This is a genomic window from Halobacillus aidingensis, from assembly GCF_900104185.1.
GTDB classification, from domain to species: domain Bacteria; phylum Bacillota; class Bacilli; order Bacillales; family Halobacillaceae; genus Halobacillus; species Halobacillus aidingensis.
In genome coordinates this window covers 56798-99325 of record NZ_FNIZ01000015.1, presented here as the reverse complement: position 1 = coordinate 99325, position 42528 = coordinate 56798, and the positions used below count along the sequence as shown (strand labels likewise).

The following is a 42528-nucleotide window of genomic DNA, read 5'->3' as shown; positions in this document are numbered from 1 at the left end:
GCGCCAAAGAGGGTACGAGTCGCGCCAAAGAGGGTACGAGTCGCGCCAAAGAGGGTACGAGTCGCGCCAAAGAGGGTACGAGTCGCGCCAAAGAGTAGTCGAACCGCGCAAAAAGCAGAAGAAAAGCACAAAAAAAGCCACCGGGAAGTCCCGGTGGCAACTGCCTATCATTCTATTATTTACCGATGAACATTTGTGTCCAGTAGTTACCATCTTCCGCATGACCTACACCAATGTGAGTGAAGTCAGGGTTCATGATGTTTTCACGGTGACCTTGACTGTTCATCCAGCCCTGGACAACTTCTTCTGGAGTCGTTTGTCCCATGGCAATGTTCTCGCCAGCTGTACGGTAGTCAATGCCATATGACTTCATCATGTCAAATGGAGAACCGTAGTTCGGGCTGTTGTGAGAAAAGTAGTTGTTTTGCTGCATATCCAGAGACTTGTCTTTAGCGACTGCACTTAGTTCAGTGTCTAGTTTCAGTGGAGCTAGTCCTTGTTTTTCACGTTCTTGGTTCGTCAATTCAACGACTTGCTTTTCAAAAGCGGATACTTCAGATGTTGCTTCTTCTTGTGTGTTTTCTTCTTTTTGTACTTCTTCTTCAGCAGGCTGCTCTGGTGCTGGAGCTTTTTCAGCTTCTGGCTTTGGAGCAGGTGCTTCTTGTTTAGTCTCTTCTTGTTTAGGCTTTTCTTGTTTAGGTTCTTCCTTTACAGGTGTTTCTGCTTTTGGCTGTTCTTGTTTCGGTTGTTCTGCTGGTGCTTGTTGATCTTTTTGTGCGAACTGATCAAAGAAAGATTGGAAATCTACTTGTTGAAGGTTATTATTCTTCAACGCATCTTCATTTTTACTGATCCAGTCATTCAATTGACCGGAATCTATTTGAATGGTCTTCGTTTCTACTTGTACGTCTTGCTTCACTTCACCTGTAGATGCAAGGGAAGTAGCTGGTGATGCTAGTAAGGATAGAGCAAGCGCTCCTGATACAATCAATGATTTTTTCATCATGTTGAAAATTCCTCCTTGAAACCTTTGTTTTTTGGAACGACTCTATCGTACCACTGAACTTTTGTAACATAGGAGGTTGATATTTCCATAAGATTATAAAAGGGGATTGATAGATTTGAAGGTGAAGCATGCTTCCTTTAATCTCAAGGATTTTTAAAAATTATTGTACGAGGCCTTTTTGGAATAAAAATCCTTTATGTAGATATTTTACTAGTTTATCTGGGTTGACAGACTTTTAAGAAAGGTCTGTTTTTTACGAGTGTGACAGCCGTTTTACAAAGATTAGAGTGATATTAATAGCATACTTTCGTTTATTTAAAGCTCGAATTATGGCACATCTTCCTTCCTGACAGGCTTCAGTCTCTCAGCGAACAGCTGAAGAAGCTTTTTCTACATAGAGACTTATTTTAAACAAGGACGTTCGGTGTGGTATAGTGGAGAAAAGAGGGAGGCGGATGTTGATGAACCCAACAACCATTCATGTAAAGCAACAAAAAGACAATTTAGTGCTCGTTCCATCCCGTGTTGTCTTTTACGAGCAAATGCAACTCGTTGAAACTTTTGATGATCAATCCGAATGTCATATGCTTTTCTTTTATAAGCAAAAATATCTAACTGCCGTCAGGACGACACGGCTTAAGATCCATTCCTATGTGGCTCGTGCATTCAAGGAAGGAACGGTTTATGAATCCCAGCATCCATTTTTACAAGCTTTAATTGAATCGAATGCCCCTCTTCAGAAAATCAGCTATCCTCAGCTGAAAAAGAAAATCGCACGTCCGTATTCCAGGCAGGAACAAGCGAAAATCCTCACCTTTTTTGAATCATTCATTCCTAAAAAACAACTATTCCAAGATATGAAATCACTCTTTTATCAATACCGTCGTGAAGGGAACATGTCCGGAGCTTATCGTGTGATCCGGGTGATGCGTGACTTTGCACCAAATAACCGATTCGTGAAGGAGATGGCCAATGACCTCTCTTATCGCAAGCTCGCCAATCTATACTTAGAACAATCGCACACGCTCATGGAACGCGACCCATTATTTAAGGAAGCGTGTACGTCATTTGAAGACCACCAACGTCTTTTGGAAAAAGAAGGTCGTTGGATTGAAGCGTCCTCTCGTCAGTTATCTCATTTTTACAACCAACCGACTCCAGAAAGCTACCAATCGTATCGAGCCTCTCTCTCCCGGCACTTCGATTGCGATAGCCGAACCTTCATACTTGAGCAAATGTCTCAAGCTATTCCATCCTTCCAACCAGTAACTGAAGACCTTTTCCAACACTATGTAGCAAATGAAAATGTAATGGGAGTGGCACGTCTCTACACAGAACGGGAGCTCCAGCTGAATGAAGAACAATTAAACCAGGTGGAGGTCTTACTTGAAAGAAATCGGTTCGACGAGACTCCTGACAACCTTCTCCCATTCATGAAACGACTTACAGCTCAGCATCCAGAACAAACCCGAGCGCTTTTGGATGCATTTATTATCAGATTGCTTGAAACGATGGAGCTGGAACAAGTCCATGATTCTCTCATGTCGTTTACCAAGAAGAGCTCGCTCATGAGGAAAGTGGAGCGAATGAATGAAATTCGTGAAGACCTTGATTGTATGCAGGAGCTCGGTGAACTGTACTATGGATTCCAGCAGCTTGAGAAATCCATCGAATGCTTCCAAATGGAAATGGAGCTGAAACCGAGTACACCAGAGCCATTAAGGTGGCTTTCGAAAGTGTATGCGGATAAACAAATGATGGATGAATCAAAGGCTTACCAGCAGTTGTGTGTCGATGTACAAAAATGGGCATAAAGAGAGAGAGCCCTATCCAATTTAGTGGATAGGGATCTTTTGTGTGCACGAATATCATGAAACGATAAGAAGTTTAATTGAAAAATAGAAGAGCAATGGAAATAGGAATAAAACTCCAAAACAGGATGATGACACAGAAGCCCATGATGTCTTTGACTTTCAACCCGGCAATAGCTAGAAGCGGCAAGGCCCAAAATGGCTGGATCATGTTCGTCCACGCATCGCCCCACGCTACAGCCATCGCGGTTTTGGCTGTGCTTACGCCGAGATCCATAGCAGCTGGGATCATAATCGGAGCCTGAACGGCCCACTGTCCGCCTCCGGAAGGGACGAAAAAGTTGACGATGCCGGCACTGATAAAGGCGAGCACGGGAAACGTGAATTCTGTTGAAATGCTCACAAACCAGTTCGACATTTGCTCAGATAAACCAGAAGCGACCATCATGCCCATGATTCCTGCATAGAAAGGGAATTGAATGATGATCCCGCCGGCATTTTTCACTCCATCATTTACGCTGTTCAAAAACCTTCTTGGTGTCTGGTGAAAAAGGATGCCGAGGAATAAGAAGATAAAGTTCACAATATTAATATTGAGGTCAAACCCGTTCCTAATAAAGTGATAGACGATGAACGCCAGTCCAAGCGCTCCAATTAAGTAAGAGATGATCTTGCTGTTTTCCATCCGTTCAGCCGGGGTCAGGTCGGCTGTTGTTGCGGCCATTTGCTGCTCGGCCTTATCTTCGTTTTCTAAGAAGTCGAGATTGTTTTTACTCAGGTCACCACTGGATTTTAACAACCATAAGTTAAGCAGAGGAAGAGAGAGAAGTAAAGTCACGATGATGAAAATATTCATGCTGCTGAACAATGTGTCCGTAATAGCGATGGAACCAATCGAATCGGCTAGAAAATGGTCTTCGGTCGCAATGGTTAATGGAATGGATCCTGAAAACCCCCCGTGCCAAAGAATGAATCCACTATAAGCACTGGCCATCAATAAACGGTAATCTACATTAGGAACTCGCCTCGCTACATGAACGGCCAGGAGTGCCCCAGCTACAAGTCCAAAGCCATAGTTGATCACACAAGCGACGCCAGCTACGAAAGTAACTAATAAAATGGCCTGTCCCGGAGTTTTCGCAAGCGTACTTATTTTTGATAAAGCGGCTTTGACTAAAGGAGTATTGGCAAGTATGTATCCTGTGACAACGATGAGTGACATTTGCATGGCGAATGCGAGAAGGTTCCAAAAGCCATCTCCCCAAAATTGCACCATCTGCCCTGGTGAGCTGCCTGTGAAAAAAATTCCTAATCCAAAAACGACGAGTGTGAGAATGATGGCGAACAAAAACGCATCTGGCAAGAAACGCTGCACCATCCGGTCGAAAAAGTTTGTGATTCCTCGAAGCATCCTAAACAACCTCCTAAATATGTAATCGCTTACAACATTCATATTAAGTGTCTATGAGTGAGAAGAAAATATCAAGGCCCAAGTGTAATTTTTTCCTTGTCAAAAGTTAGAAATAGTCATATACTACATTACAACACTAATGCACCCATTTAGAGAGAAGGCGATACATTGATTCTCGATACCGACGGCATGAAACCTATTTATATTCAAATTGCGGAATGGCTGGAAAGTGAAATCCTGCATGGGAATTTCCAAGCAGACGACAAGGTGTATTCGCAATATCAACTGGCCGATCTATATAACATCAACCCGGCAACAGCTGCCAAAGGTCTGACAAAGCTTGCAGAAGAAGGGATCCTTTATGACAAACGAGGACTCGGGAAGTTTGTCTCGACCCATGCAAAGCAGATCATTATCGATAAGCGAAAAAATCAGACGCTGAAAAACTTGGTCAATGACCTTGTCACGGAAGCCGGAAGACTGGAGCTTTCAGAAGAAGACACCATAAAGCTCATCAGGAATGCTTGGAAAGGGGAACAAGGATGAAGGCGATCAAATGTAAGGATTTGAATAAACGTTTTTACCGGAAAAACGCGTTGAACGATCTTTCTTTTTCTATCGAAGAAAATAAAATTGTTGGAGTAATCGGCAGGAATGGAGCAGGGAAAACGACACTGCTGAAGATCATCGCAGGGTTATTGAAGGAAAAGTCAGGAGTTATTGAAGTTTATGGGAGAAGACCGTTCAATAATTTGTTTGTGTCTGCGAATACGATTTATATCGATGATGCCATGAACTTTCCGACGGCGCTCACTTTGAAAGAGATTCTTGAAGAAGGGAAGCGATTTTACCACCATTGGGATCATGATTTAGCACTAAGATTGTTCGATTATTTCGGGTTCAATCCGAGTCAGCATCATAACGAATTATCAAAAGGAAAGGAAAGTACGTTCAATATGATAGTCGGCCTTGCTTCAAGATCGCCTCTGACGATTTTTGATGAACCAACGACAGGAATGGATGCAGCAGTCCGAAAAGACTTTTATCGTGCGTTGCTGAAGGATTACTTGGCACATCCTAGAACGATCCTATTATCGACGCATCATTTAGAAGAAATGGAAGATTTGCTTGAAGAGGTTCTTGTCATTCACGAAGGTTCCTTGAAACTGCAAATGTCCATGGATGACTTGAAGGAATATGGAGTGGGTCTCACAGGGAAAAAGGACGTTGTCGAACCATTTTTAAAGGAAAAAGAGATTCTGTGGAAAAAAGAGCAGGCGCTTGATACTTGCTATGCGGTAATAAAAAACGACCTTACGGATCATGAATATCAGCGCATGAAAGAAGCAGGGGTTCAAGTTTCACCTGTCAAAGCGAATGATCTATGTATCTATCTGACTGAATCTCGAAATGAAAAGGGGAGTGTGGATGATGTCTTTGATCGAAGTGCAGACGTCTGAAATCGTCAAAAAGCAAATCGGCTATAAATGGAGGGCTTATACAGGCGTATTCACTTCTCTTGTTGTCATCCAGCTCCTCGGGCTCTTGTTTTCTTTGAACGGATCCGGTTCGATGGGCAGCGGGAGAACAGTCTACGATGTGAACATCACCTATTACACCGCAGACATCGTTGTTGGTTTCACAATTTTTTGGGGCTTTTTGACGGCTTTTCTTTTAACGACGAAAGCGTATCGAGAAGATGATTTCGCATTTGTTACGAACAGGAAGACGAGTACACTCTCAACGATTGTTTTTTTGTTCATGATTTGTGTGATCGGTGCATTGACCGCTTTGCTGTCCGGTTTTGCTTTGAAACTGATTGCCTATTTTATATTGCCTGGAGAAGAAATGCTTCTTACCCAGGGAGTAGGTAATGTGAGTGCATGGCTGCTTGGGATGTTTGCGACCATTATCATCGTTTTTATGTTCAGCAGCTTAGGTTATTTGGCTGGTATGATCGTTCAGTTGAATAAAATGCTCGTCATTGTAATGCCGGTAGTCGTGGTAGGTTTGATGATTTTATTATCGCGAGGCGGATTTCAAATTCAGGTGTATTTCTTTGAATTCTTTTTTGAAGAAAACAATGCGTGGCTGTTCACTCTTAAGACGCTTTCCGCCACCACAATTTTCTATGCATTGTCTGTCCTCGTTTCCAATCGTTTGGAGGTGAAGCAATGATTGTGGTAGCTTTCATGCCGATTCTAATATTGCTTGCGGTCATCATTGCTTTGAGCCTTCTCATAAAAAAAAGTTCCCGGTTCGGTTTTGGGCGAGGGAAGGCAGGACTCTGGATGCTCATCAGTTACTCTGTCCTGTTAGTCGTCTCGGCGGTTATTTTTCTTGCGATTCCACTTGGGAGTATAGAACTGAAAGGACAAGAGAAGGAGGAGAAAGAAGAACAAAAGTCTCAGCAATTCTATGAAGCAGTTCAAGAGGGGAAGTTAGATGAAATAGAAGAATGGCGCATCCATGAATGGTCGTTTCCTTTTGATAAAGAACAATTGATTCTTCAAGTATTAGAAAATGACGTGAACGGGATCAACATTTTTGTAGAGCGTACGGATGACCTAACAGAGACCGTGGAGGCTTTCTACTATCAGACACCACTGATGATCAATGGGTATGAAGTGGAAGAAAAGTACATGCCCGCAGTGAGTATGGTTATGACGACACTTTCTATTTATCCAGGGGAGAAATTGAACCTGAAATACAAAATGTTTGGTTCTGAGTTTCCTTTCCGATTGTTTGATAAAGAGAATGGATCGATGTGGGGAGATACAACGGTTTCGCATTGGAACGGAACCGCTCTTTATATTCGTGTTCCAGAAGGACTGGATGTAGTTGGTGATCAGAATGCTTATACAGAAGTGAACCCATCATAAAAGGACCAGCTTCTCTTCGTGAGAGGCTGGTCCTTTTTTCCGTATATGAAATATAAGATAGCTTTATTTGGAGGTTAGGCCTATCTATTTTGAAAGGCGCCGATTCCTTACAGGACTCTGGCGCTAATTAATTTGGAGTTAACGACGCTTACCGCAGCAGCCGCCTGATTTCTTATATGCCGCCGTTCGTCTGCCGTTCTTTGTATCAATCACGATCGGAGCATCCTTGTCTCTTGTTACTCTTGGGAGAACACTTCTTCTTTCGTACTTCCTTCTCACCATCCATCTCTCCTTTCACTGATACTATATTCATTTTGAATCAAAAGGGGAGGGCTTTTCGTCCTCTACAACATGGACAGGAATGGAATTTGGCTGCCGATTTATTATACGATAGCCTTTCACATCTGGTGCAGAGTTTTTGAAAGATACGATGATCATATACACTTTAGCATCTGCATGCTGGAGAAGGTCGTAACTCGATGGTTTCGCCGAGGTTGTTGGATGAGAATGATAGATAGCGAGAATGTCATCCTTTTGTTCTACTGCTTTCTGAATAGCAGCTTCTACGTATTTTTCACTTACAAAAAAGCGTTTGTCTGATCGGGCTTCATTAAGTAAGGGCCAGAGGTGTCGCACGTAACGGCCCACCCCTGACAGCAGTCCACAACCTTCAAAAGGAAGACTATCACGGCAATGATCGATCATTTGTTGGTGAATGGACGCAGGTACCAGGAGACGAGTTTCTTTCATCCCCGCTGGAAAAGGGAAAAGAAGGCGTTTACGGGCTGGCGCTTTTCCGCTTTTTCATCTTCACTCTTCTCTTCTATAGAAGCTTTATAATCATTTTCCTCATGAATATTCTCTTGCGTCGTTTTCGTTTCTGCTTTGGTCTCCTCCACTTGGGGAGCTTCCTTCTTTTCATTCATTGCAACACTTTCCTCGGAAGGTGCCGGCTGGTCTTTTGCTGGTTGTTCAGCCATCTTGTTTTCTGGAGTTTCATCCATAAAAGGATGGTTTTCTTTGCTTTCCTCATGGGGAACAGGTGGGTTTAACGCTTGGTTGTTTTGCGCAGTGACCGCCTGTTGAGTGCTGGCGTCGGGATCATCGCTTCTTTGGATAGTAGGGTCTTTCGGTATTGGTGGATTTGATGCCGGTTTCTTCTTCTTTTGAGGGTTCATCTTATTTGATTTGACGGTTTTATTTTTTTTGCTAGAGGAAAGCGGCTTGTGTCCTCTAGGCAGACCGGATGGAGATTTAGGGGATTGGCTGCGAGTGGGGGATGGATGGTGGTTTCTAGGTCCTTGGAATTTACCCTGGTCATTCGGGTCATGCACTTGGGTGCCCGGACGTACCATATTTCTTAGTTGACTGAACCCTTTTGGTGTTTGGTCGACAGGAGCCGCTGGTGCTGCTTTTGGCTGCTGTATCGCTTTTTTCAGCTCAGCAATATCTTCGCGCAATCCTTTAAGATCATTATTCTCCATCAGCTCTTCCTGCTTCATTAAAAGAAGATCGAATTTTTCATTCAAGGAAAGCATTTCGCTGCCCAGTTCATTTATGCTTTCATGAAGGTAGCCGAACTGTTCGGAAAAATAATCATACGCTTCGGCTTCTTCATCCTCCATGTATTCTTCTTCATATTCGTTTTCGTTCAAAGGTATCACTTCCTCTTTCTTTTCTTTATGATCGTGTTGGAAAAGAAGCTCCTGGTACGCCTGGTGCTCAGCTTTCAACGATTCAATGGTAGCTTTATACAAATCGATCTTCGCTTTGATGACCTGCAAATCTTCCGGATCGAACATTTTTTTATCCATTTCGCAATCACCCTTTTCCCGTTCATTAATATACTATTTGAGAATTACCAAATCGTGACAACAGCACATTTCCTTGTAATATAACAAACTTCCGCTTTTGCACTATACCTTGTCTTGTACCCAACATATGCTACAAATGAAAGAAATATAATTCTATTTGGAGGTGTTTGCAATTATGCAAGCAAAAAATTTAAATGGTGGGCAAGAGCTCATCTGTATGAATGTCGATAAGGTTTATGATTGGGTTATAGAGGAAAGGAATTTTGAATTTACTTTACCATCAGCAACAGCTGTCACGTTTCTTCCTACACCAACTGCAGCACCAACTACAGCACAACTTTTAGGAGCTACAGTTACTTGTGAAGTAGAACCAGATCCTACAACCCCGATTGAAATCTTAGATCGTGACGATCGCCAATTCGTTATTAATGGTGACCCTGTAACACTCCAACAGCTAAATATTAGAAAAAACTTCGTCATTACCCTTACTGTAACTTTAGCTGACGGAAGGGTATTCACTTCAGCTCCACCTACGTTACCAGGAGCTACTACTCCTATAAACCCATTTTTAAGATTTTCAAGATGTGAACAAGTAACACTTTGTGCTCCTGAAGGAACTGATGTGGAAGTCGTGTTCACTGACCTGGATTGTTTTGTTTGTTCTTCAGGCACTATTACTGCAGTTCTTGATACAACAACAGGAGTACTCACATTCGCATTCTCCAACTTGCAAATTTCAATTGTTTCATGCCAAAGCATCCAATCAACATTCCCTGTAACAGTAGAGTTCCTTGCAGAGTTCTGTGAGCCACGTGATGTTCTTCCTACACCTTGCCCGGCACCAATCCGTCCAGACCAGTGCCCGGTTGTTTTCCCGGCATTCGGTAATGGCGACAATGGTGATAATGGCTAATCGCCAATCATAAGATAAAGAGAGGATTCTCTTCCTCTCTTTATTTTTGTTTTTTAGAAAGGGTGGAAACGATGAGCGACAGCCGGGGATTGACTTCCAAGATTCACGCTTACCACCAGCAAACCCAGGAATACTTGAATCAAATGAAAGAACTGCTTCAAAACGCTGCACCTCCCATACCATTCATCAGCTATTTTACATACAGCCTCAGCATTACCCACGGACCAAGTGATGAAAACTTATGCTTGGGATCTTTTCATATCCAAAATTTATCTCCGCGTCCAATTATTAATCCTTATCTCTGTATCAAGCTCTCTGAAGGGGCTCCGTTTTCCTTTTCCGGGCGGTTTGTATACGACGAGGCAAAAATGCCGCGACGTGCGCAGGGGGGGTGGAAGAGGTTGAATGAAAGAGAAAACAAGGAAGAGTATTGGCTGCAGCCGTTAGAACAATCCACAATCCCTCCAGGTCAAACGCTCACTTTTCCCAACTTTCAAATCAGATGGAGCGCGAAAGATAACTATGCAGGAAGTATCTCTGGATTTGTATATTGTGAGGAAGACAAGGAGGGGACGGCTTCATTGAACTCCATCAATCTGAACGGAGCCGTGCCGAAGGAGGTGGAGCCGGATGACGGATCAGAACAGTCATGAGTTATTAATGAAGCAATTGATGAAGCAGCTGCTGGAAAACCAACTGCAGGAGGTCCAACAAAACGATAAGGGAAACAGCAGTTTTGTATTCTTGGAAAACCATACATTGAATTTACTTCTCCTTAGTTATTTGACAAGGAATAGTGGTAATTCTTCTCTTCCTGCTACAAACGCATCCCCTCCAGGAGATTTCAGTGCTGCTATTCAAGAAGTTGAAAGGATGACGGAAGAAGGGAAAGAGGCGTTTGAAGAAGTAATCACGATAATGAAAGAGCGACTCTAACTTTGAACAGGGGGCTTTTACTATGAAAAAGGATCCGATTCAGCTTCAACAGCGGCTGATTTATTATAGGGCTGAACTGGACAAATACAAAAAGAAAGTTCGGGACTACCAAGATAATTATCACTACTCACAGTTGGAGCAGCTGAAAATGGAGAATGCTGAATTAAGAGAAGAACTGGAAAGGTGGAGCGATAAGGAAGCGGCAGTCAAAGGGGAATTGAGTAAGCGAATCCAGGGGTTTGAGGAGCAAGAGAACCGTTTTGAAGAACGGGAAGAAAGTTTGAGAAATGAGATACAGAACTGGCAGAAACAGTGTGACGAATTGAAGGACCAAAAGCGTGACCTTCTCTACAAAGTCCAGGACCTTGAAGGAGGACTTGGTGAAACACGCAGACGTTTGTCACAGTCGCAAAAGGATATGAATCTCCTGCATGTCAGCTATGTTCAGCTTCAGAAAGAATTTCAGGAAGTGAAGCGGGAGAAAGCAGCAGGAGATAAAGAGATCGGTACATTGAGAAAGTCTTTGTCCGACACGCAATATGAAATGGAAGAAAAGGTGGAGGGAGCCAATCAAACGGTTGTTAAATTACAGGCTATCCAGGAGTCTCTAAGCTCGGAGTTGAATGATCAAAAATCGGCCACTTCGCGGAAAGAACAGGAGTGTAAGGAACAAGCCAATGAAATTAACAATCTAAGACATGAAAACTCAGAACTTAAAACACATAAAAATCAGTGGAAAGATCGATGTGAAAAACAGGAAGAAAGCTATCAAAAGCAGGCCGCACACTATGAAGAGGAAATCACAAAGCTTCAATCAGATTTGGGAAGTTCGCTCAATGAAAAGAAAAAGCTGGCAGAGCTTTTGGAAGATAAGCAGGCTTCCTGGAACAAGCAGTCGGAAGAATATCGCTCACAATTAAGTGTTGTGCAGACAGAACAGGAATCCTTACGTTCGGAGTTGAAGGAACAAAAAGCAGTTACTTCACAGAAAGAGCAGGAATGTACCAAACAAGCCAATGAAATAAAGCATCTACAAAAGGAAAACTCGGAACTTACTCAACATAAAAATCAATGGAAGAATCAATGTGACAAACAGGCGGAAAGCTATGAAAAGCAGGCCAAACACTATGAGGATGAAATCGCAAAGCTCCAATCAGACTGTGAGCGTTCGATCAATGAAAAGAAACAGCTGGCGGAACTGTTGGAAACGAAACAATCGTCATGGAAGAAGCAGTCGGAAGAGTACCGCTCACAATTGAATCTGGTTCAGACGGAAACGGAGCGTCTGAAGAAAGAGAACGAGAAATGGAAAGAACAATATGAACACCAGAAGCAAGCGCTGGAAAAAGAAAAAGCGGAAGAAACAGAGCTTTTATATGATATGGAAAAGCAGATGCAGTTTTTGCTAGGTGGCTCTTTTGGGGAAAGACAGCCGATGAATGGAAAAGTGGCGATTGTTAGAGCGTTGGAGCAGAAATTGGAGGAGCTCACGAGTGATATTAACGACCTTGAAGATAGCATGGATGAGATGGACTGAGAGCGCCGGATATGGCGCTCTTTTTTAGATTCTATTAAAAAGGGGTGGTTCGTACTCATACCCTTTTCACACAATTGGGCGTACGCACATAAATTAGCTGTAGAGGTGGTGAGTATGAAAGACAGCCGAAGGGAATCTATGATCGACCCTTTACAAATGGAAAAACAAGAATGGAAAAAGCGGCAGATGCAGCACCGTCTGAAGCAGATCTTAACCATATCATCGCCGATCTTCATTGTTTTGCTGTGGGAGTTTTTATCACGAACGGGACTAATCGATGCCCGATTCTTCCCGCCTCCGACAGAAATCGTCGGCACGTTCTGGGCGATGGGGATGAGCGGAGAGCTGTTCCATCATGTCGGGATTTCTTTATTTCGTATTTTTGCAGGCTTTTTGCTCGGGGTCATACCGGCGATTGTAATTGGGCTATTGATGGGGCTTTACGGGCCGATCCGGCATTTTCTGTCGCCACTCATCATGGCATTAATGCCGATTCCGACGCTTGCGCTTTTGCCGATCATCATCATTTTATTCGGTGTCGGTGAAGTATCCAAAGTAGTGACGATTGCGGGAAGTGTGTTTTTCCCTGTCGTCATAAATACGGTAGCGGGTGTTGTCAACATCGACCGCATTTATTTGGATGTAGCAAAGAACTATGGCGCGGATTCGAAGCAGTTCTTTTTCAAAATCGCTCTTCCTGGTTCGCTTCCTGTCATGCTTGAAGGGATCCAGATGGGGCAGGCGATTGCGCTTTTGACGATTGTCGCGGCGGAAATGATGGGAGCTAATTCGGGGATCGGATATTTGATCTGGACGTCGTATAAAGCCTTTTTGTTGAAAGAGATGTTTGTCGGACTTGTGCTCATATCGTTCTTCGGCTACTTGTTCTCGATCATTCTCCGGGGACTGCAGGCCAAACTGCTGCCATGGCGCTAACTGATGAAAGGAGCGAGAGGGGATGGAGGCTAAAATATCGATTAAGGATTTAACGAAAGTGTTTTATAAAAAAGAGAGCCGCGTGACGGCACTCCAGGACATTTCACTGGATATTGCGGATGGGGAATTTGTCTGCCTCGTGGGCCCGAGCGGTTGCGGAAAGACAACACTCTTAAGGATTTTGGCTGATTTAGAAAAGCCGAGCGGGGGGACGTTCGAGATTGCGAAAAGCAAAAAAGAACGTCCACTCCAGTCGATGGTTTTCCAGGAACGCGGGGTCATTCCATGGTTGACGGTTGAAGGCAATGTCAGTTTTGGGTTGAAAATGAGGCACTTGCCTGCAGACGTGATCAATGAACGAACGGCTTATTACTTGAAAAAAGTGGGGCTCGAAAAATTCGCTAAACTCTATCCAAAAGAGCTTTCCGGAGGGATGAAACAGCGCGTCAGCATTGCCCGAGCGTTTGCGAACGATCCGGAAATTCTCCTCATGGATGAACCTTTTGCCGCGCTCGATGAGCAGAATAAATTCATTCTGCAGGAAGAACTTCTGAATATCTGGTCGGAGACGAAGAAAACGGTCTTATTTATCACTCATAGCATAGATGAAGCGCTCCTACTTAGCGATCGGATTCTGTTAATGAGTTCGCAGCCCGGCACCATCATTGATGAAAAACGGATCGATCTGCCGAGGCCGAGGAACATGGAACAGGTACGGGCGGATCCTTTGATGGCGGACCATTTTGTAGAGATTTGGAATCATCTCCAGGATGAAGTGCAGCGTTCGCGTAAATAGTGAAAGAAAGGGGATTGGAATCCCATGGTGAAAAAAGTATGTCATCTGTTTTCTTTTTTGTTTATCATTTTTGTGCTGTTCGGCTGTGCCTCCGCGGATAATGGGGAGGATACGGGCAGTGGCAGCGGGGAAATCACTGACGGCGATTTTGCTCCATTAGATAAGAAAGCGACGGTCGTCATTGCCGAAGACGGGGCCGCATCGGGAGCCGGTTTTTATATTGCTGAGGAAAAAGGCTATTTTGATGATTACAACATTGATATCAAGTTTACGACATTCGCCAATAGTGACGACATGCTTCCGGCGCTGGCGGCTGGCGAAGTGGACATTGCCGGCGGCGTTTCCACAGCTTCCTTTTTCAATGCCATCGCCCAGGGCATTGACGTGAAAATTATTGCCGATAAAGGCCACTATTTTGATGGTAGCTCATATTTCAGTTTTGTCATTCGTGAAGATCTACAGGATGAAATCAAAGATTATAGCGACTTGAAAGGCAAGCGGATTGCCGTTTCATCGAGAAACGCCGTGGATGATTATATCTTCCAGCGCATGCTTGAACACGCGGGACTGACCGAAGACGATGTGGAATTCGTTCTCATGTCTGACTTTGGAAACATGCTTGCTGCGATGGGCAACAAGTCGATTGATGCCGCTCTTCAAATCGAACCATTGATTACCCAGGGGGAAGCGCAGAACCTACACGTTCGTTTCGGTGACGCCACAGATTTCGCTCCAGATGCACAAATTGCAATGGTGCTTGGATCGCCTGATTTTATCGAAAAAGAAACCGACGTATCCGTACGCTTTATGGCGGCTTACCTGAAGGGTGTGCGCGATTACAATGATGCGTTCCTTCACGATGAAGGCCTTGATGAAGTGATCGATATCATGACAAAGCATACGGCATTGAAAGACGCTGACGTGTGGAAAAAAGTAGGCGTAACTGGGCTCGACCCGAACGGGGAAATGTTTATCGATGATATTAAGAAACAATTCGAGATGTATGACGCGAACGGCGCCATCAGTGGAGATATTGACTTCAATGATGCAATCGACACCTCTTTGTCTGAAGAAGCGATGGAAGTCATCGGGCGTTATGATCGATAACACTTTTTCTGAAAAAACACTTGTCATCGGATGGTTTTTATTGTAAAGTAACCATTAACTCAATTGAATAATTCTTATCAAGAGAAGCAGAGGAACTGGTCCTGTGAAGCTTCAGCAACCACCAACATCGGCTGGCCGGTGCTAATTCCAGCAAGTGATGATCACTTGAAAGATAAGAAGGAATGAACGGATACGATTCAAGAGCCTTCTTATGTGAGAAGGCTCTTTTTTGTTTGCGGCCTTCTTGTGGATCAGGAACTTTTCTCGGGATAAAACCAACTATTCTGATGAGTTATATAAAAAGGAGGTCAAATCATGACAAAACCATTGAGCAACGCTTTCGCACTTATCCCATTTGCGATCTTTATTTTACTTTTCATCGGATCGGGAATCATCACAGGAGATTTTTATCAAATGCCTGTCCTTGTCGCCTTGTTCGTAGCGATTCTCGCCGCGTTAGCCATGAACCGTAGAACGGATTTCCAAACGAAAATCTCCCAACTGACGAAAGGGGGAGGGCACCCGAACATCATTTTAATGGTCATCATTTTCTTACTAGCTGGAGCATTTGCTGCTGTGGCATCGGGCATGGGGGCGGTTGAATCGACCGTCAATCTTGGCTTAACTTACCTTCCTGGCGGCTGGATGGTCGTCGGATTGTTTGTCATCGGCTGCTTCATTTCGATTTCCATGGGAACATCCACAGGTACGGTTGTGGCTCTTGCCCCCATTGGTGTGGGTGTCGCAGAGCAGACAGACATCGGGCTTGCCTTGGTAATGGGGGCGATTGTCAGTGGTGCGATGTTCGGGGACAACCTTTCTGTTATTTCTGATACGACCATTGCTGCTGTTCGGACACAGGGTACAGAGATGAAAGAGAAGTTCAAAGCGAATTTCTTCATTGTCCTGCCCGCCGCCATTGTTACAGCTGTGATCTTTGGTGTGATGACGGCAGATGCATCCGCTAGTTTGTCGGAAAACTACACGTACAACATTGTGGAAATCCTGCCTTACTTAGGGGTGCTTGGATTTGCAATTGCCGGCGTGAACGTTATTTTTGTTCTTATTGGTGGCATTGTTTTTGCCGGAAGCGTCGGACTTATACTCGGCAAATTTTCCGGCATGGAATTTGTAACCCTCGTAGGAGATGGATTTACCAATATGCAGACACTTGCCATGATTGCGATTTTGCTGGGCGGACTTGTAGAATTGATTCGGGCAAATGGAGGCATCGAATTTTTATTACAGACAGTCAGCAGGAAAGTGAACTCCAATCGCGGTGGGGAGCTTGGCATCGCAGGGATTGTGACGGCCGTCAACTTTTCTACAGCGAACAATACGATTTCCATCATTACAGCAGGGCCGCTGGCAAAACAAATTTCTGATGAATATGGGATTGAAGGGCGTCGCTCAGCAAGTATTCTCGATATCTTTGCCAGTTCCGTGCAAGGAATCATTCCTTATGGCGGACAAATCCTGGCGGTAGCGGGTGTGGCGAGCATTTCTCCTGTCGCGATTGTTCCGTTTTGCATTTATCCGATGCTTACAGCCGTGGCCGGGCTTTTAGCCATTGCTTTCAGATATCCGAAATTCACTGTTGAAAAAGGAAAAAGAGAATTAAAAAACGCCTCTTAAGAGGGAAGGGCACCTGAATTGGGTGCCTCTTTTTATGTACTTTTTTACGCTCATTTTAAAATAATCTGACATAATATTTTAAAATGAGTCGATTGGAATAGTAGGAAAGGTTTGGAAAACGGGGAGAAAGAGAACGATTAGGGCCTTAAGTGGTATAGACGACTATATCTATTTCCGTTACGCTTTTATTACAAAATGTAAACGTTTACAACAATATTTCTCCTGAACCGACTTTTAAGAGGTACTTGTTTTAGAAACTTGTTTTGCAAAAGGGCCTTTTTGGATAGGAAGGCACCTTTTACAAATAGATAAATCAAGGAGGAATGGCGAATGAGAATGGCGGGCAAATGGGTATTCATCTTGACGCTGACCCTGGGCATGATGCTGCCGTCGTGGTTGATGGGTACAAAGGTGGAAGCGGCTGAAGAGGACGGATTATCGGATTTAATCATCTTTGAGAATGTACCGCAGGCAGATGAAACGATGGAAGGGAATGAGTTTACTCTTTCCGCACTGAACGTGTATGAAGACGGACATTTCACAAAGGTGAATGAAGGACTCGTTTGGAAATCGGAAAATTCAAACGTTGCCACTGTCGAGGATGACGGTACAGTCACTTTTACAGGGCAGCCGGGACGAGCGTGGGTAACGGTATCGAATGGCGATTTCGAAGATCGGATTGCGCTTGATTTTAAACCGGACCGCTCAACAAAAGGGAAACCGAATTTCAAACCGACCATTAAAAAGCAGGACGGTGATCGCTATGACCTCGTTCAACATGCACTTACCAACATGACGATGGAGGAAAAAGTTGGTCAGATGCTCATGCCTGACTTCAGGAAGTGGGAAGGAGAGAACGTTACGGAAATGCTTCCTGAAATTGAGGAGATGGTGCAGAAATATCATCTTGGAGGAGTCATTTTATTTCGTGAAAACGTTGTGACAACGGAACAAACAGCGAAGCTTGTCTTCGATTATCAAGCGGCTTCTGAAAAATACGGACTGCTTATGACGATCGACCAGGAAGGCGGAATTGTGACACGTCTTCAATCAGGAACGGACATGCCTGGAAATATGGCCTTAGGTGCCACTCGTTCGGAAGAAATTGCTGAAAATGTAGGTTCAGTGATCGGAGCTGAACTTGAATCCCTCGGCATCAACATGAACTTTGCCCCCGTCATGGATGTGAACAATAATCCTGATAACCCTGTCATCGGCGTTCGTTCTTTTGGTGAAAATCCAGAGCTCGTCGGAAAAATGGGTGTAGCTTATACGAAAGGCCTGCAACAGCACGGAGTAGCTGCGACGGCGAAACACTTCCCGGGACATGGGGATACGGCGACAGATTCCCACCTTGGACTTCCTGAAGTTCCGTATGATCTGGAGCGTCTGAAGGAAGTTGAACTCTATCCGTTCCAACAGGCGATGGGTGCTGGGATCGATGCGATTATGACCGCACATATCACGTTCCCTAAAATTGATGATACAAAAGTGATTTCCCAGAAAGATGGTACTGAAATTGCACTTCCAGCTACGCTTTCTAAGAAGGTACTTACAGGGCTGATGCGTGAGGAGATGAATTATGATGGAGTCGTCGTCACGGACGCTTTGAATATGAAAGCAATTGCTGACCATTTCGGACCGGTCGATGCCGTTATTCGTGCGATCAATGCCGGAACAGACATTGCGCTCATGCCTGTAGGTCTCGAGGAAGTGGCTGCAGGGGTCTATGAGGCTGTAGAGTCTGGGGAGATTCCAATGGCTACGATTGAAGATTCTGTGGAACGGATCCTTACATTGAAGTTGAACCGAGGGATCATTAAAGAAGAAACGCCGCAACCGATTGATGAAAAAATCGCAGAAGCGGAAAAAGTTGTCGGATCAGAGGCACATAAAGCTGTAGAAAAAGAAGCGGCTGAGCGTTCGATTACGCTTGTGAAAAATGATGGGGTTCTGCCTTTAGACGCATCAGGTGATGAACAGGTAGTGGTGATCGGAGACAGATTCATTGGCGACCTTGCGGATGCAGTATCTGCCCACCATTCAAATACGACCTTGATCAGCACAGATAAAAGTGAATTGACAGCTGAGCAAAAACAGACGGTAGCTGAAGCGGACAAAGTCATTTTCGGAACGTACACGTACAACGTATATTCTCGTTCGGCGAACCATCCTCAAATGCAGTTGATGCAGGATGTGATGGAGAGCACAGATACAGAAGTGATCGGCGTCGGAATCCGAAACCCTTATGACGTTATGGCTTATCCAGGAGTAGATGCTTACATCGCACAGTACGGATTCAGAGATGCAAGCTTTGAAGCGACGGCCGCTACCATTTTCGGTGCAAACAATCCAACCGGACAACTGCCTGTGACGATTCCAGGTACAGATGGTGGCGTATTGTTTGAATATGGTACGGGGTTGAGCTACTAGAATAGGACTATTTTCAGGTAGAGGGGCTTCACGCCCTTCTTCATCATAATCAAAAGGGAGAGGGTTATTTTGAAAAAATGGTTGATGCTTGGCGTCATTTTAATCATGACATGGTCGACGTTCTCGGTCGTTTTCGCTGATCATAATGGCAACCCTGGGAAACACAAAGGGCACGATAAAAAAGGAGAACCTTTCAAGCTTGGGGTGGAAGTTCTTTTAGATGAAGAAAAAGAATTGATTGAAGGCAAGAATGTGGGGCTGATTACAAACCCGACCGGAGTTGATCAAAACTTGAACAGCATCGTAGATCTGTTACACAACGATGAGGATGTCAACCTTACCGCGTTGTATGGCCCGGAACATGGGGTGAGAGGCAGTGCTCAGGCTGGAGAGTATGTGGATTTTTATATTGATGAAAAAACAGGAGTTCCTGTGTACAGTCTTTATGGGAAGACACGCAAACCGACCCCGGAAATGTTAGAAGACATCGATGTGTTATTGTTTGATATCCAGGATGTAGGCACACGTTTTTACACGTACATCTACACGATGGCTTATGCGATGGAAGCGGCTCAAGAAAATGACATTCCATTCATCGTGCTTGACCGTCCGAATCCGCTCGGTGGAGAAAAGGTGGAAGGACCTGTGCTAGATGAAGATTACAAGTCTTTCGTCGGAAACTACCCGATCCCACTTCGCCATGGCATGACGGTCGGAGAGCTTGCGAAGTTGTTTAATGAGGAATTTGAAATTGGTGCGGACTTGACGGTTGTGGAAATGCAAGGATGGAAACGTGGCATGAACTATGACGAGACAGGTCTTGAATTCGTTGCACCTTCACCGAACATGCCGACCGTGGATACGGCTTTTGTTTATCCAGGAGCGGCTTTGATTGAAGGGACGAATGTGTCGGAAGGCCGCGGAACGACGAAACCATTCGAATTGATTGGCGCGCCTTTCATCAATAGTACAGATCTGGCGGCAGAGATGAACGCCTACAACTTACCAGGGGTAAGGTTCAGAGCAGCATCCTTTACACCGTCCTTCTCGAAGCATGCAGGGGAATTGACGCATGGGGTGCAGATCCATGTGATCGACCGTGAAGAGTTCAATGCTGTCGAAACCGGCGTCTACCTCGTGAAGACCATTCATGACATGTATCCAGAAGACTTCGAGTTCCGTGCAGAAAACTCAGCAGGCGTTTCCTTCTTCGATCTTTTAGTCGGTAATGGCTGGATCCGTGAAGCGATCGAAAACGGCGAATCCGTCGAAGACATGAAAGACCGATGGGAAGACGGTCTCAAAGACTTCAACAAAGTAAGAAAACATTACCTCCTTTATAAGAAATAATAATATGATAAGGAAGAATTTGACACACCAGGTCATCCATAATATGGATGACCTGGTGTGTATATTTTTTCCAGTAAGCGGCAGTTGTTGAATCATCGGTCTTAAGTGGATGCGAATTTGTTACAAGAAGGGGTATTTTATGATAAAATTTGTAAATATTCATACATATTTGATAAATAGAAAGTGAGGTAATTAGCATGGGTGCACAATCAATGTTAAGTGGGGCGTGGAGTCGCCTTTGGACGATGCACTACGAGGCGAAGAATTTATTGAGGTTTACAGTAACGGGAAATGGCGGCGGATCTTCGACGGTGACGCAGACGAACCAAAAGACGGAAGGGCATGACCCTGGCCCATCCTTTGATACGCGCCAGAAAGTAGGGCTTTTTCTAGGACCAATTTTGTTTGCGCTTACACTTCTATTTTTAGAAGCCGATGGACTATCGCAAAGTGCTGTCGCTGTTTTGGCGAGTACCATTTGGATTGCCACATGGTGGATCACAGAAGCGATTCCGATTCCTGCGACATCCCTTCTGCCGCTGATTCTTTTTCCTCTGACTGGAGGGCTGGACGGTGGGACGACGGCTTCCTCCTATGGGGATAATACGATATTCCTGTTCATGGGTGGTTTCCTCATTGCCCTTGCGATGCAAAAGTGGAACCTGCATAAGCGGATGGCCTTGTTCATCATCGCATCCGTAGGGACAAGCACAGAACAAATCGTGCTTGGTTTCATGGTCGCAACGGGGACATTGTCGATGTGGATTTCCAATACAGCGACGGCAATGATGATGGTCCCGATCGGCATGGCGGTCATCTACCAAGCTTCTGAGCAGTTGAAGAAAAAAGGGGAAACGGTCGATCACGACAATTTCAATTTCGGAAAAGCTGTCATGCTCGGGGTCGCCTATAGTGCTTCTATTGGTGGGCTTGCCACACTAATCGGAACACCTCCCAACACGATTTTCAAAGCTGTTGTTGAACAAACCTACGGAATTGAGATCAGCTTTGCTGGCTGGATGGCGTTCGGTGTTCCGTTAACGATTCTGTTCCTAGCACTCGCATGGTTCTATTTAGTGAAAATTGCTTTCCCTATGAAAATTAAAGAACTGCCTGGTGGCAGAAAAGTCATCGGGGAAGAGAGACGTGCGCTCGGGGTCATGAGTGTAGAAGAAAAAATCGTCATGACCGTGTTCGCTGTGACAGCCGTGGCGTGGATTTCCCGATCATTTTTCCTCGTACACATCAATGAAAATATCAACGATACGATGATCGCGATGAGTGCTGCGATTCTTCTTTTTCTCATTCCTTCAAAAAATAAGAGAGGGGATTACCTTCTGGATTGGGACACAGCGAAAGGACTCCCGTGGGGGATCCTGCTTCTGTTTGGTGCGGGTCTTGCTATTGCCGCAGGATTTCAGGAAACAGGGCTTGCCGAATGGATTGGTACGCAGCTAACGATTTTAGAGGGCGTCAGTCTGATTTTGATCGTTGTCATCGTTGCAGCACTAGTCATCTTCTTAACGGAAATTACATCCAATACAGCTACAGCGACGATGATGTTTCCGATTATGGCTTCTTTAGCCAGTGCTATCTCGGTACACCCATACAGCCTGATGATTGCAGCGGGTGTAGCGGCAAGCTGTGCTTTCATGCTGCCTGTTGCAACCCCACCGAACGCCGTCGTTTTCGGGAGTGGCTATTTGAGAATTCCAGACATGGCCAAAGCCGGGCTTTGGCTGAATATTGCAGCCGTCATTTTGATCACAATCGCTATTTATTTCTACCTGCCATTCGTTTGGGGCATCGATCTAACAACATTTCCCGACCGTTTTAACTCATAACAGAGGATGATGGATATGGAAGCCGTACAAAAAAACAGACAACCCTATACGCCAGGACAAAGTGAATTTTGGCGCGTCACCATTGCCTTAATGTTGGCTTCCTTATCCATATTCTCAACGTTGTACGTTTTTCAACCATTGCTCCCTGTGTTCACAGACCAATTCCAAGTATCGGCAACGGAATCCAGTTTACTCATGTCAGCATGTGTCATCGCCATGGTCGTCGGTCTATTCATTCTTGGGTTTTCTGCCGATCGATATGGCCGTGCTGCTGTCATGAAAGTTTCTTTGTTTATAACAGCAGGAACCCTCATCCTTTTACCGTTCACTCCGACATTCGGTTGGATGGTTGTAGTGAGATTTATCCAGGGGTTCTTTTTAGCTGGCATCCCTGCAGCGGCGATGGGATATTTAGGAGCAGAGGTGGCTCATAAACACTTGGGTCTGGCTATGACCTTATATATTTCCAGCAATGCCTTGGGAGGGATGGGAGGAAGAGTCGTAGGTGGGTACGTGACGGATTTGTTTAACTGGCAGTCGACGTTATATATCTTTGCTGCCTTCGGACTGCTATCTGCTCTTCTATTTTTAGTCCTTTTTCCAAAAGAGCGCTTCTTCGAAAAAACAGATCAGGCCATCAGTGATGATCTCAAAGGGATGCTTGTCCACTTGAAAAGCCGTTCGATGCTCGTCTTGTTCATGATGGGGGTGCTGCTTCAAATCGTCTTTACGGCGATTTGGACTTATATCCCTTTTCATTTACAGGGGGATCCGTTCAACTGGTCCTTAAAATGGATTGCATTCACTTATTTTGCCTATGTTTTCGGAGTTCTTGCGCCTCCACTTGCCGGCCGAGTTTCTGATGTGATTGGTTTGAAAAAAGTGATGTTCACTGGTGTGACCATCCTCATCGTTGGTGCGGCTCTATCTGCGCTTCCATCTGGAACGTTTGTGCTCGTAGGGCTGTCTCTCATTTGCATGGGATTCTTTGTCGCTCACTCCATGGCTGCTGCCCTTGTCAGCAAATCCGCCACCCACCATAAGAGTGGAGCGTCAGGTTTCTACTTGATCAGCTATTACTTAGGAGTAGCCATCGGCAGTACAGCCATCGGAACCCTCTGGGAAAGCTACCAATGGACAGGAGTATTGAGTGTCACTCTTCTGCTCATAATTCTATTTATCTTCCTACCACTCTATAAAGACGAATGAGGTACCAGGTCATCCAGATTCTGGATGACCTGGTACACCTTTTTTTGGTAATTGTCCATGTTATAATCGAGGGAAAAGGTCATACTTTCGATGAGGAAGATAGAGATATGTGTGATTGATAGAAAGAGATATTTAAAGGAGAGAGTAGAATGGGGAAGACACCTCTCGTAAAAGGAAATCAGGTGGATAATCAGACACGCTGTGCCCATTATCGCAGTGAGGTCGATATTATCGCCATCCGCTTCCATTGTTGTGGAGAATATTATGCTTGTTATTCCTGCCACCAGGAACTGGCGGACCATGAACCGTCGCGTTGGCCGAAGCGCTTGTGGGATGAGCTCGCTATTCTTTGTGGCAGCTGCAACCACGAGTTGACCATTCATGAATATATGAATTTCCCCCGATGTCCCGTGTGTGAGCATGAATTCAATGAAGGCTGCCGCCTGCATTATCCTCTATATTTTGAGATGTAACCGTCCATCTTCGTGGGCGGATTTTTCATATCTGCGGCAAGGAGTCAGGGGAAAGTGACTAATCTCAGACTTAAAGTGCCCTATCTGCGTTAATAGTGACCTAACTTGAAATCAAAGTGACTTAAACAAAAAAATTCTCACAAAAAATCCAAACTTTTTTTGAAATACTGTGTCTAATACTGTGTCTAATAGATAGAAAAAGAAAAGGGAGGGGACTCTTTGGAAGTTTCCATCATAGAAAAAGCAATCAGCGGCGATGATGAATCCTTTCTCATCATGATGAAGAACTATAAAACGGACATCTATAAAACGGCGCTCGCTTTTTTGAAAAATAAAGAAGATGCAAGAGAGGCCTTGCAGGAAGTGACCGCTCGCGCTTACCAGAAGCGCCATCAATTGAGGAAACCCCTGTACGCGAAGACTTGGCTCGTTCGTATCACGATCCACTATTGCCAAGATCTCCTTACACACAAGAAACGCATTCATACCCGAGAGTATGTTGACCCTGTCCAAGAACGAAGAGATGAAACAGAAAGGATTGCTTTGGAAGAGGCCATTTCTTCTCTTCAACCTAAAGAGCAGGAGCTTGTTTACTTAAAGTATTTTCATGGCATTACGTTCCGAGAGTTATCCAAGATTATGAATGTAAAAGAAAATACGTTGAAGACACGCCTTTATACAGCGCTGGCTAAGCTAAAACAAGAACTGGGAGAGGAGGAGCAACATGAGCAAGCTTGATAGAGAATTGACTAATTGGAAAGAAATGTATGACCAGGTACATACCGAAGATGAACAGTTAGACGAAGCGGTAGACCTTGGTTTTCATCAGGCAACGAAGCGTCCGACACGACGGTTAAGGAAATTTGCTTGGCCCGTTCTTACCGCTGTGGCGGCTCTTTTTCTTCTATTTGGCGGGGTTCGTGTTTCGTCTGCTTTTGCTGAAAAAGTCTCCCAAGTCCCCGGTATGGAAAATATTGTTCAACTTATTCAAGGAGATAAGAGTAAGCAAGCTGCCATTGATGCCGATCACTTTCAGCCTCTAGGGATCACTGAAGAAAAGGGTGATTTGACACTCTCCCTGGAAGGTGTGATTCGGGATGACTACGGAATGGTGATTTTTTACACTTTGGAAGCTGTCGGGGAACATAGAAACCTTAGGTTAGGTACTCCGAAGTTAACGACTGGAGCCGGTGAAGAGCTGCCACCAAAGTCTGTTTCCTATAACGGCAGGGAGTTAGAAGAAAACAAGGACATGCAAATGATGGAGGTTTATACGCAAGAGGGAATGGGCGGGATAGAGAACTTCCATTTATCCATCTCAGGAAGTGGGATCATCGATGGTTCTTTTGTAAAAGAGGAATTCGCTGTGAGTTTCACGGCCAAAAATGATGCACAATCAAAAGAGTACACCTTAGAAGAAACTGTATCCATAGAAGGAGAACAATTCGTTATTGAAAATGTGACGATCCACCCACTAAGAACAGCCATTAAAGTGAGGGAACATCCAGAAAATGAAACCGAACTTCTATCAATCGAAGACCTGGAGTTAAAAGGAGAAAATGGAGAGGTTTGGTCCGGGGTCAACAACGGAGTTACTGCATCCGGTGGACCGGAAAATGATGAGATGACGTTTTATATACAGAGTAATTATTTTGAACAACCGGAATCTTTAGCTCTTACTTTTTCAAAAGTGATGGTTGCAGATCAGGAAAAAGAGTATATGGAGATTGACCTTGAGTCGGAGAAAATTCTCTATCAACCTGGAGAAATCGCTGAACTGACTGAAGCATCCACTTCCGCTTTTGAAATGAAATTTGATGAAGAAGTCTCGCAAAATATTGGATTCTCAAGCGTAAAGGATGAGAAAGGGGACACTCTTCATCCATCAAGTCAACAGGTGCACTCACTGGTGGAAGGACCGAAAACAGTTCATACATTCTTTGATGAAGCAGTGAAAGGTCCCATCCGGATCGATTTCTCCTCCTACCCTCATTGGTTGGAAAAAGAAATTAAAATCCCATTAGAATGAAAGAAAGCTGAGTCTGTAGTTAGACTCAGCTTTTTTTTGATGGTGTAAATTTATTCTCCTACAACAAACTCAAAGTTCCCTTCAAATTTAACATCTTTCCCTAACAGCACACCGCCAGTTTCAAGAGTCGCATTATAGGTTAACCCATATGCTTCACGATCTATTTTTCCACTCACATCGAAACCTGCAATCGTGCTGCCATCCATCGGGCTCTTCGACGTCCCGTTATATTCAACCGTGAAAGTTTCCTGTTGAGTCACCCCTTTAATGGTGAAGTCACCGGTCACTTCGAATTCATCATCCGATACTTTCTTAATGGAAGTGCTACGGAACACGAGGTTTGGATATTGATCGGCTTCGAAAAAGTCGCCGGAACGAAGGTGGCCATCGCGTTGTTCGTTTCCTGTATTGATGGAAGTTACCGGGATGGTAACGGTCACTTGGGCAGATGGTAGGTTATTCAAATCACCGGAAAATTCCACGTCGAACGTTTCAAATTCACCCTTCGCCTTTGATACCATCATATGTTTAATTTGGAAATTCAAGCTGCTGTGGACTTGATCCAACGTTAAATTAGTCATTTTACATTCTCCTTTGAAATAAAATAGTTTGAATTCTAAATAAAACTATACGCTCTATTTATTTTGAAGTCAAGATATTTTATGTCGAGATATTTAAAGTGTGCAAAAAAAAGCCCTGGACCTAGGGGTGTCCGGGCTGCCTGTAAGTGAATTCATTTATTCATTCGAAAATGGGCATTCAACTGCCCGCGAAGCATCCGTTCCATCACCTTCCCTTTGTTGGAAGACTGTAAATCTTTTCGGATCTCGTACGTTTGTACACCTTCCTCTCGTTTGTCAGCAATTTGCAAGAGGGTTTCAACATCAGAAAAAGAATACTTGCGTGTTCCTCTTTTGGTACGTTCGGGATAAATCAATTTCCGCTCCTCATAATAACGTATCTGCCTGAGGGAGAGGCCTGTGAGTTCGTTGACCGTACCAATCGAAATGACTTTTTTGTGCTTGTAAGATGACATCACTTCTCCTCCTCGATGTTGCACCTCCTTATGGTCGTTCGACCCTTGAAGCGAGAGCTTCGAGCTCCGTTAATGTTAACGACTGGAGCATTTCATCAGAGGCTTGATACATCCCTGCATCAATAAGTTTTTGAATGTAATGTTCTTTCATACTTTCAACGGCGGTCCTCAGATGGTTTTTCATTAAGGTTCACTCCCGTATGTGTGAAATATTTGCTTCTTTGGCATAACGAATCGTCGGGTTGGAAAAAGGACCATGCTCTCCTCCTATTCTTATCTGATGAATATAGAATAGCGGAAAATCATTTGTATGTCACTTAATATGTTAGAAAATCTAACATAAAATAATGATAATGTTATTTTTTATGACATGAACACATTCGACTTTTTTCACCTCTACCTCTGGGAAGGTAATGATATTATAATAAAGGAAAAATAATTGGATAGGTGGGAGCATGGATGGCTTTGATGACCTCAGCTCTAACGATGACAGATGCGCTGAATAGCATAGGAGAGAGCATCTTGCTTGCAGATCTCAATTATGACCTGGTGTGGATGAATGATGAGGCCAAAAATCTTTTCACGAAAATTGCTCCGTTATTCGGATACGAGCGCGCGGATGATTTAATTGGAGAGAATATGGACAAGTTTCATACCAACCCGGAAAGACAACGGGATCGTATGGAGAGGCTGACTGAGAAACATCAAGTGAGAATTAATATTAAGAATAAATTCGTCGCAGATACGGTAATTACCCCAATGAAAAATAACGAGGGGGAAACAAGCTACTATACCATCATGTTAATGGATGTAACGACGAAGGCTGAGGAAGAGGAGCGAAAGGACCATCTCATTGAGTCGCTTTCGATTCCTATTTTAAAAGTTTGGGACCATGCAGTAGCTGTTCCGCTTATTGGTGATTTGGATGAAAAAAGAGTGGATCATCTCATTTCTTCTCTCCTGAAAGAATGTACAGAAGGTGATATTCAATACGCCTTGATTGACTTGAGTGGAATCCATAAATTCAATGACCAGTTCAGCAGACACTTAAGGCAACTGAATCAATCGTTGCAATTGGTAGGAACCGAATGTCTTGTGGTAGGGATTACGCCAAAGCTTGCTCTTTCGTTCCGACACTTTGACAAAGGGCTTAAAACATTCAAAAATACGCATGCAGGATTACGGTACATCATACAACACGATTCTTAAAAAGACTTGCCAGCAGGCAGGTCTTTTTTACATAGGAAGTGAAACTGGTTAGGTTCCTTATTCAACTAATTGGCAGGATTGTGGAAGACTCAGTTTCGAGATAACCGGGGTTCGTTTGCTGTGTTGAGCGTGGGGTGGCTGGGAAGCAACTCGCCTTCCTGTGGGGGAGTGCCGAGCTTCCTCGGACTACGTCCTGCGGGATCTCGTCTATCTCCTTCTCCCACGGGAGTCTCGCAGCTTCCCAACCACCCCATTCGATGTAGGTGAGAAACGAACCCACATACACAGTAGGAGCATCTTACAAAACTACAGATTTCTAGTTGAAAAGGGGTCTATAGAAAGCTTCGGAATACAAGTGCTCCTGTTTTAAGAGTGAATTCACCAACTTCTATTACGCTCGAAAGCTGCTTATTTTGGGAGTATTTTCGAGACACTTAAATGGTTTAGGGGCGGAGGGGAATGGCGAGACTCCTGCGGGAAAAAAAGTGCATGGTGAGACCCCGCAGAGTGAAGCTCGAGGAGGCTCACCGCGCTCCCGCGGAAAGCGAGTCATTCCCCGCAGCCCCCATCCACTCAACAAAAGTCTCGAAACTGAGTCTTCCACAAACGGGAGCTATAATGAAATGGTGGATTTTTGGTCATGAATTCGGATCAATAGTTTACGATCCGTCCATTTAGTGAATGAATGGTGTAAAAGGACGGTGAAGGAACATGTGGATCAGACATTCATTCTTTAAGTACATCACAGCAGCTATACTTATACTCATCCTGTATTATTTCTTAGAAAAACTAGAGCTCTTGAATCCCGTCAAGACGATCTTTGGAACTTTATTTTATCCATTGCTAATTGCTGGGTTCCTTTTTTATATTTTGCGACCTGCCGTGCATTTTATGGCAAAATCAAAGTTTTTACCTCTCCCTGTTGCCATTCTGCTTGTTTTTGCACTGATCGGGGTTCTCATTTATGGGGGAATCCGATTTTTAGCAGATACCATAAAAAAACAGATTACGGATATATCGAATTTACCTGAGAAAATAAAACAGACAGCCGAAGAGGCAGGGCAAAAGCTGGAGCAAAACGATATGGGGATGGTGTCCGTTGTTTCCATTAAGCAGCGAGTAACGGAATACTTCGGTGGATTGACTCAACAGATCGGGGAACACATGATGAGTGTTTTCTCGACCATCGCAGGGGCGACTACCGTCTTGATTATCGTTCCGTTCGTTTTGTTTTTCTTTTTAAAAGATGGCCACAAACTGATTCCTTTCTTAAAAAGGGCCTTGCCTGAGAAACATAAACCACGCGGGGAAAAGGTGCTCAAAGATTTAGACTATACGGTTTCTTCTTACATTATCGGACAAGCGACAATTGCTGCTGTGGATGGTGTGCTGACGTATATCGGTTACGTCATCATCGGGCTTGATTATGCTTTGATACTTGGGATCTTTGTGATGTTAACGTGTGTCATCCCATTTGTCGGACCTGTCATTGGTGCGATTCCGGCAATTGTAGTCGCCCTCATGCAGGAACCTTCGATGGCTATTTATGTGATTATCACGTTCATTGTTGTCCAACAATTAGAGGGGAATTTGGTTGCCCCCTTGGTCTTTGGAGAACGCTTGGATATCCATCCGTTAACGGTTATTCTGTTACTCATTGTGGCGGCACCATTGTATGGAGTGGTCGGAATGATTATCGCTGTACCTACTTATTCCGTATTGAAAGTATTGCTGAAACACGGGTATGATTTTTACCGACTCTATCATCCCTGAATAGAAAAACGTCCAGGATTTATTCCTGGACGTTTTTTAGCTTTTAATAGTCAATTTTTGAAGTGGACATTGCTTATAATAAAACCGCTCTTCGGAAGGGAGGGCATCTTTTTCAAACTGTAGCTGTAGTCTTGTTTCGGCACATCATAACCCAAGTGTTTGGTTATGTATCGGAAACTGGCTTGCAATACTTCAATGGTCGGCCATTCTCCTGGACAACGGTGTCCTTTATAATATCCGCCTCCGCCTTGAGGAATCAAGTCGAACAATCCTCCATCCCAGTCGATGAATCTTTCAGGATTGAATTGATCCGGATTCCCCCAAATTTTAGGATCATGGTTAATTCCATAAATGTCGATCAGGACAAGTTGATCTTTCTTAAACGGGTATTGCTGCCATGTGAAATCATGGTCGACCCTCGCTCCGAGAAAAGGAACGAAAGGGAAATAACGACGGACTTCCTGTGCGAATCGAAATAAATATTCATCATCCAGAGAGACGCGCGTTTGTGTTTCTGGATATTCATGAAGGGCAACACCGCCGAATGCGATGAATTTAGAAATGGCTACAAGTGGACGAATCACATTCAACACCTCAATTGCTGCCATTCTTGCGTCTAAGGGTTGGCCCTCTAAATCTTTATGCATAGCCATTTCGTGAATGGCTTTTCCTTTTTCTGCTTCAAGTTTCCCTTGCCGGACTTGTAATATTAGATCTTCCATCCAGTCCTCCGACCGTTTCCGTGCTCTCCGGCTTTCAATGTGCTTCGGCCCGACCGCACTGAATCCATCGATCATGTTACTCAAATCTCTCGTTCTTTTCTTCACTTCTTTTTCTTCTAATGGGATGCCGGCCCATTCGCACGCTGTCCGGCAAAGTAGTTCCCTAGACTCGTCGTAAAGCGTCACCTTTTTCATGCTGCTCCACTTTTTTGTGAAACGTGCCCAGTTTTTCGTTGTGATTTCATACAGTTCCTGCAGGGCATCAGGAGTCATCAATGACATGAATAATAATTTGCGATGAGTGTGTGCATCCCCATCCATCGTCTGTATAGCATCTTCACCAAATAAAGTTTTCAAGACTCTCTTAGGGAGAGCATTTTTCCGGTTCATACGACTGGTGTCGTAAAATAGCTTTGCCCCCTCGATTCCGCTGAGGAGGGCCACCTTTTCTCCTAGAACTCTCGTTTCGTATACATCCAAATGGTGATTTTGAACCCGCTTTGGTATGAAGTTGTACCCGTCTTTAAAAATCGCGAGTGTATTGTCGATCGTCTTGTCTTTCGGCACTTTGACCGTCATTATGTAACGTCTCCTTTACTAGCAATCTCGTAGTCTTCTTTATTCCTTTTTCTTTGCCTGGATAAACCGTCTTAAAAAACTTCATGAAAACTATTGAATTTTCATGCATGGAAATGTATAGTTACTAACTATCATGCACTGTTTATTTATACTTAATTATGCATAAAAATGACGGAGGAGGACGAATCATGGCTATTCAACAATCAAAAGTAAGCAGTATTCAAACATCTACATCCTATACAACGAAGCAATGGATGAAATTTTTTCTACCATCTTTGGTCGGGGTTCTACTATTCCTCGTCCCTATCTCTGTCGATGGACGGGTGACGATCGGACTTGGTTTGATGGCAGATGGGCTTCAAGCGACGATCGGCCCCTGGATTCCTTTGTTCATGACTATTGTAATCTCGCTTTCTGCGATAGGGAGTGTCGGGGTCAAAGTCGCGAACAGCAAAATAAGAAATCATCCATTTATTGCGAATGTTTTTGATGTTGGACCGTTCTGGATGGTCTTGCGTTTCCTTGGAGCAGCTTTTGCTATCCTGACGCTCCTCGAGGCGGGCCCTTCCTTTATCGGTTCTGAACTGACAGGGGGCGTTGTCCTCTATGATTTAATTCCTGTACTTATGGTCTGGTTTCTATTTGCCAGTTTATTTATGCCGCTGTTGCTAGAGTTCGGTTTGATGGACCTGATTGGAACGGTCGTAAGAAAAGTGATGCATCCACTGTTCAAGCTGCCTGGTCGTTCATCTGTAGATGCGATGGCTTCGTGGATGGGGAGTGGGACGGTAGGTGTGCTGTTGACCACCCAGCAGTATGAAAATGGTTACTATTCCAAACGTGAAGCGGCAGTCGTTGCGAGTAACTTTTCGATTGCATCGATTGCGTTCAGTCTTGTGATTGCGAAGTTTTTATCGATTGACCATATGTTTGTATCCTTTTATTTCACGGTCGTGGTTTGTGGGGTGGTAGCCGCTGTTATCTGCCCGAGAATTCCACCGCTTTCCTTGAAAAAAGAAACGTATCACGAGCCGGTAGGGAAACAGATTGATGAAATCGTGCCAGAAGGGACATCCACGTTCAAATTCGGTCTCGACCAGGCGGTAGCCAAAGCGGATCAAGTGAAAAGCGCTGGATCCATCGTGAGAAAAGGAATGTTCAATGTGGCGGATATTTGGTTCGGCTTGATCCCACTCGTGATGGCACTTGGAACCATCGCGCTCGTTATTGCGGAATTCACACCAGTATTCACATGGCTTTCCTACCCGTTCATTCCGTTTTTGAATCTGCTGCAAATACCAGAAGCTGCAGAGGCTGCACCGGCGATGATTGTTGGATTTGCAGATATGTTCCTACCCGCTGTGGTTGGAAGCGGAATTGAATCAGAACTGACCCGTTTCATTATTGGGGTCATGTCACTGACGCAGCTCATTTACATGTCTGAGATCGGCATCCTTTTAATTAAGTCGAAAATTCCGATCAACTTTTTTGAGCTTTTTGTAATTTTCCTGCAGCGTACGGTCATTACTCTACCGATTGCAGCACTACTCGCTCATCTCTTATTCTTTTAGAAATAGAAAAGGGATGGTTTTGATGATGTGGGGTTCCTGCAGTTTGAATCATGAATTGGATTATTCCTAGTAGGATTAGGTAATAAAAAGGCGCAGCTGAAAATTCAGCTGCGCCTCATTTATTTACAATAGGGGAGGTCATACATGGATAGGTTTCGCTCATCCTTTCCTGTTTTTGGGGGTTATTACATAGCTGATTCTTTTGGGTAAGCGTTGATCTTTGTTTTCTTTTTTCTTGATCTTGTGAATAAGCGATAGATGGCCGGAATCAGTAACAAAGTAATGAATGTTGCAAAAAGAAGCCCGGATATAATGACTGTAGCCATCGGTGCTTGGTAGTTGCCTGCAGATCCGGTGGCAAGAGCAAGAGGTAACATTCCGCCTGCTGTGGTCAGACTGGTCATGAAAATCGGGCGCAATCGGTCTTTCCCGGATTGGGTGAGGGAGGTTTCTACGTCCCATCCAAGTTTTCTTAGCTGATTCGTTCTCGTAATGAAAAGAATTGCATTGTTCAGGACGATTCCGATCAGCATAACAATGCCCATGGCAGACATGACGCTAAGTTCTCTTTGAGTTAGGAATAAACCAAGGATGACACCGACCACTGTCATTGGAATGACGGACATGACGATGAGCGGGTGGAACAGGTGGTTGAACTGGACAGCCATAACGAGATAGACAAGGAAAATAGCAATGCCCAAAATGAGAAGCATTTCCTGTATAGCTTCTTGTTGGGCCTCTAAATCACCCGCAAGCGTCACATTATATCCAGTAGGTGTAACAAATTCATCGATAAGCTCTTGAACGTCACGGTTGATGGACCCAAGATCGCGCTCTTCAATATCAGCAGTCACTGAAATATATCGTTCTCCATCTACATGATTGATTTCATTCGGTGTATCGACTGTCTCAAGGGTTAGGAAGTTTGAAAGGGGTTGTTCTCCGTCTGTTGTAGGAATCGTGATACCAAGCAAGGACTCTTTAGACGTTGTCGGTTCTTCCCATTTCACGAGTAATGGTACATCTTTCTCATCAATAGTAAGCTCACTGATCGGCTGTTCAAGGAATGCTTGCTGAATCGTCTGACGTACCTGCCATTCATTCAAGCCTGCATCCTCAAGTGCTTTCTGATCAATTTGAATGAGCTCTTCTTCTGCAGTTCGATCCATGGAAGTTTGGCTGGCCACAATTCCATCGATTTCTTCTAAATTTTCTTTGAAATCCTGAGATATTGCTCGTAATTCTTCGAAAGATTCTCCTTTTATTTGGACTTGGACAGGACTCCCGACACCTCCATCCATCACACTAGATACTTGATTGATTGGGTACTTTTCTTCTAAAGAACGAAGGGATTTGAAAATCTGTTCATTCACTTCTTTTTGCTCTGTGGTAATGTCGTCTTCTTTCGTCATGTTGATAATGGTGTATAGCATCCCACCGTTATCCATGACATAATCTGATTCGACATCATCAATCTTCTCCAATTCTTCGTGGACCGCCATCACAAGTTCTTGTTTATCTTCTTGGGACAATCCTTCCTCCACATCAATCATCAATTCGGCATAGCGATTGAAAACGTCTGGCATAATAGTCATTGGAATTTTCGTAATTAGGAAAAGGGATCCTGCGAACAATGTCACAAAAAGAAGTAGTACGCCAAGACTGTGACGTTTTTTTCTAACGGTCCAGGAAACCAGTCGATCATAGAACTTTAGAATAGGTCCTTCATGCCTGATCTGTTTCTTATTGCTCAGCTTCATAAATTTCTCTGCCAGAGATGGAATCAACGTAAAAGAAATGATGACAGAACTGATTAAAGTAATAGCAACGACAATCGACAAAACAATCATGAATTGCCCCATTTCTCCTCCAAGGAGACCAATAGGGAGGAAAACGACAATCGTTGTCATCATGGAAGCAAGAACAGCGGTAGCGACTTCTTTTATACCCGAAGTAACGGCTTCCATCCCCTTCATTCCGCTTTCTTTCTTATTGTAAATGGACTCCAAAATGACAATGGAAGAGTCGACCATCATCCCGATTCCAAGCCCAAGGCCGATGAGCGTCAGCATGTTCAAGCTGTAATCGAGCATCCACATGGAAGCGAGTGTAAGCAGAATAGAAGTAGGAATGGATATACTGATGATAAAAGTGGCTCTTAAGTTTCGTAGGAAAATAAACAGGATGGCAATGGCAATCAAACCTCCGACGAGGATGTTGCTTGTTACGCCACTAATGGACTCTTCAACATAGTCGGCTTGAGCGACGACTTCGTTTATTTGAAAACGTTCAAAGAGACCTTCGTCTTCCATTGATTTTATTTCTTCCCTTACAGCAGAGGCCGTTTCAATGTCGGTGAAGTTATCGGATCCTCCGACTTGGATAAAAAGAAAATCTTTCGCGCCATTTTTCCATACAAAGGATGATTGCTCTTGAGGTCGTAGTGTCACTGTAGCGATTTCTTGAAGTGGGATGAATCCTGCTTGGGTAGGAAGGCTGATGTTTTCTAAGTCACTGACTTGTTCAATCGATGATTTCCACCGGAGGGATGGAGTGTTCTCTTCTTTAGATAATTCACCTAAAGTAACCTCCTCATCCGCTTGTTGTAAAAGGGGAATGATTTGATCCACTTGTAACCCTCTATTTGTTAACTCCTGCTGGTTAAATTGGACGACCATTTCATTTTCTTGAATGCCCATGAGGTCAACATCGCGTACTTCAGGGAGCTCTTCGAGTCTTGGCTCGAGCGTATTTGTAGCAAACTCACTCATTTCTTCCATTTTTCCACCTGAAAGATCTAGAAAGAATTGATAGCTTTGAGTCGTCCCATACTGCCCAGCCTCTACCCGATCCACAGGAAGGGAAGATGTGACTTGATTGGTTATGGCTTCTGCCTCTTTTATGGCCTCGGGACCTTCCCCGCGTTCAAAGGTCATTTGAATGGAACTTCGTCCGTCAAAAGAGGTGGACCGTATTTCTTCCACTTCCTTTATACTTTCCAGCTGCCTCTCGAGGGGGTTTGTAATCGTACGTTCGACTTCTGCTGCCGGTTGGCTGCCAGCATCAACATTGATGTATCCGCTATCCATAGAAAGAGGTGGAAGAAGCTCTTCGTCCATGTTCAACATGGCATAACCACCTATGATGAGGATGAGCATCGTTACAAGTCCAATTAAGATTTTCCTTTGCAAAATAAACTTCAGTACTCTCATATCCTTCTCCTCCTTATCGTGACACGAAATTAATTATATCCTGAACTCATGTAAACATGAGGGAAATTTTTCATTCAGATAAAAATTTTACAAATAGTTCCTGGACATTCTAAGCATAGGCGACTTAGATAATTTTTACCTTTAGCTTTAGGCGTATTTCATTTACGTCTCTGGACCTATTTTTTCCATTTGTCCAGAACACTTCTTAGAACTTGATATCTCATCTTCGTGTGTTGTAGAGTATGAAAGAGCTTATTAAGGTCTTTCTGCTTCTTACTAGACCTTATGAACGAATCCTGACTAAGGAGGATTTTTATGGAAACGAAAGAGTTGAATAAGGGGAACGGATGGGCGCTGATTCCTTTCGGGGTATTCATCCTGTTGTTCATCGGGTCTGGAATACTGACCGGTGACTTCTATAAAATGCCTGTATTGGTGGCTGTTTTCGCCGCGATTCTTGTTGCCCTTTTCATGAATAGAAAAACAGCTTTCCAAACGAAATTACAACAATTGACGGAAGGCGGAGGTCACTCCAACATTATTTTGATGGTGATCATCTTCTTATTGGCCGGTGCTTTTTCTACGGTCGCTGAAGGGATGGGAGCTGTTGATTCAACTGTCAACTTAGGTTTGAGTATATTGCCAGGGAACTTGCTCATTGTCGGTTTGTTTATCATCGCTTGTTTCATTTCCATCTCCATGGGGACCTCTGTGGGGACGATTGTTGCTCTGGCCCCTGTTGGAATGGGCATTGCAGAGCAGACAGATGTCGCAGTCGCCCTGACAATGGGAGCAATCGTCAGTGGAGCGATGTTTGGAGATAATCTATCCATTATTTCTGATACGACAATTGCCGCTGTCCGTACACAAGGGACAGAAATGAAGGACAAATTTAAAGCAAACTTCTTTATCGTTCTTCCGGCTGCAATTGTGACGGCTATTATTTTTGGTGTTCTCACAATGGATGCAGCGTCTACGCTTCAGGATGAACATCCGTTTAACATTGTAAAAGTGTTGCCGTACCTAGGAGTTCTTATTTTTGCTATTATGGGCATCAATGTCATCTATGTCCTTATGGGAGGCATCGGCTTTGCAGGCTTGATCGGCCTCTTTATGGGAGAATTTTCAGGGATGGAATTCGTGACCCTGATAGGAGATGGTTTTGCCGGCATGCAGGAATTGGCCTTGCTTGTCATCCTGCTAGGAGGACTTGTTGAACTGATTCGGCAAAATGGAGGCATTGATTTTCTGCTTCACAAAATAAGTCGGGGCGCTCATTCGAATAGAGGTGGAGAATTCAGTATCGCAGGATTGGTAAGCGCCGTGAACGTATCTACTGCCAATAATACGATCTCCATCATGACAGCTGGTCCGCTTGCTAAACAAATCTCAGAACGGTTTGAGATTGACTCTAAAAGGTCAGCGAGCCTTTTGGACATCTTCTCAAGTTCTGTCCAAGGCTTGCTTCCGTATGGCGCTCAAATTTTGTCCGTGGCAGGGGTGGCAAGTATATCGCCAGTCAGTATTGTCCCATACTGTTTTTATCCGATTCTGCTTGCTCTTTCAGGAGTTCTGGCTATCCTGTTTCGATTTCCAAGGTTTACGGTTCGAAATTAATGGGTTCAAAATAATAGGATAGGGAATATTTACAGTACCAGGCGTTCCGTCTGGTACTGAATTTATAATTAAGGTCTATTTTTAAAGAGGAGATTGATTTATGGAAGTTTCCATCGAGGACATTAACAGCAGTGACGTCGAAGTGTTGCATGAGTGGGAAATGGATGAAAAATTACAAGTTCAAACAGGTGTGGATGTCCCGCGTACATATGAACAATTTTTAAAAGCGTATGAAGCCTACTTCAATGGTGAAAAACCGAATCTATTTATGAAAGCTGTGGTTCTGGATGGTCGCTTAATTGGTAAGTTAGAATTGTTCCGGACCCCAGAAAGAAATTTTATCGGAATGGTCATCGCAGAAAAGAGGAATTGTGGTGTAGGAACGGAGGCGCTTCAATTATTCTTGGAAGAGATTTATATTCTTTTTGGTATGGATAACGTTTTTGCAGAAGTGTACGAGGATAACCAAGGGAGCCTGCGTTTTTTTGAAAAGAACGGATTTGTACCCACAGGGGAAGTCACAGAAGAATGGTTCAGAGGTAAAATAAGGCCATTGGTTACATTGAAAAAAGAGCTTAAATAAAGCCTGTCCATCACGGCAATGATGGGCAGGCATTTTTATTTGATCGTGATTCTTTTTTTATGTTTGTGTGAAAGAGCGGCTGCTTCGTTGACAGCGGTCAACTGAAGGGCATCTTCTTTCTTAATGGTCGGTTTCTCTTGATGGAGGATGTCGTCCACCCATTGTTGCAGAGGGGAATGGATTGCCGTTGGGAGGTCAGGATACGTCCATTCAGTCATTCCATGGGTGCTGCTTTTAATTCGCGTTTCATTTCCCTCAACCAAAAGTGTCCCGTCCGTCCCGTAAATCTCGAGCTGAAAAGGGCTTCCCATTGAGACAAAACTCGCTTCCAACACCGCAAGAATACCAGATTCATACTCTACGGTGGCGGCAGAGTGGTCATCTACACCTCGCCCCATGAGCGAATGCAGACGGGCAGATACGGCCGTAGGTTTTCCGGCAAGGCGGTTCGCCAAATAAATCGGGTGGGCACCGAGGTCGATCAACGTCCCGCCTCCGCAATGGTCCTTGTCAAAAAAGCGTTCAGGAAGCCACCCATTCGGATGGTCTTCATTTGGTACGGCTCCATTATGTGCAACACGGCAACGGATCATATTTACGGTCCCGAGCACCCCGTCATCTATAATCTTTTGGGCATATAGATAATATCGAGAAGTCAATCTAGGTAAAGAAATCATAAATTTAACGCCGGCATTCTCCAAACTAGAGAAAACTTCTTCATCGTCCTTTCTACTGAAAGAGAGGACTTTTTCTGTAAAAATATGCTTTCCGTGATTGGCAGCTGCCATGATGATTTCCTTATGAAGTTTTGTTGGACTTGTGACAATGACACCATCAATTTCAGGGTCTGAAAGCACGCGTTCGAGTTGATCATCGAAAGGTACCTCGAGTTCCTCGGCCCACACTTGGCCCCGCTCCACATCTTCATCCCAAACTTTCGAGATGCTAATATTGGGGTTTTCAGAAGCTTCTCTTGCATAATCCACGGCATGTACGTGCCACTTGCTTAATAAAGCTACACGAATCATCGGTCCAACTCCTTACTGGTTATCATTAATTGTAATCAGTGCCTGCTTGAGATCATTGAAGGTCTCCAGTTCCTCAAAATTCATTTCAGACTGGATCGCCGCAATGGCCATCTCTGTACGAATTCCGGTCAGCACCGTTCTTGTTCCCAGCAGTTTAATGGTTTTTGTTAAGTTGAACAAGTCATTAATGAAAACTTCATCAAACGTAGCGATCCCTGAAAAATCAATGAATAAAAGCCGTAATCCATGCTCTTTGACTTTATGTAACGTGTGATCTTTCACCACATCGAAACGTTCCGTGGAAAATTCCCCAACCAATGGAAGAACAGCTTGAAATTCATCGATGAGGACGACGGGGGTAGAGACAGCATTCAAATGCTTCTCCATTTCTTCATGTTCTCTTTCTTTGGTTTTGTTATAACTGTCTGTCGTCGCTCGAATAGCTGCGTCAAATGCTGTGACTACTTCTTCTGCTACAACGAAGCCTTCTTCTATATCGGCCTCTTGAATCAAGTTCGAACTCCGCATATGCTTCATGAGAGAAAGACGGAAGACGCTCAACACATCCACGGTCTGTTTCAAAAGAACTCCTTTAGAATAGAGGTAATTTTCGGTGTCATAGCCGATGGCAGCTGCATTTGTTTCATCTGGGGGCTGCAAGAGGCTTTTAGCTACGCGGTCAAGAAGTAGACGAAGCATTTCAAAATGATAATTCAGATCTTGATCTGTATAGTTGATTTGCAGCTTGTCCAAGGTTTTCGGGAGTAATTCGTTTACTAATGCGGTTTGGTTATCATTAAAATATTGGGCTAAACGTTCATTTAATCGATCCATATCGTTCTCCTTCCATTAACGTTAGTTTTTCTTATACCCCATTTTATCCTAGTATAACGATTATTGGGAGATTTTCATCAGAATTTTCCGTGGATAAAGAAATGAAAAGGTACCAGGTTCCAATTAACGCCTATCATGTACCTGGTACCAAACCAGTTGAATGTAGTGAATGTTGTACCAGGTACAGTAGGATAGAATCAACGTACCTGGTACCCCAAAGGATAGGAAGCATGTCAGATTTAGAAAAGATATTGCTTGTTAAGCGTCTGTACTCATTCCTAGGACAGCCACATATTGATTATCAAAGAAGGGGACAAAGTCATTGCCCTTCCACGTAAGCGGGGTTTGAACCAATCCTAATCCATCCGCATTATACTGGCCGATAATTCGTTGAAAAGCGAACAATTCATAAACCCCATCTCCGTCAAAATCGATGGGGTAAAGGGTGTTCAAACCAGATACGGATCCCTGTAACGGTGCTTTTAATGTTCCGTTCTCATTATAAATTTCTGATAGATACTCAGAGTCCCTGTTGCTGAGGTCGATGAGAAAAGAAAGACCGAGCGTTTTGTTTAGAACTTCAACTTTATACTGATTTTGATAATTAACTTCATATTCATAAGCTTCATCGAACGTTTCATAGTCAAAAAGGACCTGTGGTTGGTTGTTTATAAATGAAAACAAATAGTAGTATCCAAAACCGCCGCTCCCACCAGAATCCATGCTAATCAAGATGTCATCTACGCCGTCACCTGTGAAATCCCCAAGAAAAAGGCGCGGTTGATATCCCATGTTCGTTTTTAAGGGGACACTATAGAAAAGGTTCGTTTGTCCATCCTGAATGACCAGCGTAATGTTCGTGATATACGGACTATCCGGTGTTTTTTCTCCGACTAGAAAAACTTGGTCTTCGATGAAGTCCCCATTCACATCCCCTTTGGCATAGGAGAGGATGTTCGAAGTTGCTGAGGGCTGTTGCTGCCTGTAGAAATAGGGATACGTGTACATGAAAAAAGCCACCTTTTTTCAATACTTTATGCAGAATGGGCGAGGTGTGACAGTACTGTACCTTAAAAAAAAGAGCCGTATAAAACGGCTCTTGGTATATTAAAGACGGCTGAAGCCTTCTTGCTCCAGGAAGTTAACGGCTTCTTCATAGGAATTGAACGTACCTTCCAACTGTTCTTCAGCGTACACATGAAAACCATCTTCTTCACGCATAAGAACAAGCGACTGATCGTTGTCGTTCAGCCATTCCTCCATCACTGGATTTTTCTCGGCAGGGGAGAGGGACAAAGATTCGATCGCCTCCCGGATTAACGTGCGGAGTTCATCGGCGCTCATCTCCTTAATATTGACCATCCCTTTGTCGTCCGTAGCATAGTCATCCATTTCACCTGCATAAACAAATCCGTTGCCATTCGGGTGGAGCCGGTAAACAACAACTTTTTTATCATACACGCTTTCTTCATAATGGAAATTCACTCTTCCAAGGGAGATCTCTTTCTTTTCAAGTTCAGGAAATTCTTCAATGATGTTCAGTTTTTCTTCAAATGTAAGCATAAGTTCCTCCTGAGGTATTTTTGTAGCCCTAGTATAGCACAAGAAGACGAATGAACGTCTTGGTTTGCTATTCAGGAAGAATCATGGTATATTAAATGAGCGATGAGCTGTTTGTGTAAGACGAAGTACATGCTTTTTATAAAAGCTAAACGACGAATGTGGTCGTCGGTATATTCGCGACAAAAGTCGAAAGCCTTTCCTCACTGGAGGAAAGGCTTTTTTTGATGGAAATTATTTTTTTCCGAAATTCATACGAGCATATCGTCCACGTACCATTTGGTAGATACCATATAAAATCAATCCAATGGCGGCAATACCTAGTAAGACTTGTCCGTAAGGCTGCTGGGCAATTTCAGAAAGTGCTCCGTCCAGACCTTTGGCTTCATCAGGATTTGCGGACAAGGCGGTTTGAATGAAAAAGAATCCGATGAGGGCAAGTACAATTCCTCTTGCTGATAATCCGAATTTACCTGATTTTTCTGCCACATTCCTTTTATGGCGGTCCATTTCCGCTGTATTCATCTTTTTCATAAAGCGTCCTGTACTACCTTGATAAATTTCATAAATACCATATCCTATGACAATAGCTCCAACAATCCCGACAAGCCATTGGCCAAAAGGCTGAGACAAGAGTTTAGCTGAAAGCGTCTGTTCTGAATTTCCACTGCCGGAACCAGCA

General features: G+C 43.9%; 40 protein-coding genes and 1 riboswitch (1 of these 41 running past the window's edge). Of the genes, 25 read left to right on the top strand and 15 right to left on the bottom strand.

Going from position 1 to position 42528, the window contains the following annotated elements; translation table 11 throughout:
- Positions 1-175: 175 nt before the first annotated feature.
- Positions 176-1006 (bottom strand): CAP domain-containing protein, encoded by an 831-nt coding sequence (locus tag BLS23_RS14405; RefSeq protein ID WP_089653522.1) that lies wholly within the window; start codon positions 1004-1006, stop codon positions 176-178.
- A 461-nt stretch (positions 1007-1467) separates the two neighbouring features.
- Here BLS23_RS14405 and BLS23_RS14400 point away from each other — a divergent pair, with 461 nt between their 5' ends.
- Positions 1468-2820, top strand: a complete 1353-nt coding sequence (locus tag BLS23_RS14400) for a hypothetical protein (RefSeq protein ID WP_143015278.1) — start codon at positions 1468-1470, stop codon at positions 2818-2820.
- Positions 2821-2893: 73 nt separating this feature from the next.
- Here the strand turns inward: BLS23_RS14400 and BLS23_RS14395 are convergent, their stop codons facing one another.
- Positions 2894-4228, bottom strand: coding sequence for a short-chain fatty acid transporter (locus BLS23_RS14395; protein WP_089653517.1), 1335 nt, complete (start codon positions 4226-4228; stop codon positions 2894-2896).
- Positions 4229-4396: 168 nt separating this feature from the next.
- Here BLS23_RS14395 and BLS23_RS14390 point away from each other — a divergent pair, with 168 nt between their 5' ends.
- The 4 genes from BLS23_RS14390 to BLS23_RS14375 are packed head-to-tail and all read left to right on the top strand — an operon-like array spanning position 4397 to position 7110.
- Positions 4397-4774 (top strand): GntR family transcriptional regulator, encoded by a 378-nt coding sequence (locus tag BLS23_RS14390; protein ID WP_089653511.1) that lies wholly within the window; start codon positions 4397-4399, stop codon positions 4772-4774.
- Entirely contained in the window at positions 4771-5688 is a 918-nt protein-coding gene (locus BLS23_RS14385; RefSeq protein WP_089653508.1) for an ATP-binding cassette domain-containing protein, read from the top strand. The genes BLS23_RS14390 and BLS23_RS14385 overlap by 4 nt, the downstream gene beginning before the upstream one ends.
- Complete coding sequence (locus BLS23_RS14380) at positions 5657-6406, top strand: hypothetical protein (RefSeq protein ID WP_143015277.1); 750 nt, start codon at positions 5657-5659, stop codon at positions 6404-6406. The genes BLS23_RS14385 and BLS23_RS14380 overlap by 32 nt, the downstream gene beginning before the upstream one ends.
- The gene (locus BLS23_RS14375; RefSeq protein ID WP_089653503.1) at positions 6403-7110 is read left to right on the top strand and encodes a hypothetical protein; all 708 of its coding nucleotides are present in this window, start codon (positions 6403-6405) and stop codon (positions 7108-7110) included. The genes BLS23_RS14380 and BLS23_RS14375 overlap by 4 nt, the downstream gene beginning before the upstream one ends.
- A gap of 138 nt (positions 7111-7248) precedes the next feature.
- Here the strand turns inward: BLS23_RS14375 and BLS23_RS21805 are convergent, their stop codons facing one another.
- The 3 genes from BLS23_RS21805 to BLS23_RS14365 are packed head-to-tail and all read right to left on the bottom strand — an operon-like array spanning position 7249 to position 8924.
- Entirely contained in the window at positions 7249-7389 is a 141-nt protein-coding gene (locus tag BLS23_RS21805; protein ID WP_167356093.1) for a hypothetical protein, read from the bottom strand.
- Positions 7390-7419: 30 nt separating this feature from the next.
- On the bottom strand, positions 7420-7860 hold the full coding sequence (locus BLS23_RS14370) for a M67 family metallopeptidase (RefSeq protein WP_089653500.1): 441 nt from the start codon (positions 7858-7860) through the stop codon (positions 7420-7422).
- Entirely contained in the window at positions 7857-8924 is a 1068-nt protein-coding gene (locus tag BLS23_RS14365) for a DNA topoisomerase 2-like domain-containing protein (RefSeq protein ID WP_089653497.1), read from the bottom strand. Before BLS23_RS14365 ends, BLS23_RS14370 begins: the two co-directional genes overlap by 4 nt.
- 175 nt (positions 8925-9099) lie before the next feature.
- Here BLS23_RS14365 and BLS23_RS14360 point away from each other — a divergent pair, with 175 nt between their 5' ends.
- From BLS23_RS14360 to BLS23_RS14290, 15 genes are all read left to right on the top strand, one after another.
- Positions 9100-9837: a BMQ_0737 family morphogenetic spore coat protein gene (locus BLS23_RS14360; RefSeq protein ID WP_089653494.1), complete on the top strand. Its 738-nt coding sequence runs from the start codon at positions 9100-9102 to the stop codon at positions 9835-9837.
- 71 nt (positions 9838-9908) lie between these two features.
- On the top strand, positions 9909-10490 hold the full coding sequence (locus BLS23_RS14355; RefSeq protein ID WP_089653491.1) for a hypothetical protein: 582 nt from the start codon (positions 9909-9911) through the stop codon (positions 10488-10490).
- Positions 10468-10773: a hypothetical protein gene (locus BLS23_RS14350; RefSeq protein ID WP_089653488.1), complete on the top strand. Its 306-nt coding sequence runs from the start codon at positions 10468-10470 to the stop codon at positions 10771-10773. Before BLS23_RS14355 ends, BLS23_RS14350 begins: the two co-directional genes overlap by 23 nt.
- A 22-nt stretch (positions 10774-10795) precedes the next feature.
- Complete coding sequence (locus tag BLS23_RS14345) at positions 10796-12310, top strand: coiled-coil domain-containing protein (RefSeq protein ID WP_089653484.1); 1515 nt, start codon at positions 10796-10798, stop codon at positions 12308-12310.
- 114 nt (positions 12311-12424) lie between these two features.
- Positions 12425-13246 (top strand): ABC transporter permease, encoded by an 822-nt coding sequence (locus BLS23_RS14340; RefSeq protein ID WP_089653481.1) that lies wholly within the window; start codon positions 12425-12427, stop codon positions 13244-13246.
- Positions 13247-13268: 22 nt separating this feature from the next.
- Positions 13269-14042: an ABC transporter ATP-binding protein gene (locus BLS23_RS14335; protein ID WP_089653479.1), complete on the top strand. Its 774-nt coding sequence runs from the start codon at positions 13269-13271 to the stop codon at positions 14040-14042.
- 24 nt (positions 14043-14066) lie between these two features.
- Positions 14067-15149, top strand: coding sequence for an ABC transporter substrate-binding protein (locus BLS23_RS14330; RefSeq protein WP_089653476.1), 1083 nt, complete (start codon positions 14067-14069; stop codon positions 15147-15149).
- A 71-nt stretch (positions 15150-15220) separates the two neighbouring features.
- Positions 15221-15328: riboswitch (SAM riboswitch) on the top strand.
- Between the two features lie 136 nt (positions 15329-15464).
- Positions 15465-16784, top strand: a complete 1320-nt coding sequence (locus tag BLS23_RS14325) for a Na+/H+ antiporter NhaC family protein (RefSeq protein ID WP_089653472.1) — start codon at positions 15465-15467, stop codon at positions 16782-16784.
- A 330-nt stretch (positions 16785-17114) separates the two neighbouring features.
- The gene (locus BLS23_RS14320; RefSeq protein WP_089653469.1) at positions 17115-19217 is read left to right on the top strand and encodes a glycoside hydrolase family 3 protein; all 2103 of its coding nucleotides are present in this window, start codon (positions 17115-17117) and stop codon (positions 19215-19217) included.
- A gap of 69 nt (positions 19218-19286) precedes the next feature.
- Complete coding sequence (locus tag BLS23_RS14315; protein ID WP_089653468.1) at positions 19287-20567, top strand: exo-beta-N-acetylmuramidase NamZ family protein; 1281 nt, start codon at positions 19287-19289, stop codon at positions 20565-20567.
- A 212-nt stretch (positions 20568-20779) separates the two neighbouring features.
- Complete coding sequence (locus tag BLS23_RS14310) at positions 20780-22411, top strand: SLC13 family permease (protein WP_089653536.1); 1632 nt, start codon at positions 20780-20782, stop codon at positions 22409-22411.
- 15 nt (positions 22412-22426) lie between these two features.
- The gene (locus BLS23_RS14305; RefSeq protein WP_089653465.1) at positions 22427-23620 is read left to right on the top strand and encodes an MFS transporter; all 1194 of its coding nucleotides are present in this window, start codon (positions 22427-22429) and stop codon (positions 23618-23620) included.
- A 149-nt stretch (positions 23621-23769) separates the two neighbouring features.
- Positions 23770-24093, top strand: a complete 324-nt coding sequence (locus BLS23_RS14300; protein WP_089653463.1) for a CHY zinc finger protein — start codon at positions 23770-23772, stop codon at positions 24091-24093.
- Between the two features lie 219 nt (positions 24094-24312).
- The gene (locus tag BLS23_RS14295; protein WP_089653460.1) at positions 24313-24831 is read left to right on the top strand and encodes a sigma-70 family RNA polymerase sigma factor; all 519 of its coding nucleotides are present in this window, start codon (positions 24313-24315) and stop codon (positions 24829-24831) included.
- On the top strand, positions 24818-26122 hold the full coding sequence (locus tag BLS23_RS14290; RefSeq protein ID WP_089653459.1) for a DUF4179 domain-containing protein: 1305 nt from the start codon (positions 24818-24820) through the stop codon (positions 26120-26122). The genes BLS23_RS14295 and BLS23_RS14290 overlap by 14 nt, the downstream gene beginning before the upstream one ends.
- 50 nt (positions 26123-26172) lie before the next feature.
- Here the strand turns inward: BLS23_RS14290 and BLS23_RS14285 are convergent, their stop codons facing one another.
- From BLS23_RS14285 to BLS23_RS14275, 3 genes are all read right to left on the bottom strand, one after another.
- Positions 26173-26703 (bottom strand): YceI family protein, encoded by a 531-nt coding sequence (locus tag BLS23_RS14285; protein ID WP_089653457.1) that lies wholly within the window; start codon positions 26701-26703, stop codon positions 26173-26175.
- Between the two features lie 152 nt (positions 26704-26855).
- Positions 26856-27158: a MerR family transcriptional regulator gene (locus BLS23_RS14280; protein ID WP_089653456.1), complete on the bottom strand. Its 303-nt coding sequence runs from the start codon at positions 27156-27158 to the stop codon at positions 26856-26858.
- Positions 27159-27186: 28 nt separating this feature from the next.
- Complete coding sequence (locus BLS23_RS14275) at positions 27187-27342, bottom strand: Fur-regulated basic protein FbpA (RefSeq protein ID WP_089653454.1); 156 nt, start codon at positions 27340-27342, stop codon at positions 27187-27189.
- A gap of 275 nt (positions 27343-27617) precedes the next feature.
- Between BLS23_RS14275 and BLS23_RS14270 the strand changes: the two genes are divergently transcribed.
- The gene (locus BLS23_RS14270) at positions 27618-28367 is read left to right on the top strand and encodes an STAS domain-containing protein (protein WP_089653452.1); all 750 of its coding nucleotides are present in this window, start codon (positions 27618-27620) and stop codon (positions 28365-28367) included.
- Between the two features lie 711 nt (positions 28368-29078).
- The gene (locus tag BLS23_RS14260; protein WP_089653446.1) at positions 29079-30140 is read left to right on the top strand and encodes an AI-2E family transporter; all 1062 of its coding nucleotides are present in this window, start codon (positions 29079-29081) and stop codon (positions 30138-30140) included.
- Between the two features lie 50 nt (positions 30141-30190).
- On the opposite strand, the gene cypC is transcribed toward BLS23_RS14260, so the two are convergent.
- Positions 30191-31441 carry a CYP152 family fatty-acid peroxygenase CypC gene (gene cypC / locus BLS23_RS14255; protein ID WP_089653443.1) on the bottom strand — a complete coding sequence of 417 codons (1251 nt, stop codon included), beginning with the start codon at positions 31439-31441 and terminating at the stop codon, positions 30191-30193.
- Positions 31442-31629: 188 nt separating this feature from the next.
- On the opposite strand from cypC, the gene BLS23_RS14250 reads away from it, so the two are divergent.
- Entirely contained in the window at positions 31630-33012 is a 1383-nt protein-coding gene (locus BLS23_RS14250; protein WP_089653441.1) for a YjiH family protein, read from the top strand.
- 185 nt (positions 33013-33197) lie between these two features.
- On the opposite strand, the gene BLS23_RS14245 is transcribed toward BLS23_RS14250, so the two are convergent.
- Entirely contained in the window at positions 33198-36224 is a 3027-nt protein-coding gene (locus BLS23_RS14245) for an efflux RND transporter permease subunit (RefSeq protein WP_089653439.1), read from the bottom strand.
- Between the two features lie 315 nt (positions 36225-36539).
- On the opposite strand from BLS23_RS14245, the gene BLS23_RS14240 reads away from it, so the two are divergent.
- Positions 36540-37841: a Na+/H+ antiporter NhaC family protein gene (locus BLS23_RS14240; protein WP_089653436.1), complete on the top strand. Its 1302-nt coding sequence runs from the start codon at positions 36540-36542 to the stop codon at positions 37839-37841.
- A gap of 100 nt (positions 37842-37941) precedes the next feature.
- Positions 37942-38424, top strand: coding sequence for a GNAT family N-acetyltransferase (locus BLS23_RS14235; RefSeq protein WP_089653434.1), 483 nt, complete (start codon positions 37942-37944; stop codon positions 38422-38424).
- Between the two features lie 35 nt (positions 38425-38459).
- On the opposite strand, the gene BLS23_RS14230 is transcribed toward BLS23_RS14235, so the two are convergent.
- The 5 genes from BLS23_RS14230 to BLS23_RS14210 all read right to left on the bottom strand — a co-directional run.
- Positions 38460-39452 (bottom strand): Gfo/Idh/MocA family protein, encoded by a 993-nt coding sequence (locus BLS23_RS14230; protein ID WP_089653431.1) that lies wholly within the window; start codon positions 39450-39452, stop codon positions 38460-38462.
- 12 nt (positions 39453-39464) lie between these two features.
- On the bottom strand, positions 39465-40286 hold the full coding sequence (locus BLS23_RS14225) for an STAS domain-containing protein (protein ID WP_089653428.1): 822 nt from the start codon (positions 40284-40286) through the stop codon (positions 39465-39467).
- 258 nt (positions 40287-40544) lie between these two features.
- A complete protein-coding gene (locus BLS23_RS14220) occupies positions 40545-41294 on the bottom strand; it encodes a spore coat protein (protein ID WP_089653424.1) in 750 nt (249 codons plus the stop codon).
- A gap of 99 nt (positions 41295-41393) precedes the next feature.
- Complete coding sequence (locus BLS23_RS14215; protein ID WP_089653421.1) at positions 41394-41849, bottom strand: hypothetical protein; 456 nt, start codon at positions 41847-41849, stop codon at positions 41394-41396.
- Between the two features lie 231 nt (positions 41850-42080).
- On the bottom strand, positions 42081-42528 hold the 3' portion of the coding sequence (locus BLS23_RS14210) for a DUF1206 domain-containing protein (protein ID WP_089653418.1). It continues 401 nt past the right edge of the window; the window shows 448 of its 849 coding nt (coding positions 402-849); the start codon falls outside the window, past its right edge — the gene reads right to left on this strand; it ends in the stop codon at positions 42081-42083.

Excerpts from the sequence above, each read along its gene's own strand:
- BLS23_RS14405 (WP_089653522.1), bottom strand. The coding sequence starts at position 1,006 with ATGATGAAAAAATCATTGATTGTATCAGGAGCGCTTGCTCTATCCTTA.
- BLS23_RS14400 (WP_143015278.1), top strand. The coding sequence starts at position 1,468 with ATGAACCCAACAACCATTCATGTAAAGCAACAAAAAGACAATTTAGTG.
- BLS23_RS14395 (WP_089653517.1), bottom strand. The coding sequence starts at position 4,228 with ATGCTTCGAGGAATCACAAACTTTTTCGACCGGATGGTGCAGCGTTTC.
- BLS23_RS14385 (WP_089653508.1), top strand. The coding sequence starts at position 4,771 with ATGAAGGCGATCAAATGTAAGGATTTGAATAAACGTTTTTACCGGAAA.
- BLS23_RS14380 (WP_143015277.1), top strand. The coding sequence starts at position 5,657 with ATGATGTCTTTGATCGAAGTGCAGACGTCTGAAATCGTCAAAAAGCAA.
- BLS23_RS14375 (WP_089653503.1), top strand. The coding sequence starts at position 6,403 with ATGATTGTGGTAGCTTTCATGCCGATTCTAATATTGCTTGCGGTCATC.
- BLS23_RS14370 (WP_089653500.1), bottom strand. The coding sequence starts at position 7,860 with ATGAAAGAAACTCGTCTCCTGGTACCTGCGTCCATTCACCAACAAATG.
- BLS23_RS14365 (WP_089653497.1), bottom strand. The coding sequence starts at position 8,924 with ATGGATAAAAAAATGTTCGATCCGGAAGATTTGCAGGTCATCAAAGCG.
- BLS23_RS14360 (WP_089653494.1), top strand. The coding sequence starts at position 9,100 with ATGCAAGCAAAAAATTTAAATGGTGGGCAAGAGCTCATCTGTATGAAT.
- BLS23_RS14355 (WP_089653491.1), top strand. The coding sequence starts at position 9,909 with ATGAGCGACAGCCGGGGATTGACTTCCAAGATTCACGCTTACCACCAG.
- BLS23_RS14350 (WP_089653488.1), top strand. The coding sequence starts at position 10,468 with ATGACGGATCAGAACAGTCATGAGTTATTAATGAAGCAATTGATGAAG.
- BLS23_RS14345 (WP_089653484.1), top strand. The coding sequence starts at position 10,796 with ATGAAAAAGGATCCGATTCAGCTTCAACAGCGGCTGATTTATTATAGG.
- BLS23_RS14340 (WP_089653481.1), top strand. The coding sequence starts at position 12,425 with ATGAAAGACAGCCGAAGGGAATCTATGATCGACCCTTTACAAATGGAA.
- BLS23_RS14335 (WP_089653479.1), top strand. The coding sequence starts at position 13,269 with ATGGAGGCTAAAATATCGATTAAGGATTTAACGAAAGTGTTTTATAAA.
- BLS23_RS14330 (WP_089653476.1), top strand. The coding sequence starts at position 14,067 with ATGGTGAAAAAAGTATGTCATCTGTTTTCTTTTTTGTTTATCATTTTT.
- BLS23_RS14325 (WP_089653472.1), top strand. The coding sequence starts at position 15,465 with ATGACAAAACCATTGAGCAACGCTTTCGCACTTATCCCATTTGCGATC.
- BLS23_RS14320 (WP_089653469.1), top strand. The coding sequence starts at position 17,115 with ATGAGAATGGCGGGCAAATGGGTATTCATCTTGACGCTGACCCTGGGC.
- BLS23_RS14310 (WP_089653536.1), top strand. The coding sequence starts at position 20,780 with ATGTTAAGTGGGGCGTGGAGTCGCCTTTGGACGATGCACTACGAGGCG.
- BLS23_RS14305 (WP_089653465.1), top strand. The coding sequence starts at position 22,427 with ATGGAAGCCGTACAAAAAAACAGACAACCCTATACGCCAGGACAAAGT.
- BLS23_RS14300 (WP_089653463.1), top strand. The coding sequence starts at position 23,770 with ATGGGGAAGACACCTCTCGTAAAAGGAAATCAGGTGGATAATCAGACA.
- BLS23_RS14290 (WP_089653459.1), top strand. The coding sequence starts at position 24,818 with ATGAGCAAGCTTGATAGAGAATTGACTAATTGGAAAGAAATGTATGAC.
- BLS23_RS14285 (WP_089653457.1), bottom strand. The coding sequence starts at position 26,703 with ATGACTAATTTAACGTTGGATCAAGTCCACAGCAGCTTGAATTTCCAA.
- BLS23_RS14280 (WP_089653456.1), bottom strand. The coding sequence starts at position 27,158 with ATGTCATCTTACAAGCACAAAAAAGTCATTTCGATTGGTACGGTCAAC.
- BLS23_RS14275 (WP_089653454.1), bottom strand. The coding sequence starts at position 27,342 with ATGAAAAACCATCTGAGGACCGCCGTTGAAAGTATGAAAGAACATTAC.
- BLS23_RS14270 (WP_089653452.1), top strand. The coding sequence starts at position 27,618 with ATGGCTTTGATGACCTCAGCTCTAACGATGACAGATGCGCTGAATAGC.
- BLS23_RS14260 (WP_089653446.1), top strand. The coding sequence starts at position 29,079 with ATGTGGATCAGACATTCATTCTTTAAGTACATCACAGCAGCTATACTT.
- cypC (WP_089653443.1), bottom strand. The coding sequence starts at position 31,441 with ATGACGGTCAAAGTGCCGAAAGACAAGACGATCGACAATACACTCGCG.
- BLS23_RS14250 (WP_089653441.1), top strand. The coding sequence starts at position 31,630 with ATGGCTATTCAACAATCAAAAGTAAGCAGTATTCAAACATCTACATCC.
- BLS23_RS14245 (WP_089653439.1), bottom strand. The coding sequence starts at position 36,224 with ATGAGAGTACTGAAGTTTATTTTGCAAAGGAAAATCTTAATTGGACTT.
- BLS23_RS14240 (WP_089653436.1), top strand. The coding sequence starts at position 36,540 with ATGGAAACGAAAGAGTTGAATAAGGGGAACGGATGGGCGCTGATTCCT.
- BLS23_RS14235 (WP_089653434.1), top strand. The coding sequence starts at position 37,942 with ATGGAAGTTTCCATCGAGGACATTAACAGCAGTGACGTCGAAGTGTTG.
- BLS23_RS14230 (WP_089653431.1), bottom strand. The coding sequence starts at position 39,452 with ATGATTCGTGTAGCTTTATTAAGCAAGTGGCACGTACATGCCGTGGAT.
- BLS23_RS14225 (WP_089653428.1), bottom strand. The coding sequence starts at position 40,286 with ATGGATCGATTAAATGAACGTTTAGCCCAATATTTTAATGATAACCAA.
- BLS23_RS14220 (WP_089653424.1), bottom strand. The coding sequence starts at position 41,294 with ATGTACACGTATCCCTATTTCTACAGGCAGCAACAGCCCTCAGCAACT.
- BLS23_RS14215 (WP_089653421.1), bottom strand. The coding sequence starts at position 41,849 with ATGCTTACATTTGAAGAAAAACTGAACATCATTGAAGAATTTCCTGAA.